The following is a 57,671-nucleotide window of genomic DNA, read 5'->3' on the forward strand; positions in this document are numbered from 1 at the left end:
TAAGTTCTGAATACTCTTCCAGTAAGACTTTAGCACTGCGGCCCTTCAACCGTTTCAACATGTCACTGATACTCAACTTGGGCGGATAACTTACGTGAAGGTGAATATGATCTTTACTCACAACACCCTTTAAAATCTGAACATCCAGTGTATCGCAAGTCTGACGAATTAATTCCCGGCAACGTACTTNAATATCGCCCCGCAACACTTCGTACCGATACTTGGTGCTCCACACGATATGAGCCTGTAGTTGGTGAACACTATGACTACCTTTTCGTAGAGTTTGCATCCCCAAATTTAGCCCACATTTGTAGAAGCTAAAGCCTTGCCCTAAAGGGCATAGCTTGCACTAGCGTCTGAGACCAGTCAATTGGGTAGTCAGCTACCAGATGACTTGTTCTGTCTTTTACTGATTACCTGACTAACCAACGCACCAATTCACAGACTAACCAACTGAAGCATGCCTACCATTACTGCCCGCATTGAACGAACACCTTACGAAACGCACCTGACAACGGGTACGCAGGTTATTGTTGCCGACGAACCAGCCGACGTGGGCGGTGGAGATAAAGGTATGAAGCCGGGTGAGTTACTGGCAGGTTCGCTGGCTGCCTGCACTGTTATGACCCTGCGGATGTATGCCGACCGAAAAAACTGGCCGCTCGATTCGGCCGTTGTCCATGTCGACTATACCAATGACCCGGTCACGAAGCGGTCTTTGTTCTCGATTCAACTCATTTTGAACGGCGACCTCGACCAGGAGCAACGCGCCCGTCTGCTCGAGATAGCCGACCGCTGCCCCATACATCGACTCTTGCAGAATCCCATTGATTTTGATACCATTCTGGTCGATGATGCCCGACTGGGAGCCACCAGTAGTATTGAACTTATCAGCTGATATAAACATCAAGACCACGATGAGCGAAACGCCCGACATAACGAAAACCTATACCAACGGTGAAATTACCGTAGTCTGGAAACCCAGCGTCTGCATTCATTCCAAAGTGTGCTGGACCCAGTTAAGCCAGGTATTCAACCCGAAAGAGCGGCCCTGGGTCAAAATGGACGGGGCCAGCACAGAACGCATTGCCGAACAGGTAGACCGCTGCCCATCAAAAGCACTGAGTTATTACCGGAATGAAGACGGCATCAACTCCGAAGACGTACAGGCCGAAAGCCTTGTGGAGCCGGTACCTAACGGCTCTTTGCTGGTGTACGGTAACCTGCGCATAAAAGATGCCAGTGGACATGAAACCCGGAAAAACAAAGTCACTGCTTTTTGCCGGTGCGGAGCCAGCAGCAACAAACCCTACTGCGACGGCTCACACCTCAGGATTGGGTTTGTGGGCTAACGGTTTGTTCGGGTCACTTTGGAAGCATCGAACTAATATCTGAGCCACGCGTGGGATAGGCAAACAGTGTTTCGCCTAATTCCGTTGCCGGTATGCCGTACTTTATTGCCAGTGTGAACAGGTTGATGAGTTCATCACTGCCCGCTCCCAGTAGATGTGCCCCTACCAGCTGCCCGCTTTTTTTGTCAACGAGCGTCTTAAACCCACTGAACGGTTCACCAATCCGTTGGCTGGTGTACCAGTCGGACGTCTCCTGAACCGTTACCGTCACTGAAAGTTTTTCTTCTTTGGCTTCCTTTTCCGTCAGGCCAACGGAAGCCAGCATTGGCACCGTAAACACAGCCGACGGAATGGGATTATCGGTGAAGGTTTGCTTGTTCCCATTTAGAATATTTTCGGCCACAATTCGTCCTTCGTACGAGGCCAGGGGCGTAAGAGGCAGCCCCTTATTAGAGACGTCCCCACAGGCATAAATGGCCGGGTTCGACTCACTCTGGAGGTATTTATTAACCACAATGCCTTTTTTATCGACGGTAACGCTGGCTTCCCCCAAATCCAGTTCCGCTACATCGGCCACGCGTCCGGCTCCGTGAACCGCCATCATTGCCGAAACCGTATGGGACTTACCTTTTTGCTCGTAATGAACTGTTAGTTCACCCTCCCGGCCTGCTACAGCCGTTACTTTGGCGTTGAAAATAAACTTGATGCCAACAGCCTTTAACGCTTTCACCAGCAGACCAACCAAATCAGCATCGAAGTTTTCGAGGGGTCGTTTCCCCTGATGAATGACAGTCACTTTGGCCCCCGCCCGGGCGGCAATGTGGGCAAATTCCATCGAAATATAGCCCCCGCCAATCAGCACAACTTTTTTGGGTAACTGGGGTATATCCAGGAAGCCGGTACTATCCGTCAGCAGTTCTTCGCCAGGAATAGCAAGCGGTTGTGGTCGCTGTCCGGTGGCAATAACGATGTGGCTGGCCTGCAACGTTTCACCCCCTACGCTGATGGTATTTTTGGTCAGGAACGTGGCCGTACCGTGAAACGTCGTGATGCCCTGTTTGGCAAATTGAGCTTCGGTGTCTTCCGGAATATCGTCCGTAAAGGTTTTCTTGAACTGCATCAGGTCTGGCCAGGTAATGACAGCTTTTGATTTGAGGCCATTTCCCAGCATCTGCTCCACCCGGTCTACCAGTTCCGCGGCTCCCACCAGAACCTTTTTGGGGTCGCAACCCCGCTGGGAGCAGGTGCCCCCAAACGGTTGCTTATCAATAATGGCTACGGTTTTACCCGCCTTCCGAACGGTTTGGGCCACTGTTTTCCCGGCCGAACCCGTCCCGATAACTATAAGATCGAATGATTGCATGTTCAGTAATACGTAATGAATGGTCAGCCTTATAACCAGCGACTGAACGGACAGGTTATAAAAACGACTGATTCTTTTCGTCGACGTATTTTATTGAACGCGTTGCGCAGCTAATCTATAAAAGGCCGACCGCGTGTTCGTTGTTGAACGAGTCAGCTTTTGCGGACAAGCTCAATCTTCTTCCGGGCGGACAGGTCGGCAAAAATCCAAGGAAACACGCACCGGACTACGCCAGTTTACTGGTCAATTCATTGATAATATGGCTGTACCGGGTTGGGAAAAACTGCGGCTTCAACGGAATGCTCTGGTCCTTAACGTGTAGCGTGTACTCGTCCGGGGCAACGTAAATTGTGGCAAACTCGCCGAACTCGGGGGAGCCGTGCGCTTTGAGTTCATCCAGCAAGGCAGCCAGGTCATCTTTGCTCAGGTCGGCCTCCGTTTCGGCCCGCAGGGTCCGGTCGCCTTCGCGTTTGGTAAGGGTGAACGTAGTTTGTGGCATCTGGGTTAGCTGGTTAAATAAGAGAACGATGCAGGGAGAACGGTAAAAAAGAGGTACACTACTGCTAATTAGCAGAGAAAATTTACTGATTGCGCCTGCTTCTTACACCGTTCCAACTGCGTCTTTCGTTCCCATTTTTCGTTTACAAATTCCAAACGCGCCGGTAGTAATTATCGTGCCCGGAGAGGTATTCGGCCAGCCAGGCAGCAACGGGCTGGCTGGTGTACGATTCGTAATAAGTATAGGCCGGGCAGGGGTTTACTTCAAAACAATATACCTCCCCCGTTGGGCTAATCCGCAGGTCGATGCCCGAAAAATTCAAGCTCAGTGCCTGTGACAAACTTACGCAGTTAGCCGCCACATCGGCCTCCAGTTCGTAGGGAGTCAACGTGGCCGATTCGCCGGTTTGCTGGAGGGCATAGCGGTAATCGGTAGCCTGCGCCGTAATGCGCGTGGCCAGGACCAGTTCGCCAATAACGTGTACCCGCACATCGAAGCCATCTACCTACTCCTGAAATTGCACTGGACAATGGCGGATGAGGACTAATTTTTCGGCATCCGTTCGGGGGTTCCAGGCTTGAACGATGGACCGCACCCCACTAATGGACTTATAAATAACCCGATTTTTATGGCGTTCACAGAAATCCGTCACCAGGTCTGGATTGTTCGTAATCAGCGTATCGGGCGTCAAAAAACCGTGTTGCTGGATGAACTGCGCCTGATACGGTTTTGAGTTATTGGAAGCCATCGCCGGCATACTATTGACCAACCGGCATCCCGACCATTCGGCCCACACACTCAGGTGCTGCATCAACCGCCGGGTGTGTATCCGCAGCGGGTCGTCGGCGGAAAGCTGCTGAAATTCAGGCAGCACCTCATCGTCCACCAAACGCAGGTAAACCCCGGTTATTTCAGTCAGCGGGTAGGCTTGCCCCTGGTAGGTGAGGGTGCCGCCCAGGTTACCAACAGTATCTATCGTCAGTTTTAAATCGGTTTCGGCAAAGTGACGCTGACTAACCGCCACATACGGCTGCCCAAGTACGTCGAGTTCATCAAGCAAACGCCGGATGGGCGATTCGCTCGGTATGCCCCAGGTCAGAACCATTGGTCGTTCGGTTTAGGAGGAGATGAATCAGTTCATCACCATAGTGGTGGAAAGTGGGAAACACCGTTGCCCCTACGAATACGCAGGTGGCATCCTGCCGCATAAAATGTAGTTCGAGCAGGTTAGCCCCGCTCTGCTGGGCCAGGGTAAGACAGGCTTCGGCCGTTATGCCCGGTGGCACACTTCCCAGCAGTTGACCATCCAGTACCAGCACACGCGCATCGGGTATAGCAGGCCCAACAGACTGAGGGCTTTCGGGCGGGGGCCATTCTGGCGGAATGGGCAAACCAGCCCGCGCGGCCAGCAGTTGGCACTCGGCGGGTGCCAGATGCCGCCCTCCCAGCGAGACGGGCGTGGGCGGATTGTATAACCGGTCGGCTCCCAGCGTATGCAACAGGCTCAGGTACAAGGCATTGATTTCCTGTGAAACATACTGGTATTGACGAGGGTCGGTTTGTTTCCAAACAACCGGATCGAGGTGATACAACCGATTGATAACGATTGACACATCGTCCTTTTCAATACGCCGGCCATTTTGCAGGGTAATCGAAAAATCATTGCCCTCCCGCCCAAGCGTATGCCTGACCTCACGGGCAAACAGCAATTCGTCCATACTAAGGATCAGTACGGGCCTGTCGGGGTCAGTCTGCCGCAGCCGCTGGCACAACCAAACCGCATCAACATCCTGCAAATGGCAGAGAATTAGAAGCATAAGCGTTTTCAGTTTACGGTTTATGGTTTTCAGTGAAGTTCAGCAAACGGGGGGGGCATTTCTCCTGACCGCTCTGCGCAGCTGAAAACCATAAACCGTCTGTTTATCGGGCTGCGTTGTCGTGATTCATTTTGTTCATCATGGCATCGTTGGCTTCTTTGGTGAGTTGGTCGGCTACGCTCTGCCCGGACTGTAAATCGTCTTCGTTAGACAGCGCTCCCTGGCTTAGATCAGGGCGCATGTCGGTGCTGATAAAGGTATCCAGCGTTTGTACGTACGCTTCGAGTTGAGCAACCCGGCTGGCCAGATCACCACTCTCTGCTCCGGATGATTCCATCGACTGACCCGGTATAACTGGGTTGCGAATGGGGTCACGAAACGGGTCTGGTAGAGGAATCGGACCTTCCGGAACGCGCTTTATTACGTCGCGCAGGTCTTTCAGTCGTTTGTTCTCGAACAATTCGAGTTTCTCGTTTTTTGTTTCTTTAATCTCGTTCTTTTCAAGTTTAATTTCTTTAATTTCCTTTTTTTCGATCTTCTCGATTTTAGCCTCTTTGATAAGCAATTTCGTGAGCCGGTCGTAAGCCCGTTTGGCCCCGATGATACCCGCTCCCGAATGCTGATCCCAGCCAGCCGGGCCAATGTCTTTGGCCGTAGCAATCAGGGCTGCTTTGATGCTGTTGTGTGTTGCCGACGGCTTAGCCTGCTTGAGCAGGGCGCACACACCAGCCGCAATTGGCGTGGCAGCCGATGTACCACTGTCGGACGTGAAGTAGCCCGTGAAGTGGGTAATACTGCAAAAATCGGGTTTGTGCGGGTCGAGGGAAGCGGGGCCCTGGCTACTGTACCCTACAAACTGCTCGTTTTTGTTGACAGCTCCTACCGTCATCACCCGCGGGTGGCCATTGGCACCCCAAATGCTATTACCAGGGCCACTGGTGGCGCAACGCCCGTCGGGGCAGGTATCCCCGCAGTTACCAGCCGCGAACAGTACGATAATACCCTCGTCGATTGCCTCGACCACTTTACGGGTGAATGGGTGGTTGGGATTGCTGGCGTAATCGGGTGCGGAAGCCGTGTTAAAAATGCCCCAGCTATTGGTCAGTATGTGCGGTGTGCCATTGAGCCGGTGCTGGTTGATGGCCCATTGAAACGCCTGAAGTGCGTTGGAAACAACGCCTACCGTAGAGGAGGCATCGGCAATGCGCAGGTCGTAAATGCGGCAGTTGGGCGCCATACCCAGCACATCGGTCGAACACATATTGCCATGATAACTCCACGATGCCCCCCGCGTGCCCCAGTTAGCCGTGGGCCAGCCCCCAATCACGTTATTGATGGTACGGGTTGGGGTTTCACCCGCTGCTAATGGTCGGCCGGTGGCGGTAATCCCCCCATCTACAACGCCTACTACAATCCCTTCCCCCCGCCTACCGGCACTCCATATCTGATTGACGCCTAAGTAATTGGCCACATCGGTAATGATGCCTTTTGGTGTGGTCGGCGAGCAATCGCAGGGGGGTATGGGGCAGGCAATGGGTTCAATGATCGGGTCTGACCAGATCTCAACCACATTCGGATTAGCCATTGCTTCCTTGCGCTGGGCATCCGTCAGGGATGATTTCACCACGATGTGTTCGTTATCTTCGCCGGCGGCCAGCATTTCCATCCGTTGCGTGTTTGACGGCCTTACGGGCACCGGACTAAAGTCGGAGTCGATAACGAAGCCCATCGTAGAGGCAAGTGTACCGGCCCGCACAGCGGCTCCCAGCATAGATTCGGCCTGAGGTACCCGCATCTCAATCAGAACACTCTGGCTCTGTGCGCTCGACGATTCATCCGTTGGCGCCGTAGTTTTGGTTTGCTTTTTCATTGGGCAATGATGTGTTAACGGGTTTATAGCCGTGAGCGGAATGCCCCGGCTAGTACGAAAATAAGGTGTGCCCAATGTCGATTATTCGTTAAACTGAGCGAACGGTCAACGCACATTATTTAATGGTAAATTCATATTAATTAATCAATTAGTACCTAAAAAGCACAGTTCCTGCCTGCATTATCAATAAGTGAAACAACGGCCTGTTACCGGCTAACCGGTTCATATATCGGTACATTCGGCCTGTTCGTTCCAATTCTGAATAGTATCTAATCAAAATTACCTGTTGTACCGCAATTTATGGGTATGAACAAATGGCTCGCCATCCTGGCTATTCATGGCCTGGGCTGTATCCTGTTCCTGCCCTGCCTTACCTCTCCGCCAACGATGGCCTGAGCAAACTGGCCGAGTTGCCGTGCAATCCGCACGAACAGCAGAATATGCTTTCCTACGCACTGGTAATCCTGTTTTTTTACCTTGACTATTTTGTCCTGATTCCCCGGTTTTATTTTCGTAAACAGTATGCTTCGCCGGAAACAGGCACACCAGAACTCGAGTGATCGCTAATCCAGAGCGGTTCCACCCTAAACCAAAAGCAAAAATGGATACATTAACGCAGGCCCAACTCTACCTTTCCGATCAACGCGGGTGTTCGCAAACTGACTTCTTTCGCAGTTACCATGTATTCAATTTTGGGCTGTACACCGCCGAAGCCCGCGAACCCTTCGGCACGTTGCGGGTGCTGAATGATAATTCCCTCACAGCCGGGCGTGGGGTAACAATGCGGGTGGAACAGCCTACGGATGTACTCATTCTACCGCTTTTGGGAGGACTGGAGTACAAAAGCACGATAGGCAATGGCTTCCTGGAAACCGGACAGGCGCAGCTTTTTTCGTTGAGCAGCGGCATGGACTACACCATCAACAATCCCTACGAAACAGAATCCATTAATTATCTGGAAATATGGCTCACGAATTCCTCACCCGCCTTTACGCCCACTATTACCCAGATGCCTGTTGACTTAACCGTTGACAACAAACTCCTGTCCCTCTTTCCACTCAACGATGCTGATTCCCAAGGCCAGGGGTTCATTGGTCGGTACGCTGGTCGGGCGGAGGATAATTACCATCTCCGACAGCTCGAAAACGGTGTATTCGTGTTTGTGCTGAGCGGTGCTTTTGAGGTGCAGAATCGGCTGCTGCACCAGTGGGATGGCCTAAGCCTGACGAACGTACATAATGGTGAAGTCGACTTCGAAGCGTTGTCAACTGATGCCGTGTTGCTATTACTAGGCGTTCCGCAGTGAGGCACTGGGAAATGGAACTGAGCTAGTTCCAACAAGATCCATCAGTCTTCGGGGATATTACCGGGTCGATTTCACCTGACTATCTCTCCGCTCATCCGTAAGCTCATATCTCGTTGTCAGGCCTATCCACGCCCGAACTTATCGCTGCGCATTATGTCCGGGAGAGGCAAGGTAAATACAAAAAAGCCGCGTCAGGAATTAACTGACGCGGCTTTTTTATTCCTTTTTCCATTGCTTACGCTACGGCTTCGTATAATTCCTCACGCTGTGCTTTTACGCGGTCGTCGGTGAGGTATTCGTCGTAGGTCATTAGCTTGTCCAGAATACCCGCCGGGGTAATTTCGATAATGCGGTTGGCCACTGTCTGCACAAACTGGTGGTCATGACTGGTGAACAGAATCGGACCTTTGAAATCGATCATACCGTTATTCAGCGACTCGATACTTTCCAGGTCGAGGTGGTTAGTCGGTTCATCGAGCATCAGGGTATTGGCCCCCGACAGCATCATTTTCGATAACATACACCGCACCTTTTCGCCACCGCTCAATACTGTTGCTTTCTTCAGTGATTCTTCGCCCGAGAAGAGCATCCGACCCAGGAAGCCCCGGATAAAGCTCTCGTCTTTCTCTACCGAATACTGCCGGAGCCAGTCCACCAGGTTCAGGTCCGTCTCAAAGTATTTCTCTTTCTCTGAATCCGTTGGAAAGTACGCCGCGGTGATGGTAATGCCCCATTTGAATGTACCGGAATCCGCTTTGCGTTCGCCCGCCAGAATATCCAGCAATGCCGAAACAGCCAGCCCATCTCGGCTAAAAAGGAAAATCTTATCGTGTTTATTGACCGTAAACGACAGGTTTTCAAACAGTTTTGTACCATCCTCCGCCGTGTAAGTCAGGTTTTCGACGGTTAGAATCTGGTCGCCGGGTTCCCGTTCGGGTTTGAAATTGACGTAAGGGTATTTCCGTGACGACGGCTGAATATCCTCCAGCGTCAGTTTTTCGAGTAGTTTACCCCGGCTTGTTGCCTGTTTCGACTTGGACGCGTTGGCCGAGAAACGACGAATGAATTCCTCCAGTTCTTTGCGTTTGTCTTCCGTTTTCTTGTTCTGATCCTGCCGTTGTTTCAGCGCCAGTTGGCTCGATTCATACCAGAACGAGTAATTACCGGCGAAGAGTTTGACTTTGCTGAAGTCAACGTCTACAATCTGCGTACAGACCTGGTCCAGGAAGTGGCGGTCGTGGGAGACCACGATAACGGTGTTGTTGAAGTTAGCCAGGAAGTTTTCGAGCCAGCCCACCGACTCCACATCGAGGTTGTTGGTCGGCTCGTCGAGCAGCAGCACGTCGGGGTTACCGAAAAGTGCCTGAGCTAGCAGTACCCGCACCTTCTCGGAGCCATTGAGGTCGCCCATCAGCGAGTAGTGCAGATCTTCTTTGATGCCTAGTCCGGATAGCAGACTGGCCGCGTCCGATTCGGCATCCCAGCCGTTCATCTCGGCAAATTCGGTTTCGAGTTCGGCGGCTTTCTCGCCATCGGCATCCATAAAATCTTCTTTGGCGTAGAGTATATCTTTCTCCTGCGAGATGTCGTACAGGCGTTTGTTGCCCATAATCACCGTTTGCAGCACCGGAAACTCATCGAAGGCCGACTGATTCTGGTTCAGGACCGACATCCGTTCGCCGGGAGTCATACTTACCGAACCGGTTTGGGCTTCAATTTCGCCCGATAATATTTTCAAAAAAGTTGATTTGCCCGCTCCATTAGCTCCAATAACACCGTAGCAGTTACCGGAGGTGAATTTTATGGTGACATCATCAAAAAGCACCCGCTTTCCATAGCGGAGGGAGACGTTTTGTACCGATACCATTGTGTGATTTGCTGTTCAGATTAAGCCGCAAAGGTACGAAATTTTAGTGAAAATTTGGGCCAACACCCCAGACAAACCCCGACCCCGCCCGTTCCCTACTTATCGCGCACGCAGCGAAAGCCCAGGTTATTGCTGCCACTGTTTATTTCTCCTTTGCCCCGGCTCCCGGCTTTGTAACGAATACAATAGTCGTCACTGCACAGAAACGAGCCGCCCCGCTGCACCCGTTTCACGGCACCCGGCTCATCCGGGTCGTAGCTGTCGGCAGGTCCTTGTGGGTCGTTTATAACCAGTTTTGTGTAGTAGTCCGGGCGGTAAAAATCCTGGCACCACTCCCACACATTCCCATCCATATCGTACAGGCCGTACGGATTTGGCGCGAATGACTGAACGGGAGCGACACCCGTAAACCCGTCTTCGGTAGTATTCTTATCCGGAAAGTGCCCCTGGTAGATGTTGGCAATCCATTTACCACCGGGCTTCAGCTCGTTACCCCAATAGTAGGTTTGATTTTCTTTACCGCCCCGGGCCGCAAACTCCCATTCCGCTTCGGTAGGCAGTCGTTTCCCCGCCCAGTTGGCGTAAGCCGCAGCATCGGTGAAACTAACGTGAACCACAGGTTCGTTTTCGTGCCCTTTCGTCGTACTCTCCGGGCCATTGGGATGCTGCCAGTCGGCCCCCTTCACGTAGGCCCACCATTGCAGCGGATTGTCGAGCGATACCTGCTGGGCTGTAGGCGCAAAAACCGCTGACCCCGGCACCAGTTGCTCCACCGGAACGCCCGGAAAATCAGCCGGATTCGGGGCTTGTTCCGCCACGGTTTTATAGCCGGTGGCAGCTACAAACCGGGCAAACTCCGCGTTGGTCACTTCATGTTCGTCCATCCAGAAACCTGTTACCGAAACCGAATGGACCGGTCTTGAGTCAGGAAACTCGTCGGCCCCCATCAAGAACGGACCACCCGGTATCCAGACCATGCCGGTGGTATCGGCCCCGGAGGCTGTGGTTTCCCGAACCGGGTCAGCGACGGCCATGGATGTTTGCGCGTCGGATGATTGACTGGTAGACTGGCAGCCAGACAAGAGTATGGCTAACAGGCCGGCTACCGCTACGGTGTTGGTATAGATAGCCATGCTGAATAATTTTTCAACCTTACATTTCATTGCTTGCGTCAACTGTCTGGTGGATGCATCCCAAACGAAATAATACACTGTCGATATTCAACCAACTTTTCCCGGTTAAGCCGGAGTTCCTTCACCGTACAACGCCCAATGGCAGTGAGACCAATAATCTGCGTAGCATCCTCACTCCATGCAAAATGCTCATTCCAGGTATCCTGACGGGGCGAGAATAACGGAAACCATTTTTCAGTGATTGGATCGAAAACGTTTGATTTATTTGATTTTAACCGGTTGCAGAGAAAGCAGGCATAGGCAAGATTATCGGCATCCGATGTTCCATTCAAACTCTGTGGCTGAACGTGGTCAATCGTGAAAGCCGTAGGAGAGTATTTATCCTGACTTTTGCAGTATTCACAGCATTTTGAAGCCCTCGACATAACTGCTTCCCGTACGGCAGGAGAAATAGTGAATCTAGGCATCGTCAAGATTGATGCCGAGCTGTTTCATTAGTTCATCCAACGGAACCTGACGGAGTACGGCCAGTTGCGACAAGGCTTTTATCCGTTCAACGCTGAATGACTCATAATCTTCCGCCAGCCGGAGCGCTTCTGTCTCTTCTTCCTCACTCAACGCGCTAAACTCTGTTTTCCAATCGAGGTATTGTAGTCGCTCCCATTTTTGAGCATCATATTCATGATTGATTCGCTCTAACAAAGCAGATTCCGCTGCATCGAGCACGGGAAGCCCATACCGCTGAACACGAAGGGCTGTCAGCGTCTGGTATAGTTTTTCAAAGCTCTTTGCTTCTAATTGCTTTGCCTTATGGATTATTTCAGCAACAGACATATCGGTGGTTCATTTCTAACCCGCTTTTAAACGAAAGTACCGAAATTGATTGGTCTAAACAAGGCTCACGGGTGTCAGATTACGTATCCGGCAACCGGTCCTTACGTAGTTAAGAAACGATAAATCAGGCAGTGACCATACCGATCAACTACATTAGTTGCTCTCCAGAATTTTTAGGGCTTCATCATCTTCGTATTTTTTGATCTGCTGTACCAGTTTCGTTTTCAGGTCGGCCGTGATTGTTTCGTAGCCTTTCTGACCGTACAGGTTATGCATGTTCTGCGGGTCTTTTTTGATGTCGTACAACTCCCAGAAGTTGTCGGGGCCGTAAAAACGGGCTATGGTGTACTGGTTGGTACGCAGGCCAAAATGGGGCGATACGTGGTGCGGCTGCGGGTATTCATAATAATGATAATACGCCTGATCGCGCCAGTTTTTCTTTTCGCCTTTCAACACCGGCAGGAATGATTCTCCCTGTATATAAGCGGGAATGGTGGTGCCAGTCAGGTTGAGCAGCGTGGGAGCCCAGTCGACATTGGATACCACCTGGTTCACCCGACTGCCGGGTTTGATTACGCCCGGATAGCGAATGACGAACGGCGTTTTCAATGACTCTTCGTAAATCCACCGCTTGTCGAACCAACCGTGTTCGCCAAGGTAAAAGCCCTGATCCGAGGTGTAGATGACAACGGTATTTTTTGACAACCCGCTTTTATCCAGGTAATCCAGCAACTTGCCGATGTTGCGGTCCAGGGAATTGGCCACCGACAGATAGTCTTTCATGTACCGCTGATACTTCCATTCAACTAACGCCTTGCCGCTGAGCTTCTTTTCATCAAATTCTTTACTGATCTTGGTTTCGTAGTAGTCGTAAAACGGCTTCTTCTGCTCGGGGGTGAATCGATTGTACGTACCATTTTTCTCGTAGTCTACGTGTACTTTCAGGTCCTCCGGCAGGCGCATGGTTTTGTCGATGCTCATATCCTGCTTCTGGGCGGCAAGGCGTCCTTTGTAGTTATCATAAAAGTTGGGGGGCAGCGGAAACGTCACATTATCGTAAGCCCCTAAATCTTCGGCGGCAGGGAGCCACTCGCGGTGCGTTGCCTTATGACCAACGACTAGAAAGAAGGGCTTTGCCGTGTCCCGGTGCGCCAGCCAGTCGGTCGATAGACTCGTGACAACATCGGTGACGTAGCCCATGTGGCGGGTCGTCTTGTTATTGGAGTCGACAAAATCGGAGTTGTAATAATGGCCGTGTCCCGGTAGTATATTCAGGTAATCGAAGCCGTGGGGTAGGCTACCCAGGTGCATTTTTCCAATCCAGGCCGTTTGATAGCCGTTCTTCTGCAACTCTTCGGTGAATACCGGCTGGTTGATGTCAAATACTTTCTCGTTTAATTTGTAGCCATTCCGGTGGGAGAACTGTCCCGTCAGCAGGGTGGCCCGGCTGGGGCCGCAGATGGAATTGGCGACTACGTTATTGTACAGGATAGCCCCTTCCTTCGCAATCCGGTCAATGTTGGGCGTTTTGGCTAGCTTGCTGCCATAGGAGCTGATGGCCTGGGAGGTGTGATCGTCCGAAATAATGAAGACAATATTGGGGCGGGATGGCGGAGGGGCTTCGGCTTTTTTGACCGTATAGCCCGGTACCACCAGCCAGCAGGCAATCAGGGCCGCCAGCCCCAGCAACGATATAGATAATGAATAAAGGCGTTTACGTTTCATGATTTCGGTTAAGAGTGCGCGACGATTTTACCCCTAAATAAGCAGTGTTGTAGCGGCCTATACTTCTTTATGCCCGGCTGTTCCGGTTGTCACCAACTAATTTTCGTTACCGACGTTACTCACTGAAGGTAACTTCTTCACTCGGCATATACCCAATGCGGTGGGCAACAACCCGCAGCGACTCGCCGGGCTGGAGCGTTAATTTTTCGCCACTGTACACTCGCCAGCCCTTCACCGGGCTGCCGCCATGCGTTAGCTGATAGCCGATGGATGCCCCCGGCGTGGCGCAACGTATGGCCACTATTTTACCGGAAACGAGCAATTCAGGCTTAGCCGTTTCGGGTGGCTCAATGCCGCCGTTCCACATCTGTTTCACCATCTCGGCTTCGGGTATAGCAGCCCTGTCCCCCACGCGTTTCAGCCAGGCGTCCATCTGGCTTCGTAGCTCCTGTAGTTTGGTCTTGTAGCCGGGCGTATTCACCAGGTTCATGAACTCGTTGGGGTCGATCCGGGTATCGCAAAGCTCTTCGGCGGGTTTGGTTTGCCGGAACCACCGCATCTGCGTAGCGTTCAGCTTACCAGCATCCCGAAGTTGCAGCAGTTCGGTCATCATGGGAATGCTGAGCCGGTAGCCAATATTCTGGTAATACGGTTTTTCGGGCATGAAATTCCGGTAGTATTTGTAGCGGCCATCGCCCACGGTACGCACCCGGTCCAGCTCGGTATCCATCCGGTCGCGACCTGCAAAGATATACTTCCGGGCCGATGGCGCTTCCTGCTCACCCAGAAATGCCTGACCCTGTATGTAGGCCGGTACCGGCACGCCAGCCAGCGAGAGCACCGTTGGGGCCAGGTCCACAAAGCTAACGAGCCGATCTTCCACATTTCCGGCGAGTCGACTACCCTTAACCCTGAATTGCTCCGGAATCCGCACAATCATCGGCACCCGCAGGCCCCGGTCATATACTTCCCGCTTCACAAATGGTAGTCCGTCGCCATGGTCGGAGTAGAAAAAAATGATGGTATTGTCGTACAGGTCATCGTCTTTCAACTGCCTGATAATCGTACCCACGATGGAGTCCATCCGCATTACGTTGGACAGGTTACGGGCAATATCGTGCCGGACGGTTTTGGTATCCGGATAGTAAACGGGAACGGTTACATCCTCCGGTTTCACCAGCAGCGGCTCTTTTTCCCGCATCCACACCTGCGACTCATGCGTGATCATCAGGTTAAAAATGGAGAAGAAAGGACTATTGGCCTGGGGCCTTTGCCGCCAGTGTGCCTCCGGGTTGCTCTCGTCCCATACCGTTACGGGCGGCACAAACTGGTAGTCTTCCTTGCTGTTGTTGGTACAATAGTACCCCGCCTTCCGCAAAAACTCCGGGAAACAGCGCACCAGCTCCGGCAGCACAGCGGAGTACGACTTTGTGGGCGACGACTTATGCGGATACGGGTCGCCCTGGAGGGTACGCATGTGCATCGTACCGATGGAATTCTGGTACATACCCGTAATGATGGACGACCGGCTGGGTGCGCATACCCCCGCCGTGGAGTACACGTGCGAATACCGAACACCCTCAGCGGCCAGCTGGTCGAGGTTGGGTGTTTTTACTTGTTTATCACCAAAGCAGCTCAGGTGATAGGACATATCCTCGCAGGTAATCCAGAGAATATTAGGCTGAGCCGCCGGTGGCCGTACGGGTTGACGCTGATGGAATGACAGCGTTAGTCCACTCAACAGCAACATAACGATGACTACTAATTGCATGGAAAAGGAGTTCTGGAGAATGTAAGGATACCGCCAAAAGGAGGCCGATACGGTTGTTTACTGAATCAGCTTCGCCAGCTCCTGCCACGAAATCAGGCCAATGGCCACAACGGCCAGGGCCAGCCCAATTTTATTGGCACTGGAGAGGTGCTCCCGAAAAAACAAAGCGGCCAGCAGGGCCGCCAGCAGAATAACACCAATGTTGTAAAGGGGATACACGAAGGCCCCGTTCCCGGCAAAGGCTGTCAACGCCAGCAGCAGGGTATAAAAGCTCAGGAAGTTAGGCACCCCCAGCGTAACGGCCCCTGCCAAACTCTTCCTGTCAAACTGTTCCTTCCCCTGCATCATTCGGATTCCCAGCATTAGTATCCCGGCTATAACAGCTCCCAACACCATCGTCAGCGTGACCTGAATCGTTTTATCGGCAGGAATATAGTGCAGATTCATGTAGTTGATCATGGTGTTGGTGGCCCCATACAACAGGAACACGCCAACGGGTAACAGCACAGCCAGCCCCAGTCGGCGAGTGGGGGTCTGGACTGTATCTCTTGTAGTCGGCTCCGTTTTGTAGGTACTCAGGACCACGGCGACGATAGCCAGCCCCAGCCCCAGGTAGTTCAGCGCATCAAAGCCGGCAGCGGCACTGCCCGCCTGAAAAACGAACAGACTGAAGCAGACCGGAATCACCAGCGAGAGGTTATTGGCCAGTGACGTAACCGTGATGCCCATGCGCTGTGTAGACGCCCCCGACAGCATGAACGTCAGGATAAAACCTACCCCAAGTCCAAGGGCCAGCCAGGTCCAGGTTTGAGAGAGATCAATACTAAATGACTGACCAGCGGGTAACAACAGCAAACCCGTTAGAAAACAAACCGGGTAGTTGAACACAATGGCCTGAAACGTATTGACTTCGTAGCGGGGAAATAAGCGAAAATTCAACAGTAACAGCACCGACAGCACGATGCTAAGACCAAGAAAGAGCATAAGACAGACAAGTATAACCGGTAATTTGGGTCGAAGTTAACCGTCGGATTTGGTTGAACGCGTATCTTGCCGTCCCGAACGACTCATTTCGTTATGATCAGGAAGCTGGCTTTTCTCGTTACGCTCGTTTTGTTTACCAGTACCTTTTCATGGGCGCAACCGACTCTATCCGTATCGGCAACCGGTTCACCAACGTTCGCCCGCACCGTTTACCGATACCGCTTTTTTTATCCCGAAAGCGATGGACAAGTCGTAGAACCGGTGTACGTAAATGGACCCCGCTGGGCAACGGGCTATTCGGCGGGTTTATCCGTCCGGTACGAATACACGCCCGGATGGTCCGTTTCGTCGGGTATCTGGTATCAGTCGATAGCCTCTCAGCAGGCTCGGCAGCCCTCGGCAGGTGAGGGCACCGTAACGCTCCGCAACCGGGTTATTCGCTTTCCGATTCTGTTGAACTATGCCTTATCCAGCAAACGCCTGTCCCCTTATTTTTCGCTGGGTTTCATGGTCGATTTACCGTTAACAGGACGGGTGGTAGTGACGCGGGGAGCGGAGCCAACGCAGAACCTGCGGTTAAAAACAGCACCGCGCCCCGTTTTCCTGGGGATGCTGGGGGCAGGCATACAGTACAAACTGATGAATCGGTACACACTGCTGGCTCAACCGGTCTGGACCTACACTTTTGGGCAGTTGGGCGGAGCCAGTATAGACGATCCAACCGTTGAACTGAGTTTGCTTACGCAGGTAGCGTATTCATTCTAGCATACCCCAGCAAGCCCAACTGCCCCGCATCGGCTCTTTACCCCACCAAAACCTTACCCCTTCTTTTATGCACACGCACCCTACCTGCCTTATCACCCCCAATCAACTACTGGCCCTGCTGATTGGCCTGCTACCGGTGTATGGTATGGCGCAGCCCATTCAGCCGGAACGCCAGCCTGCTCAGTTTGACCGGTTCATGACCCAACTCATGGATAGTGCCCAGGTGCCGGGGCTGTCCATCGTCCTTTTGCGCAACAATACGGTTGTGTACAGCCGGGGCTATGGCCTGACCAACGCGGACTCAACCCAGCGCGTAATGCCCACTACTGTTTTTGAAGCGGCCTCGCTCAGCAAACCCGTATTTGCGTATGCGGTGCTGCAACTGGTGGAACAGGGTTTGCTGGACCTGGACAAACCCCTGTATGCATACCTGCCCTATCCGGATGCGGCCGCCGACGCACGATACCAGAAAATTACGGCCCGGATGGTGCTGAGTCACCAGTCCGGTTTTCCCAACTGGCGCAAAGACCGGAAACTACCCCAGCTTGCCATGGCTTTTACGCCCGGCGAACGCTTCGGCTACTCGGGCGAAGGCTATGTGTATCTGCAAAAGGTGGTTGAGAAAATTACCGGCCAACCGATCAACGCGGTTATGGAATCGCGCGTGCTGAAGCCGCTGGGCATGATGAATAGCAGCTTCGTCTGGAAACCCGATTTCAACACCCACGTAGCCATGCCGCACAACGAAGCCGGAGAGCCGGAGCAGAAATACCAGCCGGGGCAGGCAAACATGGCCTACTCCCTGCATACTACCGCTGAGGATTACGCCCGCTTTATTCGAGCCATCTTTACGCCTACCGGCCTCAAGCCTGCCACTATCAATCAGCTACTGACGCCAACCAGCAAACTCCCAACCCGCTTTTCGGGCGATACGTTATCCACGAATCTGTACTGGGGACTGGGCATCGGACTGGAGCGGATGCCGGACGCTACCTGGTTCTGGCATTGGGGCGATAACGGTTCCTTTAAGTGCTTCGTACTGGCGAATCAAGCCCGACAGGATGCGGTAATCTACTTTACTAATTCCACCAACGGGCTGGACATTGCCGACCGGATAGTAGCGCAAACCCTGGGCGGACAGCACCCCTCGCTACCCTTCCTGGGCATCAGCGCTGACGAGTTCTTCCGCAAGCATCCCTACAAGGGTAAGTGACGCAGTACCAATATCACTTTATCTTCATTCCCGGCACCAGCGGATCGGTCTCTACCAGTTCCAGCGACTTGACCATGTCCTTCGTGCCATTCTTGTATTTCAGGAAATGAGGGGTTTGCAGGTGCGCCCGGTACGCAGCCGAATCGGCGTAGATTTCCAGGATGGTGAAGTGGGTAGGGTTATTTTTCTCAGATACGGCATACAGGGTCAGTACGCCCGGCTCCACGCGCACCGCCGTTTCGGCACCTTCTTTCAGTGCGGCTTTGTAGGGCTCCAGTTGGGCCGGGTCAATAACGAGTTTAGCCAGCCGGACTATCTGTTTTTTCTCCTGGGCTGATGCGTTACCGACAGCACACATGGTCAGCATTCCTATGGCAAGCAGAACACACAGACCGTGCCTGAACTTGGACAGATTCCTGAATTTCTCAGTCGGAAAGACTTTTGTCAGACTCATACCTTTCTCCTGTTTAAGTGAGCAGTCGATGGGCGTAAAGTTACGCAACTCATCCTTTTCTGAATTTCAGCGGACTGAGATGTATATGCTTTTTGAAGAAGTTATTAAAATGGGGGCCCTCGTTGAAGCCAGGGGTACAGGTAATTTCCGATATTCCCCAGGCGCTGTGCTTCAGCAAGGTTTTGCTTCCGGCAACATCCGACCGATAATCAGTTGCGTGGTTGTTTTCTGCGTCGTTTCCTTCACCGCCCGGTTAAAAGGGTTGACATGGTCATTCAACTGAGTGGCAAAGTCCAGAGTCTGGTGGTTCGAGATTCATAAATGAACGCATTTTTTTGTCGTTTCAGCGTAACAGGGGTGGTTCAACTGAAATCAAAAACGTTTTCATGTTATTTTCTATGAATTTATTGCCATAGTTAGTCTAAATTCTGAACTTACTGACTCCATCCAGCCTATGTAATTTACTCCTGTATGAAAACCTGGTTATTTCTGATTGTAGGAATTGCGTGTATCACTAAACTACAGGGGCAGTGCATCATTTTTCAGGAGAAAAATGGACAGGTGTATACCACCTGCGATGTGTATTCTTCAGCCGTACGGCCGCAGTCCTCTTTGGCAGCCACGTATAATCAGGTAACTTACCAGGGCACTCAGTTTTCTACCTTTCCCATTTGGCAGGCCGGTAGTTTTCGTCTGGACACTAAAGGGGAAGAAATTAATTGTCAGCTGGCCTACAACCTGTTTGCCAATGAAGTACTCTGCAAACTCGCGGGCGACTCGGTAACGCGAACAATAACACCTGCGCAATTCACAATCAATGGTATTGACTATACCCGGCAGGCAGCAAACTTGCCAGGTATCGCCAACTTCATCTACTTCAGTAAACTTTACAGCGGACCTACTGCGTTGTTAGTAAGCTCAGGCAAGAAACTGGTACCCGTTCAGTCGGGCGGGAATGGCTACGAGAAGCGGGAAACGGTTAGTGGAGCGTATCAGATTTACCGGAATTACTTCATTCAGAAAGGAAACGCCAGGCCCGAGTTTATTACCCTGACAAAAAAGTCGCTGTTGGCTGCGTTCTACGACCAGGCAGACGAAATGGCCCGGCAAATTCCCGATAAAGACCTTACGCTGAATGATGTGATACAGGTTCTCACCTATTACGACAGCGTATCCATTGGCAGTCAGGCCAACAGACATCCGTTGCGCAACGATGGGGTGTTCAATCAGGAGCTTCATAACAAAATCATCTATCCCAGTGCTGCCTGGAGCCAGGCCGTTTACAGCCGGGTGTACGCCGGTTTTGAGGTAACTGAACTGGGCGATGTAAAAAACATTACTATCCTCAGCCCCGAAAATGCCGGATTCGGCTTTGCCGGGGAGGTCAGACAGGCCCTGGAAAAAATCCCCCGTTTGGGTCCGGGTCTGGCCGGCACCTATGCGCTACCCGTTGCGTTCACCTACAAAAATTCCGAAGAGAGATCAGAGACGCACTGGCCCATCAATCAGTTGGCAGACAGTTACCTGAATGGCCGTACGCTTCTGGAGGAGTTTGTTGTTCCTATTGTTGTCGCTAAACCCGTAATCGGCAGTCGGGAGGTTTGGGGCTATTATAAGTAACATCGGCTTTACTGCGCCACTTACTTTACCGAAGCGGTTGTAGCCCTGTCAGCTGCCGCAATCCTGATTTTCAGACCGTAATCCTTGCCTTTCGATACATCGCTCAGGGTAACAGTTTCCCCTTTCCTACTGGTCCAGATGGTGCCGCCACCGCCGGACTTCGGTGGGCCGTATCGGGCGGTGAAGTAGGGATTCAGGTCTTTTTGATAATCACTGACAGACTGACGGCTGTTAAGAAACAGGTCAATGTCGATAGCCGACACTTTTTTAGCGGTCTGGTAATAGAGTACATCGGCTGTTTCGAGCTTTTCCAACTCAATGGTGTAGCCACTGTGTTCAGTATCGCGCTCAAACGGTTCGCCCTTTTCAACGGCCCCCACCTGTGCGAAGGCATCCCCAATGTTAACACCCCGCCAGTCGCTGGTAGCCGTCAGGCCCAGCTTAGCCAGGCGTTCCGTAATGACAATATCATCCGGCGATACCGGTTCGGCTTCGGTAGCAACAGCCGTTGAGTCAGCCCCCTGCCCCGTCGTCTGTTGACGGTTTTTACAGTTAGTCAGAAAAAGCAGCAGGAACAAAGCCGCTGTAGCCGGGAAATTTCGGGTCATATCTATCCAGATTAGTTGGTCAAAAGTAATGCTTCGCCCTGATTTCCCAACTGGCTTTACCTACAGGCCACGTACGCGGTCAAAAAATAATAACTAACCCTGATAGTAACTTTTTCACGCTAGAATAGTACTATTTCAATAAAAAGACGGCACAAATGAACTGAAATTTGTTAATAGAGTTGGTAGGGTATAACCTGTTACCAATAACTAACTACCCGTATGCCTTTTTCCTTATTCGGTGCCGACAAGATTTCAATGGCAGACATTGACTCTATCGGGCACAGCATACCTAACATCATTTTGTGGGCCGTACCTTTTATGCTCTTCTTCACCGTGCTGGAGATGGCGGTTACATACTACCAGGATCATGAGTTCTATGAGAAGAAAGAAACGATTGGCTCTATTCTGGTAGGTGTGGGAAACCTGGCCGTTACGGCGGTAATCAAAATCGGGCTGCTTTATTTTTTCATCTGGCTCTACAACCTGCTTCCGTGGCGCATGGAATTGAACTGGTGGACGCTCCTTCCGTGCTACGTCATTCTTGATTTCTTCAGTTACCTGGCACACCGCGTATCGCACAGTCAGCGGTTCTGGTGGGCTACCCACGTTGTGCATCATACCGGCGAGCGTTACAACCTGACGGTTTCGTACCGGCTGAGCTGGATTCAGCACATAAAAATCATCTTCTTTATCCCGGTAGCGCTAATCGGTTTCCACCCAATCGTTTTCTTCGTTACCAATCAATTAGCGGTGTTGTTCCAGTTTTGGGTACATACCGAATACATCCGCCGAATGCCCGCCTGGGTTGAGTATATTTTTGCAACGCCCTCCAACCACCGGGTACACCACGGGTCGCAGGAGAAATACATCGATAAAAACTTCGGTGCTACCTTCATTTTCTGGGACCGGATTTTCGGCACTTATCAACCCGAAGAAGAGCAGGTTATTTACGGCGTGACGACCAATTTGACTGGCAATAAAGCCGACCCGTTCTTCATCAACTTTCATGAAGTAAAGGAAATGATTGCCGATGTGAGGCAGGCGAAAGGATTCCGCAAAAAATTCTTCTATGCATTTGGCAGCCCGGTAGCTATTGCGCTGGAAAAGAAAGCGATGGAGGCTCGGGCTTCTGAGCGTGTCGAAGTAGCCGCCTGATGGAATGGCCCGTCTATAGTAGTCGGTAAGGCCACTGACTTTATTCCTTGTTTGCTCACCCCACCGCAATCCCTGATTAGAAAGGATTGCGGTGGGGTGAAATTTTGTACTATAACCTAGCTACTTCGCTTGTTGTGTAGCAGCCTGTCTACTGCGTCACTGAGTGAACCGGCGCGGGTAACTTCACCGGCGTTGATAAAAAATATCTCGTCGGCTGTTTCGATGGTGTTCAGCCGGTGGGCAATGATGATTCGCGTAGTAGTTTCGGGCAGGTTTTGCAGGATTTCGTCCAGCAGCTGCTCCGTTACGGTGTCTATATTGGCAGTGGCTTCGTCCAGAATGAGCAGTTCAGGATTGCGGAGTACAGCCCGCATAAAAGCAATGAGCTGTTTCTGCCCCAGGCTAATCGCATCCCCGCTGGCCTGTACTTTCGTATCCAGACCATCATCAAACCTTTCCAGTAGTCCGTCCAGATTAGCCCGCCGGATGGCTTCGGCCAGTTGTTCCTTTGACTGATTCTGGTAGGCCTCATTCCCATACAGGATGTTTTCCCGAACGGTGCCGGTAAACAAAAAAGGCTCCTGCAAAATAAACCCTATTTTACGGGTGCGCTCCTCAGCACTGTACGTACGAATATCTTTTCCGGCGAGTATAACGGTTCCGGCGGTGGGGTCGTACAAGCGGGCCATCAGCGAAGCCGTTGTCGTTTTTCCGCCCCCGTCGGGCCAACAAGCGCGTAGGTTTTACCCCGTTCCAGGGCAAAGCTAATGTTGTGCAGCACCTCCTGCCCATTGGGGTAACTGAACGATACGTGTTGAAAAGACAGCAGTGAATCGGTTGGAAGCGTTGGCGGATTGCCGATAGTTTTTAGGTTTGTCTGCATGGCCAGCAGGTGCGAAATCCGGTCCCAGCCCGCCAAGGCAACCTGGAAATTGGCCCATAAGGCAGCCAGTTGCCGGAGCGGGTTATACACGTTCGTTACGTAGGAGAAAAAACTGATTAACAGCCCCACCGTAAAATTCCCGGTCGAAATAAGGTAAATGCCAAAGGTCAGCACAATCAGCTGACCCATATTGGCGGCCATGCCGTACACGGGCATAAAAACGTTATTGGCCAGTCCGGCGCCAATGGCTGTCTGGTAATTTTGCTGGTTGGCTTCGTCGAAGCGTTGGCGAAAGTAATCGCGCCGGTTGAAGGCCACCACGACCTTGAAGTTATCGAGGCTTTCCTGAATTTCGGCACTCAGGTTACCTACGCTTTTTAGGTTCACCGCATTTTTCCGCTTCACCCAGGCAGCTGTTACGTTGGTGAACAGCAACAACAGCAACGTTGGCGAGAGGGCCGCTGCACCGAGGGGTAAATCAATGAACAGCAGAAACAAACCCGCCCCGGTCATGATGAAAATACTCCCTACGAACTGCATCAGCGACTGCGAGAAAAACTGGTTTAGCTTGTCGGTGTCGTTATTGATGCGGGAAATAAGATCACCTGCTTTGTTCTGGTTGAAGAAAGCAACGGGCAGTTCCTGTAGTTTATTGAAGACCGCGTTCCGGAGTTTGAACAGGGTGCGCTGCCCTACCCCACCCATCAGGCGGGTCTGGAGGTAGTTGGTACCGAAAGCAATGACGTAGATAACCAGCAGAAAACCAGCGTTCCGCACCACCCCGTCGAACTGCTTCGTCTGAATATAGGTATCGATAGTCCGGCCAATGACCACCGGCCCAACCAGGGTTAGCCCCGAGTTGACGACAATGGCGACAAAGGCCAGCAGGAGCGTTCGGCGTTCATCGTCAATCAGTGCCAGCAGCTTTCGGAGCGCCTTATACGTCGCATTCTTTTCGGCTTTCGAACTGGTAGCGTGGTTTAAATCGTAGTTCATCGTGGTAAACCGGGTTAGTTTACGTATTGGTTGGTACTGCGCTGCGACTGGTAAATCTGAACGTATTCGGGGGTATTTGCCATCAGTTCCGTGTGGGTACCTTTGGCAATAAGCTGACCTTCCATCAGCAGGATAATCTGTTCGTATTCCTCAACGGGCGCAATTTTCTGGGTGACAGAAATGAGCGTCAGGCCGGGGTAATTCTGCTGCACATTCGCCAGGATTTTCTGCTCGGTCTGCGTATCGACCCGCGCCGTAAAATCATCCAGCAACAGTACGGTAGGATTGAGGGCCAGGGCGCGGGCCAGCATAATCCGTTGCTTCTGCCCACCCGACAAACTCGCGCCCCGCTCAGAAACCACGGTTTGCAGTTTGTCCGGCAGCGCGTCGATGAAGTCGCGTAGTTCGGATGTGTCGATGGCCTTTTCCAGGGCTGCGTCCGTTACGGTTTCGCTAAAGGCAATGTTCTCCCGAATGCTTAAATTGAATGTAATACTGTCCTGAAACACGAAACCCACCTGCTGGTGAAAGGCTTCCTCCTCATAGTCGCCGATGGATCGGTTATCGTACAGGACCGTTCCCGACGTGGGGGTTATCAGGCCGGTCAGCAAAAAAAGGAGCTGGCTTTTTCCAGCCGCCGTTGGCCCTACGATGGCCGTTCGGGTGCCTGCTTCCACCGAGAAGGAAACGTGCTGAAGGGCCGGTTTATCGCCGTAATAAACCGACACATCCCGCAGTTCGATATCGCCGTTCAGGCGGACGTTTACCGTGCCGGTCTGGACGGTTTCGGGTGCCATCAACACGGCGTTGACCCGCTCGTAGGAAGCCGATGCCTGGGCAATCACGTTGCTCATAAAGCCGATAACGATGATCGGAAAAACCAGTAGCGCCAGGTAACTGCTGAACGCGGCATAATCGCCCAGCGTCATGCTGCCGATGATAACAAAGTGCCCGCCCAGCACCAGAATAATCAAGCCCGCCAAATTGGCCGTAAAACTGATAACCGGAATCAGACCCGCAAACAGCCGCAGTATTGACATGCCTATGTCTTTGGCATCGGTATTGGCAGCCAGAAACTTTTCGTATTCAAGCTGTTGCGAGTTAATAATCCGAATGAGGGCCGAGCCGAGTATGCTTTCGTTGATTACCTTGTTGAGCCAGTCGATCACCTCCCGCCCCCGCATAAACAGCACCCGCACTTTTTTCATCAGGGTATAAAACGTAATCCCGATAATGGGTACAATGGTCAGCACGGCCAGCGCCAGTTTCCAGTTGATGCTGATGAGCAGGATGGCGGCCCCAATGATGATGCAAAGCGACGACACGATGGAGACGATAGCCTGCGAAACAAACAGCTTGACGGAGTCAATGTCCGAGGTCAGGTTGGTTAGCAGTTTGGCCGGGTTGGTTTGCTGGATATACGCAAAACTCTGCCGCGATATTTTGGCGGCCAACTGCGTCCGTAAATCCCGCGCCACCCGCTCCGACGCGTAGGTCTGAACAACGCTTTGCCAGTAGGAGAAAACGAAGATAAGCCCGGTTGCCGCCAGGAATTCAATGAGAACGGTACGCAGCACAAATGTCCCCGCCGAATAGTTGTCGATGCCCCGCGAGATAAGCATGGGCAGCACCAGGTTTATTCCGTTGCTCAGCAAGGCCAGGAGAACCAGCCCCAGAATCATGCGAGTGTAAGGCTTCAGCAAGACCAGCAGGGGCATAGATGGTTTTTTAGTGGCTTCTTTCGGAGGGATTGTTTTGGCCATACAGGAACCAGGAAGGCGATGCGTGAAGGGAAGTCAAAGGTAGGAAAAATGAAGAAGATAGCGCGAATGAGCAGTCCGCGCTAAGCCAGCACACCAGACGATGAATCAATCGGATACCCGTCGTTCCACAACCGTATGGTAAACTCGGCGTCAACCAAGGTAACTTTTCCAGCCACTATCTTGTATATACCGGTCCTGTATCCTATTCTTACAATTGAATCAGGGTTGAACAAATGTTTGCCTAAAAATAAGAACAGTTCATTAAGCGCTTAATATAAACTATCTGACTTTCATTGACTTGATAGTAAGCGACTTTACGTACATATAATTGTTGGGTGGTGTGCTTCACTCTGCTACGCGCTGCACTCGTTTGCCGGTTAAATCCGGCAGCCTACTTGGGGAGTGTGCGGAGTTGTTAGCTTTTGTCTATACGCGGGGTAAATCCGGCAGGGGAGTTGGTGAGTATACAATTAAATTATGGACTAATAAAAAAAATAACGCTTTTAACTTATTGAGAAAATAATTGTTCTACCTTTGAAATTAACTTATAAGTGAAATTTGAAATAAAATTTTATGAGGCATTTCCTAAATTGTGCTTGTATGCTGTACATATAAAGGGTAAAGAAGATTGTGAGGTAGATATTTTTTTAAAGAAATTTATTGATAATCAGGCGTTTAGGCAAGATGTGCAAGAAATAAAGGCAATTTTAGTAAAAATGGGCAAGTTTGGTGCCCACGAGCAGCGTTTCCGACCAGAGGATAACATACATGCACTTCCAAAGACTCATAACAATTTGAGGCTTTATTGCATCAGATGTACCTCAAATACGGTTATTCTATGCGGAGGGGGCCATAAAACGAGCCAAAGAGTTCAGGATAGCCCGGATTGTTATCCCCATTTTAAGTTTGGCAAGATAGTTGAGAAATTTTTTCGAGACCGGGTTAGCACTGAAGATATTAGGTATAATGGATGCTTTTTAGATGGAGATTTAGCTTTTGACACCGAACTGATTTAAAACTATGAGTTTTCTATTGAATAACATTCCTGTTGACCCGATTATTGAACGCTTTATAGAGCTGTCTTATGGAGTTAGTGAGCGCATAATTCGCTTGCTTGACGAAAAGGGTTTACTGCAACGTGACTTAGCGTTGAAGTTAGGAAAAAAAGATTCAGAGGTTAGCAAGTGGCTTCAAGGGAACCATAACCTTACCTTGAAAACAATAGCGACTATTGAAATAGCCTTGAATGAGAAACTAATCAAAGTGCAAGGACTGGATTCAACAAATATTTTCACTGACAGAATGAGCAAGCCAGCGAATTTACTTGTATCAAAATCGTCAGGCGAAGAGAGTTTGCCACAATCCCTTAAATCAAACAGTGCCGAAGATTTCAGGGGAGAAAAGGTATATTCAATTCATTTTACTCAATCTTAAATAGGTGGAAGGCCAAGCGAAAAATCAACCCGTAGAGGCTCAGGTACGCTTTATGAGCATTCAAGATCGGGAGCTAATTTTAGCTGATATCAGCGAATTGGTAGCTAAAAAGTTTGATTTTAAAAGCTTTACTCAAATACAGATGAAGGGCCAACATCGCGTAATTCCAAAGGCTAAGCAGTTTGAGATGATATTTTCAATTGCCTTCTATAAAGAAGCAACAGAAGATGATCCGGCAAAAACCTTATTATCATTCACAACTTTGACAACATTTGATGTTGTTAACTTCTCGGAAGTCTTTCTGACGGAAGACGATATACATTTTGATATACCTAATGAATTTCTAATAAGGATCGTTGATATTGTTGTTTCTACGATGAGAGGAATGATAGTAGAAAAGACAGCAAACTCGGACTTTAGAAAGTTATACGTACCTCTTATTGACCCAAAAGTGGTATCAGAATTTATATTTGGCGAGAGAGAATCGTAATGTGAATAGGATTTACCAGGCCCCTAACCTACCCAACCCCCACACTCTCAAGCACCTTATCAACAATCGCCCTAGCTTCCTGCTCACTCATTCGCGGCATAGCCTGAATCTGTTTCATCATTGCCCGTTCGCTCACAGTAGTGCGTTTATAGAGTCGTTTGGGGTTGGTTGCGTATGCCATTGTTTGGTTAGTTATTGTGCTGTTAGCGGGCGGTAGCCAGTAGCCAGCACGGCAGTTGGTAAGCCGTACCGTCCTGTATACGCCGGTTTTTGGTCAGCAGGGCACTGGGAGAGATTGCGACGTTCGCACCCAACAAAGCGGGGTCGAAAAGGGCGAAAGCCACAAATGTTCAGGCAGCTTGTTTACGGCCCATCAACACACGGGTTCGTCGAGTGAACCAGATAAATCGTTCCGGTGGTGCAGCGTTGCAGCAAGCAGTTGACACGAGGGAATAAATGGGCCGTACAAGCAAGGCCGACCTTGATTCCCGCCAGCTAGGTCCCCTCATAATGACGCAACAGGAAGCCTGATTAAAACTCCTGCGCCAGATTGAAGAAGAAGCCGGTATTCCCCTGCACGTTTACAGTACCACTAAACCGCATCACCAGGTTATAGAACGAAACCACATCGACGCTCAACCCCGTGCCAGCCAGCAGTTGGTTAGCCAGTCTGCTTTGGTACTGTTCGGCAACCGTACTGCTCACGTAGCCCGCATCGCCAAAAGCCGTCAGGTAAACCGCTATCGGCACGGTATTAAACTGCCGGACGTGCAGCCAGTTCAACTGTTTCCGAATGTTGAGCAGCTGGTACCGGAAGCTGTTTCGCCAGATAGCCGTCCGCTGTCCATCAATGACGTAGAGTTCATAGCCCCGCACCATATCGATGGAACTGCCCAGGCCACGCAGGTTGAAGTAGGGTTGCCGGGTAGGCCAGGTAGCACGGACGCGCAGGCTCCCCGCCCCGTAGAATCGCCCCCCCATCGACCAGTAGCGGGTCATTGACGCCGATAGATCCAGAAAGTGAAAATTATCGGATGGCAGGATGCCCGATACGCCTACGGCTGCCGTAAATAACTTGCCTATCAGCGGGAAAACCACATTATCCCGCCGGTCGTACCGGTAGCTATAACTCATGGCCAGAAACTGCTGCCGGGTACGCCCATCCAGAAAATAATCCGGGTTGAGCCGGGCAATGGTATCGGCAATGGTGTTTCTCGTATAGCGCGTATCGACGGTGTGGTAATGATATAATCCGCGCCGGTTGGTCAGGGTTAGGCTGGCGTAAGCCCGCTCCCGGAGCACATCCTCCGATTTGGTGTACACCCACTTATCGAACTGGGTCCGGTACGGTATTTCCTTGTTGGTGGCGTAGCCAACATCAACCCGTAAACCGATTTTCTGGGCCTTATCGATATAGGGTTTGGAATACGACAGGATGGTGCGCTGGAGAAACCCCCGTTCAATAACCACCTGGAGCCGGTCGTTGGTACCCGTTACGTTCCGGTAACTGAGTCGCCCCCCGTAGATAACCCGTCGAAAATCGCGCCCCCGGTCGTACCACCATTCGTTGAAATTACGGTCGGCCAGGTCAAAAACGGGGTAGGCAATGATGTACCAGCGTTCTTTCATCACCACGGTCAAATCGAGCCGGGCCAGTTGAGTCGAATCGGTAGCCGGGGTAATCCGGGTAGCGATATCGACCGTTACGAAAAGGGTTGTGTTGTTGATGTTGCGCTGGTCCCATTGAACCCGGCCGGGCAAATCGGCCAGCCGCACGGAGTCCCCGATGTGAAGTGTCATTTCGCGAAGAATGATCCGATCCTTCGTTTTAACGTTTCCCTCCAGCGTAACAGAATGCACGATTACCAACTGCGATGAGTCAGTCTGGGCATAGGCAGATATGACCTGAGAAGATACCAAAAATACCGTCAGCACCAGACTAGCTATTGGCCATTTTTGGGGAATCATGCTCGAACGTATGTCTATACAAAAAAATAAGCCAACAATATCTCTGTATCCTTCAAATAGCACCGTATTATTGTTAGCCCTTCAGGGACACCTGTGATAACAGTTTAAAGATACGATAATCTATGCAAACGGGAAGCACTCAAAACGCATCCGCGAAGGTCAGACCTACCCTGAGTTTCTGGCAGATATGGAACATGAGTTTTGGTTTTTTCGGGATTCAGTACGGGTTCGGCCTGCAGCAGGCCAACATGAGTCCTATCTTCCGATACCTCAACGCCGACGAAGCGAACATCCCGATTTTATGGCTGGCGGGTCCGGTTACGGGTCTGATTGTGCAGCCCATCATTGGCTCCCTGAGTGACCGGACCTGGTCGCCACGTTGGGGTCGGCGGAAGCCGTTTTTCCTGATTGGTGCGCTGGTTACCAGTTTAGCGTTGTTTTTGATGCCCAACTCGTCGGCGCTGTGGATGGCAGCCAGCCTGATGTGGATACTGGATACCGGCCTGAACATCACGCAGGAACCCTTCCGGGCGTTTATAGGCGACAAACTCACCGAAAAGCAGCGGGGACTTGGCTTCGCCATGCAGAGTTTCTTTGTGGGTTTTGGGCAGACACTGGCCAACCTGATGCCGTATATTCTGCCCATTTTTGGGGTTACCCTGCTCCAGACCAGCAACGGCGGTACCATTCCCGACTTTGTCAAGTATTCGTTTTACATCGGTGGGGTAGCCGTTGTTCTAGCCGTACTCTGGACGATATACACCACCGACGAATACCCCCCCGACGATATGGAAGCGTTTGAGGAGCAAAAAAAGGAGGGTGCGGGTATTGGGGGGATGTTGATGGAACTGGGTATGGCGCTGAAAGAAATGCCGACTACCATGAAGCAGCTCTGGTGGGTAAAGTTTTTCACCTGGTATGGTTTACCGCTGATGTGGCAGTTTCTGTCGCTGGCCGTGGCCCGGCACGCGTTCAATGCACCCAATGCCACCAGCAACCCACTTGGCTTTGCCGAGGGAACCCAATGGGGTAGTTTGTGTCTGGCTATCTTTAACGTTGGCTGTTTTACCATCTCCTTTTTTTTACCCGGCATTGCCGACCGCATCAGTCGTCGGGGTACCCATGCGTTATTCCTGACCATCGGGGGAATCGGTTTCCTGTCGATGCTGCTGTCGAACGACAAATACATCTTCCTGTTTGGCATGGGTCTGGCCGGGCTGGCCTGGGGGTCTATCCTGTCCATGCCCTATGTGTTACTGGCTAATTCGGTCCCAAAACAGCGGATGGGCGTATACATGGGCATTTTTAACGGCTTCATTGTGGTGCCTCAAATTATCAATAACACCACGGTCAAGTACATTTATGGGCCGCTGCTGAACAACGACCCGCGTAATGCACTAGCCCTGTGCGGCATCTGTATGCTGCTGGCTGCCGGGTCCTGCTTCCTGGTAAAAGAGACAAGGCGCAGCGAAGAAGCGGCCTTCCCCATCGAACCTGGTGGAAACTAATACGCAATCAATTTTCTCTTTCCTGTTCTTCTGAGTAGCTTTCCAGCCGTAAACCCATACGCTGGAAAGCTACTCAACGAATACTTTTTGTCGATGACAGATTCAACCCGCCCTTTCGCTGTTCTTTCAGTTGGTGAATTACTGGCCGATTTAATTGGGCACCATGTGTCAGCCAGTTTGCTCGATGCCCAGGATTTTCGACGTTATCAGGGCGGCAGCCCGGCCAACATGGCGGCCAACATGGCCCGCCTGGGTGGCAAAGTTGCCCTGGTTGCCTGCGTTGGCAACGACAATATCGGCAAATACCTGACCCGGCAGGTAGAAGAAACCGGCGTCAACGTTGACTATGTTACGGCCGATCTGCAGGAGCCTTCTACCATTGTTGTGGTGTCGCGTACGGCAGGTACGCCCGATTTTGTGGCCTATCGCCATGCCGACTGCCACATAAAGCCCGAACAATTACCCGATTCCCTGTTGGCCCAGGCGCAGCTATTTCACACCACCTGCTTCGCCCTGAGTCGACAGCCCGCCCAGGATACAATTATTGATGCGTCCCGGCGTGCCCGTGCGGCTGGTTGCCAGGTTAGTATTGATGCCAATTATGCCCCGACGATATGGCCCGACCGGGATCAGGCCTGGCGTGTTCTGGCGGACTATTTTGCCTCCGGCGCCCTGGTAAAAGTAAGTGAGGATGATGCCGAGCGGTTATACGGAGAACCGCAGGAACCGGAAAAGATCCTGAGCGACTTTCATCAGATGGGTGCCTCCGTAATCTGCCTGACACTCGGTCCCGATGGCAGTATGGTATCCTACGATGGCGGGGCTAAACAAGCCCGGATACCCGGCAAAAAACTAGATATCGTCGATGTTACGGGGGCTGGGGATGCGTATTGGGCCGGATTCCTGACGGCCTATCTGGATGGGTACGCGCCCGGAAACTGCGCCCATGCCGGAGCCACTTTGGCCAAAATGAAACTAACCCGCCAGGGTCCTTTACCGGATAAAGTCGACCGAAAAGTAATTTACCAGGATTTTGAATAAATAAAATGATATTGACATAAATAGAATGATTACATTAACCTTAGTGAATACGACTTAAGTTAACCGTTTCCATTTTTCAACATTTTATCAATCTTTCAACCGATTCTCAATGAAAAACAACGTAACGTTTCGGATTGCTCAGGTCGCGGCACTAGCCCTCACGGCAACAGTACTCCTGGTAGGTTGTCAACCCGTAGACACGGACACCTCCCTTTCACCCGTCACACATTCAGCTGCTAATGCCCGGTTAAAGGCAGATGTGGACTATGTAGATGGTGAGCTTTTGGTACAGTTTGATGAAAATGCTACTGACGATGTCAAAAACAAGGCCCTCGACAAAGTGAAAGGTATCCCTGCCGAAAAAATTCTGACGAAGGCCATGGAAAAGGCGGGCAAAAAAGAGGGACTCATGGTCGTGAAAGTAAACAAGAATGTACTGGAAGCCATTGCCGACCTTAACAGTACAGCCGGGGTAGCCTTTGCCGAGCCTAACTTTATTTACACGCACAGTGCCGTACCAACTGATCCTTTTTTCACGAATGGCTCGCTGTGGGGAATGTACGGCCCGGCCACATCGCCCGCTAATCAGTATGGCAGTAATGCGGCCGCAGCCTGGGCAGCTGATAAAACGGGTTCTGCTTCGGTATACGTTGGTATCATCGATGAGGGTATTCAACTAACGCATCCCGACCTGAGCGGGCAGGTTTGGGTGAACCCGAACGATCCGGTGGATGGGGTAGATAACGATAAGGACGGCTACGTGGATGATACGAACGGCTGGGACTTTGATGGTAATGACCGGACTATATACGATGGAGGAACGCGGGGTAGTTCTGATGACCACGGTACCCACGTATCCGGTACGATTGGTGCCAAAGCCGATGGTAAAGGGGTTGTGGGGGTTAACTGGAAAATTACCCTGATTTCGGCCAAATTTCTGGGAAAGCGGGGTGGTACTACGGCCAATGCAATCAAAGCTGTTGACTATCTGACTACCCTCAAAAACAAGGGCATCAATATTGTAGCTTCTAACAATTCGTGGGGCGGTGGCGGCTATTCACAGGCGCTGTACGATGCCATTAGCCGGGCCAATACGGCCGGTATTATGTTTATTGCGGCTGCGGGCAACAGCGGCACCAACAATGATGCTACTGCCAGTTATCCATCTAATTATGACTTACCCAACGTTATTGCCGTAGCGGCTATCGATAACACCGGAGCATTAGCCAGTTTCTCGCAATATGGCGCCACCACGGTTGATTTGGGCGCACCCGGTGTAGCCATCAACTCGACAACAGCTTTTAATACCTACTCGTCCTACAATGGTACGTCTATGGCAACGCCCCATGTAACGGGAGCCGTTGCGCTGTATGCCTCGACTCACCCCGGTGCTACGGTTGCCCAGATTAGAAACGCGATCCTGTCCAGTGCGGCACCAACTCCATCCCTAAGTGGCAAGACGGTGACCGGTGGGCGGTTGGATGCCAATGCGGCTTTAGCTAGATAAAATTACCTAAGCCCTAAACAAAGAAAGCCGAAGCACATGCTTCGGCTTTCTTTGTTTAGGGAAGTGATTACTTCATGTCTTCCAGTTTATCCAGGTCAATGTCTTCCAGGGCCGCTTTGATTTTGTCCATGCTCACCCCTCGCCCTTTGGCAGTGATAACAAACCGTTTGTTGACCAGCACGTTCAATTCGCCATCTTTATCGGCACTGTCGTATTTTTCATAGGCCTTGTTATCCCCTAGTGTGGTGGTCTTTTCGTATCCATGTTCGGTTTCCTTATCCACCTCTATCATGGACCAGGCGGCCAATCCCATCATCATGGGTGAGCCGCCCCCATCCACAATCGATAACTCGATACGTTCAGTGCCGTCTCCGTTTTCGTACTTGCCCGTTGCGGTAGAAATCGTGAATCCCATGGCTCCGTTCTTTTCGCCGGTAGCCTCCTTACGTGCCAACCCATCGGCATCGGCTGGAAGCAGTTCTTTCAGCTTGCGGAAGTCAACTGTTGCTACGGAGCCATTTTTCTGCATGTCCTCCATCTGCGATGCCATCTCTTTCATGGCACTGGCGGCCCCCATCACCGATACCGATTCGTCGTCTTTTTTCTCCTCTTCTTTTTCTTTGTTGCTCCCGCAACCAATGAGCAATAGCACCGGGAGTAGTCCGGCCCAAAGTACATTTCGATTTGTACGCATAGTTTTTTGGCGATAAGAATGGAACATGAACCAACCTACAGGTAAGGTACACTTTCCTCCTATACAGCCGCCAAAGTTTTGAGTAAACGTACCACGTACTGTTCGTTTACTCAGCTACCTGCTTGCTCAACACGTAGTAATTCGCGTCAATCGTAAGCGTCTTCACGCCCCTGGCCGACAGTTTTTTCCACTGTGCCGTGGGTTGAATAGCCTGATACGGCCCCGACTCGCCCAAACACACCCGCACCGGCATGGCAAAGCCGGGCACCGTATTGGCCCAGCGATACTGAAAGTCATCGGCTACCGGACGATACTCGAGCACAGGTATTCGGGTATCGCGCAGGTACTGGTCAAACACGGGTTTTAAATTCAGACCCGATTGTTGACTCATGTAGTGCTCAATCTGGTTCGTGGTTACGGTTTGGTGGTAGAATGTTTTGTTCAGCCCCCGCAGCATTTGTCGCCATGTGGTGTCGTTGCCAACCAATTGCCGAATCGTATGAAGCATATTCCCCCCTTTGTAGTACATATCGCCCGACCCTTCATTATTCACATTATAGGTACCAATGATGGGTTTGTCGTTACGGATATTGGCCCGGCAACCAATCACATATTGCGCCCCGGCGGCTTTACCCCAGTAGTACTCCGTAAAAAGACACTCCGAATAGTTGGTAAAACTCTCATGAATCCACATATCGGCCACATCCCGGTAGGTGATGTTATTGGCAAACCACTCGTGCCCCGATTCATGAACGATGATAAAATCCCACAGCAATCCCCAGCCCGTTCGGGAAAGGTCGCGGCCTAGGTAGCCGTTCCGGAAGTGATTCCCATAGGTTACCGAACTCTGATGCTCCATACCCAGGTAGGGCGTTTCGACCAGTTTGTAGCCGTCTTCGTAAAAAGGATACGGCCCAAACCAGTGCTCGAATGCCTTCAGCATTCTGGGTACCTCGTTGAACTGGGCTTTAGCCGAATCGAGGTGCTCAGGGAGTACGTAATAATTGAGCGGAAGTTTCCCCTTTTCGCCGGTGTACTCCTCCGACCAGTGCTCGTATCGGGCAATGTTCAGGTTTACACCATAGTTGTTGATGGGGTTCTGCACGTACCAGTCGAAGGTGCGGGTATGGTCGGCATTGGTAGTTACCTGGCGGAGCTGTCCGTTCGACACATCCATCAGGTCTTCAGGAACGGTTACCGAAATAGCCATCGAATCCGGCTCGTCGTACATGTGGTCTTTGCAGGGCCACCACGCGCTGGCACCCAAGCCCTGGCAGGCAGTGGCAATGAACCAGTTACCGGCCTTGTCATGCGACCAGACCAGGCCTCCATCCCAGGGGGGGCGTTTGGCTACGCGGGGCTTGCCCCCATAAAACACCGTTATTGCTTCGGTCTGCCCGACTTTCTGGGCTTTGGCCAGGGTAACGAAGTAGGCGTTACCATCCTGCCGAACGGCTAGTTGTTTTCCATCCTGCTCAACCCGTAGCACCCGCAGCGGCTTTTGTAAATCCACCTGCATCACCTGCTCCGGTTTCAGCACCCGATACCGGATGAGCGTTGAGCCAGTCAGGGTACTATCGGTGGGTTGCACCCGAACCCGCAGGTGATAAAACGCCAGATCCCACCAGGCCCGTTCGGGCGTGATAGACCCGCGCAGGGTATCGGCGTGCGTAAAGCGGGTACGCTGCTGCGCAAAAGCGGGGATTACCAGAAGCAGCGTTAGTAGCTGAAGGAGTGCTAGTCTGTTTTTAGATCGCATTTTATTTGTAGCCTAAACTTTAGTCCGGGTAGCCGTCAGGCTATTTTTCTACGTACTGGCCATTGCAACGTAGCCTACAGATACCCGGACAAAAGTCCAGGCTACCCTGCTATCGCGCCCCCGGCGGGCAGTTTTTCAGTAGGTAGTTAGTGTATAGAGTTCGCAGGTGCAACGTGGTTCCCTCGCCCTCATAAATACCGTGCGAGCGGTTGGGATACGGCATCATTTGAAACTGTTTATTATACTTAACCAACTCATTAATAAGCACCTCGGCATTATCATACTGCACATTATCGTCGCCGGTACCGTGAATATAAAGCAGGTTACCCTTCAGGTTTTTAGCGTAGGTTATGGGTGAACCCGCCACAAAATCTTCCCGGTTTTCCTGCGGTAGTCCCATATACCGTTCCTGATAAATATTGTCGTAAAACAACTGGTTGCCCACGGCAGCAATGGAAATGCCGGTTTTGTAGATGTCAGGGTGCTGGAACAGCAGGTGCAGGGTGGTAGACCCTCCCCCACTCCAGCCCCAAACGGCCACGCGGCTGGTGTCGATGTAGTCATGTTGGGAAAATAATTTCCTGGCCCCCATGGCCTGATCGCGGATGTTAAGCCGGCCAATTTTACGGTAGATGGATTTCCGCCATTCGGCTCCTTTCAGGTTGGGCGTCCCCCGATTATCGAGGGCCACGTATAGGTAACCCGCTTTGGCCATATCACCCTGAAACAGGCGGTTTTGCCCGGTCCCGAATACATCGTTGACCGTAGTTGCCGCTGGTTCGCCATATACGTAAAACACAATTGGATACTTCTTGGTACTGTCAAAATCAACTGGTTTAGCCATCCAGCCATCCAGACTCACGCCATCATCGGTAGTTAATTTGAAAAAGCTGACATTCGATTTATCGACAGGTTTCATCCGTTCGGCAATGCTTTCGTCTTTGTTAACGGGGGTATGGTCGGGCAGGCTTACCCACTCCCGCACGTTGGGGGTGTAGTAATTGGTGAACGAATGCCGGGCCAGCTTACCCGTAGGCGAAATCGCGTAATCGTGCGTCCCGACGAGGTCGCCGGGGGTTACCCGTTCGGCCTTCCCCTTCCCATCCAGGCTGGTGCGAAACAGGTACCGCTGATTGGTATTTTTGGGGGAGGCAATGAAATATACCTGATTACCCGGTTCATCAATCAGGCTGATAGTTTCAATATCGTAGTCGCCGGGGGTAAGCAGGGTTTCTTTTTTTCCGTCGGTAGTCACCTTGTAAATATGCCGCCAGCCATCCTTTTCAGATACCCACACGAAGGATTTGCCGTCATCGAGCCACTCCCACCCGCTGGGGTCATCGTCGTTCCAGCGACTTTTCACATCAATCCAGGTATTGTTGGATTCGGTATGGATGGGGGTAACGGCCTGCGTAGCCGGATTGCAGACGAACACGATGCTCTCATTCTGCTTACGGTTCAGCTGCTGAACAATCAGCGTATTCGCTTTGGGTAACCACGCCATTCGGGTCAGGTAGTGCTGCTGCGCATCGCCGGGGATGGGTAACCAGTTGGTTTTACCCCCCGTGGCAGCTACCACACCGATGCGGGCGGGCGACGGACTCACGCCTACCTTCGGGTATTCGACTGGCACCGTATAGGAGTAGTTGGAATCCGTAGTGTTCAGCATCAGGTAGTCCGGAATTTTGGTCGCGTCGATTTGCCAGTAGGCGATCTGTTTGCTATCGGGACTCCACCGGAAGCCATCCCGGCAACCGAACTCCTCTTCGTAAGCCCAGTCAAAGGTACCGTTGATGCGTTTGCGGGTGCCATCGGTGGTGAGTTGAACGGCTTTCCCGGTCGCTACGTCTTCTACAAACAAGTTGTGCTCACTCACATAAGCAACACTGCGGCCATTGGGCGACAGTGTTGCGTACAGCAGCGACTGCGCCGGACGGCTTTTGCCCACGGGCCGGGCCACGCCCGATTTGCGGTCGACGAGGTAATAATCGCCCCGCGTATTGTACCGCCACACGCGGGCAGTGTTGGTAAAAATCAGCACCTGTGCACTATCGGGCGTGAAGGCAAAATCCGTTACGGGCATGGACTGCTGCGTGCCGGGCTTGTTGAGTTTTTCTTTCGGCAGAATGACACTTTTGCGGCCGGAACGAATGTCGATACTTGTCAGGCCGTTCGGTTCTGGCACCGTATAGGCATTACCATCGGCTGACCAGTGCATTTGCCGACCGGGAACCTGCGCTACTGCGGTGTGGAGGCTGCCAACTACTAAAGCGGGGAGAATGAACCGGGAAAATGAAGAAAATGAGGACACGGAAAATGCGCTATGATTGATGAATGATAAACGTCAAAAATACAGCATTTTATGCATTCTGGTGTTTCCAAAAAAAAGCCCCGGCATTCAGGCCGGGGCAGGTGATACAGGGTATGCGTCGTAATAGGCATGTGTGTCGTTACGATTCAATCGCTCTCGACTTCTCCTCAGCGGGCACCACCACCGGATTCCGGTAGCTGCGAACAACGAAATAGATACCCAGCAACACGATAGGAATGCTCAGAATCTGCCCCATGTTCAGGGCCAGATTATCTTCAAACGCCACCTGATTTTCTTTCAGGTATTCGTAGAAAAAGCGCAGGGTAAAAATCCAGACGAGAAAAATACCGAGCATACTACCCGCTGGTGTCCTCTCTTTGTTCCGGTTCCAGAACCACAGCAGGATAAAGAAAAGAATCAGGCACGAAATGGATTCGTACAACTGGGCGGGGTGGCGCGGTATTTTGGCGTATTCGTTGTTATTCATGAACACAAACGCCCAGGGCACATCCGTGGGGCGACCCACAATTTCGGAGTTCATCAGGTTGCCAAATCGGATGCAGGCTCCCGCCAGCGCTACCACAATGGCAATGCGGTCGGTCACCCAAAAGAACGTCTGGTTGGTCAGTTTGCTCTCTTTCCGGCGCGAGTAAAGCCACAAACCCAGCAAAATACCAATAACAGCCCCGTGACTGGCCAGACCCGCAAAGGGTGGCGTAATGACCGTGAGCGGGTGGTGCAGCAAAACGTCCGGCTCATAGAACAGAAAATGACCAAACCGCGCACCCAGAATGGTGGATACTACCATGTAAATCAGCAGGGAATCGGTATCGGCAACGGGTTTATTTTCTTTTTTGAAGATGTAGCCCATAATCTGCATACCAATCAGGAAACCCAGCGCGAACAGGAGTCCGTACCACCGCACCGAGAAAGAGCCAATGTGGAAAATTTCGGGATCAACCTCCCAGATAATGAATTGCAGCATAGAAAAGCGATATATCGGCAAAGATACGGATTGCGGGAAAGATTTTGGGCGTTTTGCTGTTTATGCGTGTATGATGCGAACAATTCTGGTCGGATTTGTAAAAGTATATCAGGCCGTTGTATCCCCTTATTTTCCGAATGCCTGTCGGTATACCCCTACCTGTTCGCAGTACGCCATTGAGGCAATCCATAAACACGGGGCCTGGCGGGGCGGGTGGCTGGGGCTGAAACGCATAGCCCGCTGCCACCCCTGGGGCGGACATGGCTACGATCCGGTGCCATAAGCAGTTCATGAGTCAATTTATTGGTGCGTTATCGTTACTGACAAGTTGACCTGTATACTAATCCCGCCCGATTTTTGCTACCATGTTGCCAGGCGACCACTAAAAAGACGCCGGGTATTACCGGGACCGCCCGTTCGGTCTCTACAAAATGTATGATAGAAATTACTGCTGATAACAAACTAAAACGCCTGATTGTAGTGGGCGACCGGGTACTCATCAAACCCAAAGACCCCTCCGACCGGACATCCAGCGGGTTGTATTTACCGCCAACGGTGCAGGAAAAAGAAGAAATCCGGACGGGTTACGTCATAAAAGTAGGGCCGGGTTACCCCATTCCCAACCCTACCGAAGACGAACCCTGGAAGGAAACCGAAGAGAAAGTAAAGTACATGCCCCTCCAGGCCCAGGAAGGAGATGTAGCCCTGTACCTCCAGCGAAACGCCATCGACGTGCAGTATGAAGGGGAACAGTACGTGATTGTGCCCCAGGGGTCCATCCTGATGCTGGAACGGCTGGAAGAGTTATAGAAGCGTACCTTCCTATTAAATTTTGAGCCGCAGCCCTGGAATCAGTGTTGCCAGGCCTTGCTTCATGAGCCTGCAAACGAAGGCTGGTTTCTGCCTGCGTACTACCATACCCCTTTCGGGGTATTTTTAAACCGGCAGTCATTCTCGTTCTTTGTATCCATCCACACCCTGTCGCACCACACAACGGTATTTCTGCGATGAAAACACGTTGGCCATTAGCCTGTTTTTTACTACTCGCTGCCAACGGCATGGGGCAGACTGCGTATAAAATTCAGACTGATTTCAGAACTGTTACACTCAGGAATCCATTTTTACTTCAGCTTCGCCAGCCGGTTCAGGCTATACAGTCTCCCAGTGCGTTACCCGCTGAATTGGCGCAGTGGGAACCGGTCGAGAGTATCAATTACGGGCGTCTTCACTACGTTGGCTGGGCGCGGTTTACGGTCCGCAGCGAATCGGCCCGAACGGTCTGGCTCGAACTGACAACGCATTTTCTGGACTCGTTATCGGTATGGACGGCGCAGGGCACTACCCCACCCGTTCCCGTCCGGGGACCGGCTACTTACCGCCAACAGGCTACCCATCTGGCCCCCGTCAATCATCATTACTTCCTGCACGCGCTGAACCTCCCCGCCCACCAAACCACCACCGTCTGGGTAAGAGGTCAGGTTATACCGGGCGACGCCATGAAATTCGACGTCCGGCTGTGGGCACCCCGGTACTTCCTGACGGCTCAGCAGCGCGACATCTGGGGGTGGGCGATATTCGCGGGGATTGTCCTTTCCATTTTGGGCGGGGTGCTAATCGCGTTCTTTTTTTACCAGCGAACAGTGTATCTGCTCTACGCCTGTTACGTCATTTGCCTGTCGGCTTACGCCCTGCTCAATGATGGCTGGGGTGCCTTTTTACCCGATTCATTGGCGGGATTTGACAGTATCACCAGCATCGTACACTGGCTTAACATCGGTTTTGGGGCCTTCTGCCTGTTTAGCAGACGGTTTCTACGGGTTTCCGGGCAACAGAATCGTTCGGTATACCGATGGCCGGAACTGCTCCCGATGCTAATTATTGCCGGGGCTACATTCCTGGCGCAGTGGGCGCAGCGCCAGGAGCAGGAATACATCGTAAAAACGGCTTACGTAATTGGGTATGCTGGTTTTGCCGGATACGGACTTATCTGGTTACGCTACGTAGTGGAAGCCGTTAAGCGCCAGAACCATTTGGTATGGCTACTGATTGGGGCCGTATCCACGCTGCTGATTTTTTTCGCGGTTAACTCATTTCTCATCAACCTGGGCGTAATGCGAAACCCCCTACCCGATATGGTAGCCCTGCGTATCGCGCTACTGGCCGAGTTGACGATACTATCAGCCGGTTGGCTCTACCGCCGGAAACTGGTACAACTGGCCCGTCAGCAACTCGAAATTCAGAACCGTACCTTACAGGCGGCTTTGATTCAAACCCAGGAGTCGGAACGGCAACGCATTGCCGCCGACCTGCACGACGACCTCGGTGGTACGCTGGCTACCCTGCGTCGGCGCATATCCGACCTGTACCAGTATTTGCCCAACGCGCTGATGACCGAACAGATCGATCTGTTGGTTCCCCTCACGCAAAAAAGTAGTGACGACCTCCGGCGCATTGCCCATAACCTAATGCCGCCCGAGTTTTCCCGGATTGGCCTTCGTCACGCGCTCGAACAACTCGTTGGCAGCCAACCGGCTCACCCTATTCAGTTCTCTTTTGTGGTGTCAGGAACGGAGCAAAAACTACCCCTGGACACTGAACTGAATGCCTACCGGATTGTATCGGAACTGATCCATAACATCCATAAACACGCACGGGCTAACCGGGCAGCGATCCAGTTGCTGTACCTGGATAACCGGCTTTCTATAACGGTCGATGACGACGGGGTGGGTAATCAGGCTGATTCATTACCCCACCAACCGGCGGGCATAGGCCTGAAAAACAACCACTTGCGGGCCGAATACATTGGCGCTACGTTATGGCACCATGTAAGCGAAGCGGGCACGTTAGTCATTCTGGAGATTCCCTATCCGTCAACAACGGAATAGATTATGGCTTACATAAACCGTTTGGCTAAACTGCGGGTTGTCTACACATAACGGTAAACACTATGCAAAATCACTGGTTCATTAATCTGATAGTCCTGCTAATGGGGCTTACCCTTACTATGGAAAGTATAGCAAATCAACAGAAATCGCTCAAAGCGATGCTGCACGAGAAAAAAGACAAACGGCGTGTACTACTCGTTTACGGGCGTGACGATGCCCAGCATTATACCATTGAGCAACAGGAGAGCCTGAACGAAGACAAAACTGGATTGGCCGATCGTGACCTGGATGTGATTGTCCTGATCGCTTCCCAGGTGCCGGAACCTGACCGGCAGTTTCTTATGCACGACTACAAACTGAACCCCTCCACTGAGTTTGTGGCCTGGCTAATTGGCAAAGATGGCGGGGTAAAAGAAACCTACGAAAAGCCGGTTTCCACTAAAGACCTCTTCGGACTGATTGACAAAATGCCCATGCGCAGGCAGGAAATGAAAAACTAGTATATGATATGGTTTAGGTGTTTGTGGTCAGGGCAACATCGGCACCGTAAACTATAAATACTCAAACCACGAGCGAAAGCCCATATACTACCAACGAAAAACACCGCCTTCTCAACAATTGAGCAAAGGCGGTGTTTTTCGTTGTATCTGCTATAATCGGGTAAAGAGTTTTCTCGTCTTTATTGCGTAAGCTATCAGCGCCCTAAACGGCTTTTTCCCTGTATGTTCAAAACCTTGGCCTGATTGCGCTGGGTAGAAAAGGAGTAGCGGAGTGTAACACCATAGCTCATGCCCGAACCCGTTCCCTGTAGGGTAGCCATTTGTGGTGCTTCACGGAGCGCCGTATACGTCACGTTAGTCGTTACTACATCGGTAAGGCCCCAGAGTTTACGAGCCGACAAGCCCAAATCGAAGGAATTACTAAGCCGTACGTTGTATTCAACGCCCAACTCAGCTAAAGCAGCTGTTTGCGACTGAACGGTTGTCTGGCTGGTTAAACGGAACGGTTCGTGCGTTTCCCACTGGGAATGATACCGGTAACCGCTGGCGGAGAAATTAGTTGTTGGCTGGTTATTACCGGGCAGCATCCACATACCGCCACTAACCCAGAAACCCGACCGAAGCCAGGGCTTACTGGTCGACAGGACAAGACGCTTCGCGCGCAGGGTAAAGGCGTTACGCACGTCGATAGACCGGATCGAAACCGATGGATTGGTTTGGGAAATAGCCAGTTGCGTATGTATAGGAATCCGGGAATAGCTTCCTTCAACAGCCCACGTTTCGCGGTGAGACCAGCCGAGCGTAACGCCCCCACTTGCCTTACCCACGGCATTGGTTTCAATCAGGCCATCATAGGCGTTATCAAGCTGGGCGCGGTCGGTCTTGATAAAGCCATCAAGGGCAACATACCAGCGGTCACGAATCTGCGGACCACCATACCGACTCAGTAACCGCTGATACTGCTGGTGGATCTGAGTAACCCGGTAATAGTCCGTAATACCCTGCCCACTGGCGGGTAGTACAGCCAAACCGATTAGTATATACAGTAAGTAGTGTTTCATCATGCAGCATCCAAAAAGTCCTATTGCAAATAACGATATAATCATTTGTTTGTTAACCACTTACGGTATTTATTTTCACCAGTGGTCAATATTACCCTTATTTTCATCGTTTGTGGCCTTTTCCAACCAATTTCCAGTCAAAAAACGCCTGATTTCATCCCATTTAGCCGGGGCATAAAAAAGCGAAACCCGGTCTGACTGACCGGGTTTCGCTTAACCTATTTCCGTTACGCTGGTTCGTCTTACGAACCGTGCTTCATGACCGGAACCGAAACGGTCATGTTGTCCCAGGCAATAGCGATGCTGTTGTTGGCCGGGGTAATGGTCATTTTCTCGATGGGTGTCTTATTCATGGACACCGGCACTTTTACCATGGCCACATCGGTACCCTTGATTTTGTCGTAATCGAAAGCACCCCACTGGCCCAGTGTGCTGTTCAGAATAACACTCCACTCTTTTTCGCCGGGGATGGTGTACAGCGTGTAGGTACCCGCTTTCACCATTTTTCCACCGAACATAACGTCACTTTTGAAGGTCACTTCGGTGGCGTTGTTGGCACCGGTACGCCACACTTTTCCGTACTTCTCCAGACTGGCCGACCCTTCGGGACCAAAAATAACCCGTCCTTTTTTGGAGGGCTGGCTGTAAACCACCTGAATGTTTTTGTCAGGACTTTCAACGGTTAATTTCGGACTGGCGGGTGCTTTTTTATCCTGTGCCTGTACCAGTGAAACCATCGTCAGAAATAAAGTGAATGCTGCAATTAAATTTTTCATGATTGCAAAGTTGGTTGGTTTGATAATCAGTTAATAAACGTTATAAATCCCGGTATAGTTTTTTCGGGTATATTAACGTTGGTTTAAAAACGATAAATTAGCTTTTCGTATCCGTTCAGCCGTCAACTGGTTTTATCCCATAAACAACGCCCACTATGGCAACCACTTATTTCAGCAAACGTAATCTACACTTCCTGCTCCACGAAGTATTCAAAGCCGAAGAACTTACCAAATACGCCTATTTCAGTGCCCACGACCGCGAAACATTCAACCTCGTGCTGGACTCGGCTACCTACATTGCCGATACGCTCATGCATCCGTACCTGAAAGAGGTAGATAGAAATCAGCCCGAACTGAAAAATGGGCAGGTGACGGTGCATCCCAAAGTGAAAGAATACATAAAAGCGGTGGGCGAAGCCGGGATTATCGGGGCAGGATTTCCGTTTGAACAGGGCGGCCAGCAACTTCCCGAAATGATCAGTTCCTGCATCGGATTTATCCTGATGGCAGCCAACAACGGGATGATGTACATCGGTCTTACCTCGGGGGCGGCTCACCTGGTCACGTCCTTCGGCACCCCCGAACTCATCGAAACATACGTGCCTAATATGCTGAATGGCAAATGGCAGGGTACTATGGCCCTTACGGAACCACAGGCCGGCTCGTCGCTGTCGGACGTAACCACGTCAGCCACGCCCCAGCCCGATGGATCGTACAAAATCAGGGGGCAGAAAGTGTTTATCTCGGCGGGCGACCATGATGCTACCGACAATATCATTCACCTCATGCTGGCCCGCATCGACGGGGCACCGAAGGGTACGAAAGGTATCTCGCTGTTCGTGGTGCCCAAATACCGCCTTGATGGACAGCCCAACGATGTGACGTCCACGGGGGTGTACCACAAGATGGGCCAGAAAGGCGTGCCCGCCATGCACCTCACGATGGGTTCCAATGACGATACCATTGGGTACATCGTCGGTGAGCCGCATCAGGGATTGCCTTATATGTTCCAAATGATGAACGAAGCCCGAATTGGGGTGGGCATGACGGCAGCCGCCATCGCTACGGCGGCTTATCACGCAGCTCTGGAGTACGCAAAAGAACGCCCGCAGAGTCGGCGATTGAACCAGAAAGGGCAACTGGATGCGCCCCAGACGGCTATCATCAACCACCCCGACGTGCGCCGGATGCTTCTGTTCCAGAAAGCGGTAACGGAAGGTTCGTTATCCCTGCTGATTGAAGCGGCCCGGCTGTACGACATCAGTCAGGTGGCCGAGGGCGAGGAGAAAGAGAACGCGTTTCTGCTGCTCGATTTGCTGATGCCGGTGGCCAAATCGTACCCCTCCGAAATGGGTGTTCAGTCGGTCAGTCAGAGTTTGCAGACGTTCGGCGGGTACGGCTTCACGGAAGATTTCCCGGTGGAACAACTCTACCGCGACATTCGCATTACGCCCATTTACGAAGGCACTACCGGTATTCAGGCGCAGGATTTACTCGGTCGCAAAATGACGATGAAGGGCGGAAAGGCCCCGCAATTGCTGTTTGCCGAAATGCAGCGAACTATTGCCGAAGCCAGCACCCACAACGACCTGAAACGCTACGCTGACCAACTCTCGGACGAACTAAGCCGGGTGCAGGACGTGATGAAAAGCCTGATGCCCCACGTGATGCAGGGCGACATGGAACGGTACCTCTCCGATGCGACCTTATTCCTGGAGTTTTTCGGGATTGTGGTGGTGGCGTGGCAGTGGCTAAAGCAAGCCGTAGTGGCGCAGGAAACTCTACTCACCCAAAACCCGCAGGGCGATGAACTGGCCTTTTACGAAGGCAAGCTGCACACCATGAAGTTCTATTTCCACTACGAAGTCCCTAAAACGCTGGGCCTCGCCGTGCGGTTGAAAGACCCGGAAGTGCTGACCATCGTAACAGAGAAAGAGCTGGCCTTGTAAGGATTAGTCAGGCCATTTCCAGCAGTATATCAGCCGGTATATCCAGTCGGATAGATAGTACTTTACCCGCCGACTAAAAGCCATAGCGAGGCAATTCAATTCCATTTAGCTGATTTTCGTCCTGGACGGTAGACGGTCTGAAACGATTCATGACCTTCTTGACGGCCTTGCTGGATATCAGGCCCGCCAGTTTATTTATGATGGCCACTCCGGTGGCGGTGGTTGGGTAGAGTAAATGGGGAACACCGGGTGGTAGCCGTTGCACCGATTCAACATAAGGGCGCATGAGTTTTTCGTAACTGGCAAACGCATCCTGATACCGCTCATGGCGCGATAATTCACCAGCGAGTAGATAAGCTCCTACCATCGCCAGGGTAACTCCTTTGCCCGTAAGGGGTGAGGGGCAATAGGCCGCATCGCCAATCATGCCCAGACGGCCCCTGAACCAATGAGGAGCTTTAATCTGACCGATACCATCGAAATAATATTCCTCCCCTTTTTCGAGGGCCTCCGTCAGTCGGGACGCTTCCCAACCGGCATCGGATAGCTTTTGTACCAGCAATTGTTTCTGATCATGCGGGTCCAGCTTCTCAAAGGCTGCTGGCGGATAAAGAAAGAAAAAGGACGCCCTGGTCGTTCCCTTGCTATCCGGCCGAAGCAGTAGTATCCGCGACTTATTAGCCGTATACCAGCGGGCCCAGCTGGTATCGGTCTCCGTTCTGGGAATGGTCAGGTAAGCGACACACAGACCCAGGTACTTGAAAACCGATTCGTCGTTGAACATCAGTTTTCTGGTTTTAGACCGAATGCCATCGGCGGCAATGACTAACTCGTAGGTTTCCTGTTGTCCATCCGAAAAGGTGACCCTTACCTGCTCGTCGTTCTGTTCCAGCTGGCTAATCTGGGTGTTGAACCGGTACGTTACGTTTTGCCTGGTGTGTTCATAGAGTATATTGACCAGATCTCCTCTCAAAATCTCCATCTCATCGGTTATACTGAGCGGGTGGTCTCCGGCGAAAGCAGCCGCGACCCGGTTATGCCTGTCAACCCATTGAATACCAACTTCGTTTGAGCCGACCGCTCGGATTTCATCCTCAATTCCCATCCAGCGGGCAATCGGCCTGGCAGGTCCGCTGGCATCAATACTTTGTCCGCCCAATCGGAGCGAAGGTGCCTTTTCAACGATGGTAACCTTAAATCCGTGTTTGTGTAGCCAATACGCTAACGTTGGTCCCGCAATACTGGCCCCCGAAATAAGAATTCTAGTCTTTTCCTGTGTCATAATCGCCTGACAAATTATCGATTGTTTTTTGAGGCTTAATTCCTGTGTGACAAAAAGGACACCTATCAGGTGCCCCTATAATCGTCAAATCTCCTGTTGAATGCCGGACTGTATAGTCCATTTCGCATTTTTTAATACTCACCAACGCCAATATCGCCCGCAAGCTACCCTCTGTTTCACCGTTTTACCCGCCCTTCTGATAGAGCGTCGTTCTACAGGCATGGGATCTAAAGAGCGGACACCCCGCATATTCTCCCTGCCGGATTTGGCTCAATCAGGCGGGTATAGCGCAGCAGAGTATAGCCGGAAACCGCACTACATATTATTGTGCGCGATTTTGTGAAATCATGCACGAATAATTCACTGGTTACTACCACCTTTCAGCTTGTTGAACTCTCAAAAATGCTGTCTTATATTCGTATCAAAATTAAAGAAATGACTCCATTTTCACACATCCAAACCCGTTTCATCCTGTTTACCTAACGGTAGTAAAAGCTCGGAATTCTGCTTGCTCCCCTACCGCCCGCAGATGCCTTTGAAATCGCAGTATTGGCAGGTATCCAGTTTATCGGTTTTGCGAAAAGGTTCGTTCACGTCGAGGAGCCGGTGGATTAATTGTTGCAGCAGGGCTTCCGAATCCCGGATGTACTGGTCGGGGTCGTCGTTGCTGTCGAAGCGAACGGGGTTAGTCTTGAAGCCCCCCTGTACATCCCGGAAGGAGTAAAAACCGGCTTCTACCGGCATGCCTTGTGCGGGGAAAATATCTAGTTTGGCCCGGTCGCGGGGCAGGCCGCCGTGTTCCTGAATGTTTTTCAGGGCCAGGTAGCGGTAAAGCCATACCTGCCGCATCTTCTCCTGCGCCCCGTCGCCCAGCAGTTTTTCCAGCAGGTCTTCTTTCTTCACGTCCGGCAATTTGACGCTACCGGTCTTATAGTCGACAATACGAATGATATCGCCGTACTGCTCAATGCGGTCTACCTTGCCCGCTATCCGAACCCGGATGGTGTCGCCCCCGTCCATTGGCACGGTCAGGTAGGTTTCCAGCGTTTGTTCCGTACCAATTACCGTCAACCCAGTCAGTTTGCCCTGCTCCTGCTGAAAATCGAGCATCAGCTTCTGGGCCAGTTCATAGAGCAGCAGGTTCATGCCCGACTCGATTACCCGCCCTTTCATGGACTTGTTGAACTCTTCGGCCAGCAGGTTCCGGATAATCGTCTCGTCAACAGGCTTGTTCAGCAATTTATAGTCCTGGTCCAGCCGTTCCAGCACCTTGTGGACCCAATCGCCAAACTGGGCCACACCCATTTTTTCCTCGATGTCTTCCTCCTCGCTGATCTTCACAATCCGGCTGAAGTAAAACCGCATGGAGCAGGAAATAAACTGGTTCAGGTAGGACGGATATAGCCCTTTTCCGGTTAGGGTCTTGATGAGTTCGGCGCGAATGGTTTCGGTTTTGGGCACGCTCAGCGTCGATAAATCAGCGACTTTACTATCGCCCTTCCGGCCAAAGCGTACCGTTGGTTTGATCAGCTGAATGCGCGGATGCCGGAGTCGGGTGGCCTCTTCCAATCGTCCTTCGCTAAACAGCGTTTCCCGTTCCGTTTCCGACAGCCGGTTCGCTTTCTCAACCAGTTCATGTTCCAGTTGCCGGATATAGCGGCTTGGCTCCCCTTTACTGTTGCCGTACGCATCGGTCGAGGTGGTGTGTAGTAGCACAATATCGGTAGCCCGTTGCAGCAGCCGGTAGAAGTGATAGGCCATCACGGCTTCCTGCTCGCGGTAGGTGGGCATCTTCAGTTCGGCGGCAATATCGAACGGAATCAGGGAGTTGAGTTTCCGCGACTGGGGCAATATACCTTCGTTGACCGACAGGATAATGACCCGCTCAAAATCCAGCGCCCGGGTTTCCAGCATCCCCATAATCTGCAACCGGCTTTTGCCTTCACTCGTAAACGGAATGCTCGTTTGCCGGATGAGTTCGTACAGAAACTGCCGGAAACTCTTCACCGTCACGGGCGTACCGTCTTCCAATTCGGCCTGCCGGTCCAGCGTGGCTTCCAGCTGCTTGAGCAGGGTAAAAAACAGGTACAGGTACTCGATTTCGATGGCATCCTGGCTCACCCGATACACATCCCGCAGTTGTTCAATGAGGTCGTAGAACAGTCGGATAGCCCGCATGGGGTCTTCGTTCGGCCAGCGCGCAAACAGAATCTGCACTAGCGGATCGTCCTGCCCTAACTCCCTTATTTCCTGTTCGGTCAGGTACACGCGCTGCTCCTTCACGATTTCTTTGGCAATCCACTGGAACAGCGGCTCCGGTGGCAGCACCTCTCCCGTTTCCGCAAAGCCACCCGGCCATGTCAGGTTCCTGATACGTTCGTACTGCTTCACAAACGGGTGATTCAGCACTTTTACGACGTGGCGGTGGTGGTATTTGGGAATGCGCAGGTCGCGCCCGTCTTTCGTTCGGAACTCGTGTACCGTCCGCTGCATCTCGAACAGCGTGTCCACCAGCGTGAACAGTAGCGACGATTTGAGCGACAGGCCCATCGTAACGTTCAGGTCAACTACGCTTTCGTCCAGGGCGTAGAGCACCGGAATCAGCAGGGTTTCGTCGGCGAGAACGATGGCGGTTTTGGGTGAGCGACGGGCTGTTGCCGATGCCGGATCGAATCCGTTCGTGTCGTATTGCTCCTCGGCTTTCCACTCGCTTAAGATCTTCCCGGCCACCTTCGCCTGCATACTGGCGTTGGGCACCCCGACGATACGGATGTTTTTTTCGGTCCCCAGCAAATCGTTAGACAGATCGTTATTATTCTGAGCGGAGAACAGCCAGCCCTCCTTCCGGTACCGGCGCAGGAATTCGCCGGACTCCTGCCGCCAGTCGTTGATATAATACTGGTCGGCATCCCAGAAAATTTCCGCCTTCTGCGCATTCAGCAGTATCTGAATGATGTGCTCTTCGGCACGACTCAGGGCGTTGAAACCCACGAAATACACCCGTTCGTAGGCCAGGTTATCCCGAATCTGCGCTTCCACATTTTGGGCCAGTCGCCGGTAGGCCATGCCCCGGTAGGCCAGCCCCTGCCGGTCAAGCCGCTCTTGTAAGGCCTTGTAGGCAGTGTGCAGGTTCTCGAAGAGTTTGAAATAGCGCGCCGTACCCGCCGTTTCCAGGATGGGAGCCGCCTGGGGAGGGGCGTTCACCTGCCAGCGTTTCAGGGCCTCGGCCGCCGTCAGGTAACTGAATAGTTCGGATGGGCTGACGAGGTACTGGTCAATGCGGTCAAAATCGGCGAGCAGTACGGTGGCCCAGCCAATAAACTGCTCAAACTCGACCAATGGGTCAATCGCCCGGAAAACCTCGTAGAGTTCAAACAACAGGCTGACCGAGTCTATTAACTGCACTCCGGCAGCCTGGGTAATAAAATCATCGACGGCTAGAGCGTGGGGAGCCAGAAAAGGCCGGTCAGACAACGCCGACAGTTCGTCCAGAAAGACCGAAACGGCCCGGCGTGTGGGGAGTATCACCCAAATCTCGCTCATGCTTTCGCCGTGAGCATCAAAAATTCGTTGAGCAGTTTGCTGTAAAAACGTCATTAACTAAGTACTGTGGAAAGCATCGTACAGTAAAGTTAACCCATTACCCGGCGACTACGGCCGACCCGGCAAACTATTCTTAATGCATCCGGTCGCTCCGCAAGCCCAGTGACTGCATAATGCCGGCTTCTTCGACCAGGAATTCTTTCCACCGCTCCCGAACGCGCTGGGCGGGTACGTACGTTTCGGCTAGTTCGATAAAACTACGGTAATGCCCCGCTTCCGAAATCATCAGTTCGTGGTAGAACTTCCGAAGTCCGTCATCAGCAATGTGTTCCGAAAGCAGTTTGAACCGTTCGCAGCTTCGGGCTTCAATCAGCGCGTTCATCAGCAGGTTGTCCATCATCTGTTCCAGGTAGTCGTTGATAGACCGGCGCAGGCGGCTTCGCAACTGATTGACGTATTCGTCCTTCCGCGGCCGTCCGAGCGGGATGTCGCGTTTGTGAAGTTCTTTCAATACCCGCTGAAAATGTCCCCACTCCTCGGCTACAATGGGGGTGAGTACGGCAATCAACTGCGGCTTATCGAAATACTGGACAATGAGCGAGATGCAGGACGAAGCCGCTTTCTGTTCGCAGTAGGCATGGTCGATCAGGATTTCGCCGATATTCATTTCGGCAATGTTGACCCAGCGCGGGTCCGTGGGCAGTTCAAGCCCCAGCGTAGTCAGTGACATATGGCAGCGAATCAAATCCAAAGATAAAGCTTTGCCAGCAAACGGGCGATTTCGCAACCTCCGGCCCTGGTTTTGTGTTCATTCGATATGAAATCAACGTATCGCTATTTTCTTGTTCCCCTATTCCTTTTCGGCCTGTTTGGACTGGTCGGTTGTCAGCAACAGTCATCCAGCGCCACAGTAGCCAGTACGGACACCAGTCCGGCTACCCTGCCCACGCTGCAACCCGGCGAAGCAGTGGCTACCTTTGCCGCTGGCTGTTTCTGGTGTACCGAAGCCCAGTTCGAATCCCTGCGGGGTGTGCGTGAAGTAGTGTCGGGCTACGCCGGTGGTGAGCTGGACAAGCCAACGTATGAGCAGGTCGGCAGCGGGCAAACGGGTCACGCCGAATCCTTCCAGGTGTATTATGACCCAAAGGTTATTCCGTTCGACACCCTCGTCAAAGCGTTTTTCATTGGGCACGATGCCAGTTCGCTGAATCGGCAGGGGCCGGACGTGGGTACGCAATACCGCTCCATTGCCTTCTACCGGACACCCGCCGAAAAAGCCGTTATCGAAGCCGCCATTCAGCGCGAAAACGCATCCGGGCACTACAGTCGCCCCGTTGTAACCCAGGTTTTACCGTTCAAGGAGTTCTTTCCGGCAGAGGTCTACCACCAGGGTTACTACTACAGTCACCCCAGTGAGCTATATGTCAGCAGCGTTTCGAGGCCCAAAGTCGAGAAGTTCCGGGACCGGATGGCGAGCTGGCTGAAACCGGATGTAAAAAACTAATTGTTTCAGACATTCGGCCCGCCCTGGGGCATTTTGTCAGGTCCCGCAACCGTTCGGCCAAATCTGATATTGCGGGAATGAACCGAACCTCGTAACATTGTTCAGTAATTCAACGAACGGATTGCCCCGCATGGAGTGCCCAGCATGGAGTGCCCAGCGGGATTTCCGGTAACTGACTGAATACAATGCCTGAACCAGACAAATCCATTGGCCAGAAAATCCTGAGCTTCTTTGTGAAGGAGGATGAACCGGGCGTTGCCACGGGTACGCCCCCGGCTCCTGCTGCAGCCGCAACACCCCGCCCCGCCCCGGTGCCCGACCAGATCCAGCCCGGCTCCACATCTTCTACCGCCCCCCCTTCGGAAGCAGTCGACGCAAAGTTTGCCGAACACCTCGCCAACGTACTCGCGCAGAGTAATCCGCCGGGACCCGATTATTTCGAGTTTCGCGAAACACTCCGCAGCCTGAATAACCTCGGCCTGTCCGAAGAAAAGCAGTTTCAGGCGGCCTGGGCAAGTTTCAAAGCGCTCGCCGGGCCAAATGGCCCGGCTGACGTAAATACGTTGACGAGCACGGCAAATGGGTATATTGCGGCCCTGAACAAGGACCGGGATGGGTTCGGCAAGAGCGTGGAGGCAGCGCTGGCGGATCGGGTTGGTGGCTTGCAGAACGAACAGAAACGCCTGCAATCGGAAAACGAAGCCCTGGCGAAGCAACTGGTTGAGATTCAGAAACAAATCGATACCAACAAAAACCGGCTCACAGCCATTGAAGGCGATATTAGCGAACAAAGCGCGAAGATTACACAGAACCAACAGCGGTACGAGTCGACCTTTGCCCACTTCCAGAACCAGATTAAAGGCGATATTAACAAAATGACACAGTATCTAAAATAAGGTATGAGGTATTCAGTTTACGGTTTATCGTTTTTGGTTGGCTGGCTCCAGCCTAAGCGATCCAATACAAACCGTAAACTATAAATCGTAAACCACAAACCATAAACCTAATTCCAATCAATGGCAACTCCCGATTTTTCTCAACTTGGCGGTAGAACGGACACCGAAAAACGGTCGTTCTGGAGCCGTCCCGAAGGTATTCTGGGCATGATTGTGCTGGCCGGTGTGGCTGGCTTCGGCCTGGTCTACTTCAACCGGATCATTGAATTTCTGATTCGGGCAACGTCCAATATTCTCGAACTTGGCCTGTTGCTGGGTGCGCTGGGCGTATTGATTTTTCTGTTCACCAGCAAAGACGTTCGCACCGCTGTTTTCTTCCTGTTCAAGTCGATGATGCGGAGCATTACGGGCACGGTTATCCAACTGAATCCCATTGCGATCATGAAAATTTACGTGCAGGATTTGCGTGAAAAGCGTGAAAAAATGCAGGGACAGATTAACACGCTGGCGGGTCAACTGGTGAAACTGAACAAGAAAATCAACGAGAACAACGAAACCATCAAGCAGAAGTTTGCCGAAGCCAACAAAGCAAATTCCCTGAGCGACAGGCCCGGTATGCGGGAGTCGGCCCAGCTGGCCACCATTGAGGGAGCAGGCTTGCAGGAGATGAACGAAAAGCTGTTTCCGCTGCAACGCAACATGAAGCAGGTGCTGGCCTTTATGGAAAAAGTGAACCAGAGCGCCGACTACATCATCAAGGAAACCGAGATAAAAGTCCGCCTGAAAGAAACCGAATACCAGATTGTAAAGGAGAGCTCAAACGCCCTGAAAACGGCGGTCAGCATCTTCAAGGGCGACCCCGACAAGAAGTTTTACTTCGACCAGTCGATGGAATACATTCAGGACGACATGAGCCAGAAACTCGGCGAAATGAAGCGGGCCATGGACCTGTCGATGGATTTTATCAACGGCGTCGATATTCAGAACGGCATCCTGTCTGACAAAGGCGTAGCCCTGTTGGAAGCTTACAACAAAGGTGAATTCAAAATGGTCCAGTTGGATGCACCAGCTCAACCCGTCATCCTCGGCCCCACCCCGGCGAAAGACGCCGGGTACAAAAATTTGTTAGACTAAATTCAATATTGAATGAGTGAATTTTGACTGATTGAATAGAAACGAATAGCTATTCTTTCATTCGACCTTTCACCGCACGAGCGGCCGGCACTTATTCACTTATTCGCAATTGACTCATTCAAAACTAATATTCCTATGCAACGTTTAACCGTGGCCGGTCGGCTGCTCATCACGGCCCTCGTTCTGGCCGGTATCTTCTTCGCGTTCCGCTACTTCGGTGGTAATGAAGCCCTGCGCAAACTGTCGCCCAAAGAACAGGAAACCGCCGAGTCCCAAACACTACCCAGCCCGGACAACCAGACAACGGATGGCTCATCCGACGAAGCAACGTCTACCGCATCGTCCTCCGACAAGTCGGGTTCATCGGACAATACAGCCACCGATCAGCCAAAGCAGGCGTTCAGCTACACTGCCCCCGAACCCCAAAACGGGCAACTGAAGGGAGTGGTTGAACTGGGAGCCAGCGGCTTCAATTCGTTCATTATCCGGGTAGATGGCCAGAAACGCTGGAAACTGGAAAAAGCGGAGTTCAACAACAGCCTTGTGCTGGAAAACATGGCGACGGACAATGACATTCGGATGGGTTTGAAAAGCTACATCGGCAAGATGCTCGACTTTGGTGTGGGTGGGCGCAACATCCACTTTGTGGTCAGTTCAGGGGCGCAGAAAGCCGAGGGGACGCAGAAAATCACCCGCGTACTGAAATCCCTGAACTACGTTGTCAATACCGTTACGGCGGAGCAGGAAGGTTCCCTGGCGTTACGGGCGGTGTTGCCATCTGAGTTTTACAGCAACTCCTTCGTAACGGATATTGGTTCGGGCAACACCAAAATTTCCTGGAAAGAAGGCAGCTCGACCAAAGCACTGGAAACGTATGGGGCCAAGTACTTCCAGAACGGCACCTCTGCCGAAACCGTAGCGACCGAAGTACAGGCGAAAGCCAAACAGGTGCCTGCCGACCATCGCAAAACCTGTTTTATCATCGGGGGCGTACCGTTCGAACTAGCCAAAGCCGTTCGGAACGGGAAAGAGCGTTATACCATACTCGATGCCCCATCGGATTACACCAAAATGGAAGACGCTAAATCGAAGGCAGGTCTGACCATTTACAAAGCCATTGCCGACGCTACGGGCTGCAACCAGTTCGTGTTCGACTGGGATGCCAACTTCACCATCGGCTACCTGCTGACGCTGAATTAACTTACGAACGTACCGCAAACGAAACCGGGGTAGCACGCTGTGCTACCCCGGTTTCGTTTGTATGAATTGTATCTGCACTATCTATTCTTACGAAATCACTTTGAGTCCGTCGGCAAAGGCCTGCATCTGGGGCATGGTGCCCAGACTCACGCGGCACCAGTACTGCCCGTCGAATTTCCACTGACGGATGCTCACCCCCTGATCCATCATGCGGGTTACGAAATCCTCCCCCTTCATCCGAATCGGGAACATCACGAAGTTGGCCCCCGACGGCAGCGGCTCATAGGTATGCTCCTTCAATACGCCGTACAGATACTCCTTCGACTCTTTGGTTTTACCGAGCGAATAATTCACAAAATCCGTATCCTGCATACTAACCATAGCGGCCCGCAGCGTGGTCATACTCAGACCACTCCCACCGGTGGAGAACTTAGCGATCTCCTCCAGAATTTCGGGTTTGGCAATCATATACCCCATCCGCAAGCCAGCAAAACCGTGTACTTTCGAGAAGGTCTTGGTCACGATTACGTTGCTCCCTTTCATCACCATATCCACCATCGAATAGGCTTTTGGGTCGGGCGTGTAATGAATGTAGGCTTCGTCTACCAGGATGGGTGTTTTGGCACCAACGGCAGCGCAGAAAGCGCGCAGCTTAGCCGGGTCTACCGTTATGGCGGTTGGGTTGTTGGGGTTACAGAGGTACACCATACCCGTCTGACTGCCTACCCGCTCATTCAGTTTGTTCAGATTGATGTCGTACCCATCGGCCGCAACCAGTGGAACCTTGTCCATGCTGATACCATGCTTAAGCGACGTGCGGGGCAGGGCATCAAACGTAGGGTCGGGGGCAACGATGGTACGGCCCGCGTTGGGCCGGTAAGCCGCCCAGAGAGAAGCCGCTGTCAGCAGCTCACCCGAACCGGCACCCAGCAGTACGTACTCTTCCGGAACACCCTCCGTTTCGGCTACTTGCTTGCGGAATTTCCGGGCGTATTCCATGGCGTACAGATAGCCATCGGGCGCGGCCTCCGTAATGGTTTTCAGTGCTTTGGGCGAAGGACCGTAAGGGTTTTCATTTGCCGATAGCCGGGCCTTTAAAACACCTCCTTTCGGGGGTAGATAGCCTGCGGGAAGTTCGGGTTCCGGCTCACAAAAAGCAGCCGGAGCAGCCGCTAAACTCAAGCCTGATAACAGACTGGTCCGAAGCCAGTCACGACGATTGATTGCCATAGATGAACGTGTATTTATGCCGTTATACGTAAACTG

Annotated in this window: 55 protein-coding genes; 23 read left to right on the top strand and 32 right to left on the bottom strand. The window is 51.9% G+C overall.

Going from position 1 to position 57,671, the window contains the following annotated elements; genetic code table 11:
• Nucleotides 1-289, bottom strand: a 289-nt coding sequence (gene tnpA, locus B156_RS0117750; protein ID WP_026260889.1) for an IS200/IS605 family transposase, incomplete at its 3' end; no start/stop codon positions are given.
• A gap of 171 nt (nt 290-460) precedes the next feature.
• Between tnpA and B156_RS0117755 the strand changes: the two genes are divergently transcribed.
• Both B156_RS0117755 and B156_RS0117760 read left to right on the top strand, forming a co-directional pair.
• Entirely contained in the window at nt 461-898 is a 438-nt protein-coding gene (locus B156_RS0117755) for an OsmC family protein (RefSeq protein ID WP_018621121.1), read from the top strand.
• A gap of 19 nt (nt 899-917) precedes the next feature.
• Nucleotides 918-1,352, top strand: a complete 435-nt coding sequence (locus B156_RS0117760; protein WP_018621122.1) for a (4Fe-4S)-binding protein — start codon at nt 918-920, stop codon at nt 1,350-1,352.
• Between the two features lie 13 nt (nt 1,353-1,365).
• On the opposite strand, the gene B156_RS0117765 is transcribed toward B156_RS0117760, so the two are convergent.
• The 6 genes from B156_RS0117765 to B156_RS0117785 all read right to left on the bottom strand — a co-directional run bounded on the left by B156_RS0117765 (nt 1,366) and on the right by B156_RS0117785 (nt 6,901).
• Nucleotides 1,366-2,715, bottom strand: coding sequence for a dihydrolipoyl dehydrogenase family protein (locus B156_RS0117765; protein WP_018621123.1), 1,350 nt, complete (start codon nt 2,713-2,715; stop codon nt 1,366-1,368).
• Nucleotides 2,716-2,941: 226 nt separating this feature from the next.
• Nucleotides 2,942-3,214 (bottom strand): hypothetical protein, encoded by a 273-nt coding sequence (locus tag B156_RS0117770; RefSeq protein WP_018621124.1) that lies wholly within the window; start codon nt 3,212-3,214, stop codon nt 2,942-2,944.
• A 142-nt stretch (nt 3,215-3,356) separates the two neighbouring features.
• Nucleotides 3,357-3,704: an ATP-grasp domain-containing protein gene (locus B156_RS32225; RefSeq protein ID WP_018621125.1), complete on the bottom strand. Its 348-nt coding sequence runs from the start codon at nt 3,702-3,704 to the stop codon at nt 3,357-3,359.
• A 15-nt stretch (nt 3,705-3,719) separates the two neighbouring features.
• On the bottom strand, nt 3,720-4,319 hold the full coding sequence (locus B156_RS32230) for an ATP-grasp domain-containing protein (RefSeq protein WP_018621126.1): 600 nt from the start codon (nt 4,317-4,319) through the stop codon (nt 3,720-3,722).
• Nucleotides 4,267-5,031, bottom strand: a complete 765-nt coding sequence (locus tag B156_RS0117780; RefSeq protein ID WP_018621127.1) for a hypothetical protein — start codon at nt 5,029-5,031, stop codon at nt 4,267-4,269. Before B156_RS0117780 ends, B156_RS32230 begins: the two co-directional genes overlap by 53 nt.
• A 103-nt stretch (nt 5,032-5,134) precedes the next feature.
• Nucleotides 5,135-6,901 (bottom strand): S8 family peptidase, encoded by a 1,767-nt coding sequence (locus tag B156_RS0117785; RefSeq protein WP_018621128.1) that lies wholly within the window; start codon nt 6,899-6,901, stop codon nt 5,135-5,137.
• A gap of 314 nt (nt 6,902-7,215) precedes the next feature.
• Here B156_RS0117785 and B156_RS0117790 point away from each other — a divergent pair, with 314 nt between their 5' ends.
• Together B156_RS0117790 and B156_RS0117795 are read left to right on the top strand one after the other, a co-directional pair.
• Nucleotides 7,216-7,461 carry a hypothetical protein gene (locus B156_RS0117790; RefSeq protein ID WP_018621129.1) on the top strand — a complete coding sequence of 82 codons (246 nt, stop codon included), beginning with the start codon at nt 7,216-7,218 and terminating at the stop codon, nt 7,459-7,461.
• 41 nt (nt 7,462-7,502) lie between these two features.
• A complete protein-coding gene (locus tag B156_RS0117795; protein WP_018621130.1) occupies nt 7,503-8,207 on the top strand; it encodes a pirin family protein in 705 nt (234 codons plus the stop codon).
• Nucleotides 8,208-8,442: 235 nt separating this feature from the next.
• Here B156_RS0117795 and B156_RS0117800 read toward each other — a convergent pair whose 3' ends face one another.
• The 7 genes from B156_RS0117800 to B156_RS0117830 all read right to left on the bottom strand — a co-directional run bounded on the left by B156_RS0117800 (nt 8,443) and on the right by B156_RS0117830 (nt 16,521).
• Nucleotides 8,443-10,074: an ABC-F family ATP-binding cassette domain-containing protein gene (locus B156_RS0117800; RefSeq protein ID WP_018621131.1), complete on the bottom strand. Its 1,632-nt coding sequence runs from the start codon at nt 10,072-10,074 to the stop codon at nt 8,443-8,445.
• A 95-nt stretch (nt 10,075-10,169) separates the two neighbouring features.
• The gene (locus B156_RS0117805; protein ID WP_040585920.1) at nt 10,170-11,207 is read right to left on the bottom strand and encodes a formylglycine-generating enzyme family protein; all 1,038 of its coding nucleotides are present in this window, start codon (nt 11,205-11,207) and stop codon (nt 10,170-10,172) included.
• A 38-nt stretch (nt 11,208-11,245) separates the two neighbouring features.
• Nucleotides 11,246-11,674: an HNH endonuclease gene (locus B156_RS0117810; protein ID WP_018621133.1), complete on the bottom strand. Its 429-nt coding sequence runs from the start codon at nt 11,672-11,674 to the stop codon at nt 11,246-11,248.
• On the bottom strand, nt 11,667-12,041 hold the full coding sequence (locus B156_RS0117815; protein WP_018621134.1) for a hypothetical protein: 375 nt from the start codon (nt 12,039-12,041) through the stop codon (nt 11,667-11,669). Before B156_RS0117815 ends, B156_RS0117810 begins: the two co-directional genes overlap by 8 nt.
• Before the next feature lie 153 nt (nt 12,042-12,194).
• Complete coding sequence (locus B156_RS0117820) at nt 12,195-13,766, bottom strand: sulfatase family protein (RefSeq protein WP_018621135.1); 1,572 nt, start codon at nt 13,764-13,766, stop codon at nt 12,195-12,197.
• 115 nt (nt 13,767-13,881) lie between these two features.
• Nucleotides 13,882-15,537, bottom strand: coding sequence for a sulfatase family protein (locus tag B156_RS0117825; RefSeq protein WP_026260890.1), 1,656 nt, complete (start codon nt 15,535-15,537; stop codon nt 13,882-13,884).
• A gap of 57 nt (nt 15,538-15,594) precedes the next feature.
• On the bottom strand, nt 15,595-16,521 hold the full coding sequence (locus tag B156_RS0117830; RefSeq protein WP_018621137.1) for a hypothetical protein: 927 nt from the start codon (nt 16,519-16,521) through the stop codon (nt 15,595-15,597).
• Nucleotides 16,522-16,614: 93 nt separating this feature from the next.
• Between B156_RS0117830 and B156_RS0117835 the strand changes: the two genes are divergently transcribed.
• Both B156_RS0117835 and B156_RS0117840 read left to right on the top strand, forming a co-directional pair.
• Nucleotides 16,615-17,286 (top strand): outer membrane beta-barrel protein, encoded by a 672-nt coding sequence (locus B156_RS0117835; protein WP_018621138.1) that lies wholly within the window; start codon nt 16,615-16,617, stop codon nt 17,284-17,286.
• Nucleotides 17,287-17,353: 67 nt separating this feature from the next.
• On the top strand, nt 17,354-18,499 hold the full coding sequence (locus B156_RS0117840) for a serine hydrolase domain-containing protein (RefSeq protein ID WP_018621139.1): 1,146 nt from the start codon (nt 17,354-17,356) through the stop codon (nt 18,497-18,499).
• A 13-nt stretch (nt 18,500-18,512) separates the two neighbouring features.
• Here B156_RS0117840 and B156_RS0117845 read toward each other — a convergent pair whose 3' ends face one another.
• Nucleotides 18,513-18,953 carry a putative quinol monooxygenase gene (locus tag B156_RS0117845; protein ID WP_018621140.1) on the bottom strand — a complete coding sequence of 147 codons (441 nt, stop codon included), beginning with the start codon at nt 18,951-18,953 and terminating at the stop codon, nt 18,513-18,515.
• Nucleotides 18,954-19,424: 471 nt separating this feature from the next.
• Between B156_RS0117845 and B156_RS0117850 the strand changes: the two genes are divergently transcribed.
• Nucleotides 19,425-20,573 carry a hypothetical protein gene (locus B156_RS0117850; protein WP_018621141.1) on the top strand — a complete coding sequence of 383 codons (1,149 nt, stop codon included), beginning with the start codon at nt 19,425-19,427 and terminating at the stop codon, nt 20,571-20,573.
• Nucleotides 20,574-20,593: 20 nt separating this feature from the next.
• On the opposite strand, the gene B156_RS0117855 is transcribed toward B156_RS0117850, so the two are convergent.
• Nucleotides 20,594-21,181 carry a hypothetical protein gene (locus B156_RS0117855; protein ID WP_018621142.1) on the bottom strand — a complete coding sequence of 196 codons (588 nt, stop codon included), beginning with the start codon at nt 21,179-21,181 and terminating at the stop codon, nt 20,594-20,596.
• 219 nt (nt 21,182-21,400) lie between these two features.
• Between B156_RS0117855 and B156_RS0117860 the strand changes: the two genes are divergently transcribed.
• Nucleotides 21,401-22,336: a sterol desaturase family protein gene (locus tag B156_RS0117860; RefSeq protein WP_018621143.1), complete on the top strand. Its 936-nt coding sequence runs from the start codon at nt 21,401-21,403 to the stop codon at nt 22,334-22,336.
• A 116-nt stretch (nt 22,337-22,452) separates the two neighbouring features.
• Here the strand turns inward: B156_RS0117860 and B156_RS32240 are convergent, their stop codons facing one another.
• From B156_RS32240 to B156_RS0117870, 3 genes are read right to left on the bottom strand one after another with little or no spacing between them, the layout of a single operon-like run.
• Entirely contained in the window at nt 22,453-23,025 is a 573-nt protein-coding gene (locus B156_RS32240; RefSeq protein WP_245563773.1) for an ATP-binding cassette domain-containing protein, read from the bottom strand.
• Complete coding sequence (locus B156_RS29380) at nt 23,025-24,215, bottom strand: ABC transporter ATP-binding protein (protein WP_245563774.1); 1,191 nt, start codon at nt 24,213-24,215, stop codon at nt 23,025-23,027. The genes B156_RS32240 and B156_RS29380 overlap by 1 nt, the downstream gene beginning before the upstream one ends.
• A gap of 14 nt (nt 24,216-24,229) precedes the next feature.
• Complete coding sequence (locus B156_RS0117870) at nt 24,230-25,978, bottom strand: ABC transporter ATP-binding protein (protein WP_026260891.1); 1,749 nt, start codon at nt 25,976-25,978, stop codon at nt 24,230-24,232.
• A gap of 551 nt (nt 25,979-26,529) precedes the next feature.
• On the opposite strand from B156_RS0117870, the gene B156_RS0117875 reads away from it, so the two are divergent.
• From B156_RS0117875 to B156_RS0117885, 3 genes are read left to right on the top strand one after another with little or no spacing between them, the layout of a single operon-like run.
• Entirely contained in the window at nt 26,530-26,994 is a 465-nt protein-coding gene (locus B156_RS0117875) for a hypothetical protein (protein ID WP_018621145.1), read from the top strand.
• 4 nt (nt 26,995-26,998) lie between these two features.
• Nucleotides 26,999-27,412 (top strand): helix-turn-helix domain-containing protein, encoded by a 414-nt coding sequence (locus B156_RS30380; protein ID WP_018621146.1) that lies wholly within the window; start codon nt 26,999-27,001, stop codon nt 27,410-27,412.
• Nucleotides 27,413-27,416: 4 nt separating this feature from the next.
• A complete protein-coding gene (locus B156_RS0117885) occupies nt 27,417-27,902 on the top strand; it encodes a hypothetical protein (protein WP_157627089.1) in 486 nt (161 codons plus the stop codon).
• Nucleotides 27,903-27,930: 28 nt separating this feature from the next.
• Here the strand turns inward: B156_RS0117885 and B156_RS31440 are convergent, their stop codons facing one another.
• The 3 genes from B156_RS31440 to B156_RS0117900 form a co-directional block, all read right to left on the bottom strand.
• On the bottom strand, nt 27,931-28,083 hold the full coding sequence (locus B156_RS31440; RefSeq protein WP_018621148.1) for a hypothetical protein: 153 nt from the start codon (nt 28,081-28,083) through the stop codon (nt 27,931-27,933).
• 22 nt (nt 28,084-28,105) lie between these two features.
• A complete protein-coding gene (locus B156_RS31445) occupies nt 28,106-28,246 on the bottom strand; it encodes a hypothetical protein (RefSeq protein ID WP_018621149.1) in 141 nt (46 codons plus the stop codon).
• 187 nt (nt 28,247-28,433) lie between these two features.
• Nucleotides 28,434-29,870: a BamA/TamA family outer membrane protein gene (locus tag B156_RS0117900; RefSeq protein WP_018621150.1), complete on the bottom strand. Its 1,437-nt coding sequence runs from the start codon at nt 29,868-29,870 to the stop codon at nt 28,434-28,436.
• A gap of 122 nt (nt 29,871-29,992) precedes the next feature.
• Between B156_RS0117900 and B156_RS0117905 the strand changes: the two genes are divergently transcribed.
• The 3 genes from B156_RS0117905 (at nt 29,993) to B156_RS0117915 (ending at nt 33,926) form a co-directional block, all read left to right on the top strand.
• Nucleotides 29,993-31,378, top strand: coding sequence for an MFS transporter (locus B156_RS0117905; protein WP_018621151.1), 1,386 nt, complete (start codon nt 29,993-29,995; stop codon nt 31,376-31,378).
• Nucleotides 31,379-31,471: 93 nt separating this feature from the next.
• On the top strand, nt 31,472-32,419 hold the full coding sequence (locus B156_RS0117910; RefSeq protein ID WP_018621152.1) for a carbohydrate kinase family protein: 948 nt from the start codon (nt 31,472-31,474) through the stop codon (nt 32,417-32,419).
• 109 nt (nt 32,420-32,528) lie between these two features.
• A complete protein-coding gene (locus B156_RS0117915; protein WP_018621153.1) occupies nt 32,529-33,926 on the top strand; it encodes a S8 family peptidase in 1,398 nt (465 codons plus the stop codon).
• Between the two features lie 67 nt (nt 33,927-33,993).
• On the opposite strand, the gene B156_RS0117920 is transcribed toward B156_RS0117915, so the two are convergent.
• From B156_RS0117920 to lgt, 4 genes are all read right to left on the bottom strand, one after another.
• Nucleotides 33,994-34,620, bottom strand: a complete 627-nt coding sequence (locus B156_RS0117920) for a hypothetical protein (RefSeq protein ID WP_018621154.1) — start codon at nt 34,618-34,620, stop codon at nt 33,994-33,996.
• 106 nt (nt 34,621-34,726) lie between these two features.
• Complete coding sequence (locus tag B156_RS0117925; protein ID WP_018621155.1) at nt 34,727-36,379, bottom strand: M1 family metallopeptidase; 1,653 nt, start codon at nt 36,377-36,379, stop codon at nt 34,727-34,729.
• Nucleotides 36,380-36,488: 109 nt separating this feature from the next.
• Complete coding sequence (locus tag B156_RS0117930; RefSeq protein ID WP_018621156.1) at nt 36,489-38,597, bottom strand: S9 family peptidase; 2,109 nt, start codon at nt 38,595-38,597, stop codon at nt 36,489-36,491.
• A 232-nt stretch (nt 38,598-38,829) separates the two neighbouring features.
• Nucleotides 38,830-39,675: a prolipoprotein diacylglyceryl transferase gene (lgt, locus tag B156_RS0117940; protein WP_018621158.1), complete on the bottom strand. Its 846-nt coding sequence runs from the start codon at nt 39,673-39,675 to the stop codon at nt 38,830-38,832.
• Nucleotides 39,676-39,748: 73 nt separating this feature from the next.
• On the opposite strand from lgt, the gene yidD reads away from it, so the two are divergent.
• The 4 genes from yidD to B156_RS0117960 all read left to right on the top strand — a co-directional run bounded on the left by yidD (nt 39,749) and on the right by B156_RS0117960 (nt 43,060).
• Entirely contained in the window at nt 39,749-39,958 is a 210-nt protein-coding gene (gene yidD, locus B156_RS0117945; protein WP_026260892.1) for a membrane protein insertion efficiency factor YidD, read from the top strand.
• 152 nt (nt 39,959-40,110) lie between these two features.
• A complete protein-coding gene (locus B156_RS0117950; protein WP_018621160.1) occupies nt 40,111-40,485 on the top strand; it encodes a co-chaperone GroES in 375 nt (124 codons plus the stop codon).
• Nucleotides 40,486-40,682: 197 nt separating this feature from the next.
• Nucleotides 40,683-42,560, top strand: coding sequence for a sensor histidine kinase (locus tag B156_RS0117955; protein WP_018621161.1), 1,878 nt, complete (start codon nt 40,683-40,685; stop codon nt 42,558-42,560).
• A gap of 62 nt (nt 42,561-42,622) precedes the next feature.
• Entirely contained in the window at nt 42,623-43,060 is a 438-nt protein-coding gene (locus B156_RS0117960; RefSeq protein ID WP_018621162.1) for a DUF4174 domain-containing protein, read from the top strand.
• Nucleotides 43,061-43,254: 194 nt separating this feature from the next.
• Here the strand turns inward: B156_RS0117960 and B156_RS0117965 are convergent, their stop codons facing one another.
• Both B156_RS0117965 and B156_RS0117975 read right to left on the bottom strand, forming a co-directional pair.
• On the bottom strand, nt 43,255-44,121 hold the full coding sequence (locus B156_RS0117965; RefSeq protein WP_245563775.1) for a hypothetical protein: 867 nt from the start codon (nt 44,119-44,121) through the stop codon (nt 43,255-43,257).
• 242 nt (nt 44,122-44,363) lie between these two features.
• The gene (locus tag B156_RS0117975; RefSeq protein ID WP_018621165.1) at nt 44,364-44,897 is read right to left on the bottom strand and encodes a DUF2911 domain-containing protein; all 534 of its coding nucleotides are present in this window, start codon (nt 44,895-44,897) and stop codon (nt 44,364-44,366) included.
• A gap of 155 nt (nt 44,898-45,052) precedes the next feature.
• Between B156_RS0117975 and B156_RS0117980 the strand changes: the two genes are divergently transcribed.
• A complete protein-coding gene (locus B156_RS0117980; protein ID WP_018621166.1) occupies nt 45,053-46,846 on the top strand; it encodes an acyl-CoA dehydrogenase in 1,794 nt (597 codons plus the stop codon).
• A gap of 73 nt (nt 46,847-46,919) precedes the next feature.
• Here B156_RS0117980 and B156_RS0117985 read toward each other — a convergent pair whose 3' ends face one another.
• The 3 genes from B156_RS0117985 to B156_RS0118000 form a co-directional block, all read right to left on the bottom strand.
• Entirely contained in the window at nt 46,920-48,128 is a 1,209-nt protein-coding gene (locus B156_RS0117985; RefSeq protein WP_018621167.1) for an FAD-dependent monooxygenase, read from the bottom strand.
• Nucleotides 48,129-48,644: 516 nt separating this feature from the next.
• Nucleotides 48,645-51,725: a PD-(D/E)XK nuclease family protein gene (locus B156_RS0117995; protein WP_018621169.1), complete on the bottom strand. Its 3,081-nt coding sequence runs from the start codon at nt 51,723-51,725 to the stop codon at nt 48,645-48,647.
• 79 nt (nt 51,726-51,804) lie between these two features.
• The gene (locus B156_RS0118000; protein ID WP_026260893.1) at nt 51,805-52,401 is read right to left on the bottom strand and encodes a MiaE family protein; all 597 of its coding nucleotides are present in this window, start codon (nt 52,399-52,401) and stop codon (nt 51,805-51,807) included.
• 87 nt (nt 52,402-52,488) lie between these two features.
• On the opposite strand from B156_RS0118000, the gene msrA reads away from it, so the two are divergent.
• The 4 genes from msrA (at nt 52,489) to B156_RS0118020 (ending at nt 56,405) form a co-directional block, all read left to right on the top strand.
• Nucleotides 52,489-53,175, top strand: coding sequence for a peptide-methionine (S)-S-oxide reductase MsrA (msrA, locus tag B156_RS0118005; protein ID WP_018621171.1), 687 nt, complete (start codon nt 52,489-52,491; stop codon nt 53,173-53,175).
• Between the two features lie 185 nt (nt 53,176-53,360).
• On the top strand, nt 53,361-54,071 hold the full coding sequence (locus B156_RS0118010) for a hypothetical protein (protein ID WP_018621172.1): 711 nt from the start codon (nt 53,361-53,363) through the stop codon (nt 54,069-54,071).
• A gap of 120 nt (nt 54,072-54,191) precedes the next feature.
• The gene (locus tag B156_RS0118015) at nt 54,192-55,205 is read left to right on the top strand and encodes a hypothetical protein (RefSeq protein ID WP_018621173.1); all 1,014 of its coding nucleotides are present in this window, start codon (nt 54,192-54,194) and stop codon (nt 55,203-55,205) included.
• A 135-nt stretch (nt 55,206-55,340) separates the two neighbouring features.
• On the top strand, nt 55,341-56,405 hold the full coding sequence (locus B156_RS0118020; RefSeq protein ID WP_018621174.1) for an acetate and sugar kinases/Hsc70/actin family protein: 1,065 nt from the start codon (nt 55,341-55,343) through the stop codon (nt 56,403-56,405).
• 87 nt (nt 56,406-56,492) lie between these two features.
• Here the strand turns inward: B156_RS0118020 and B156_RS0118025 are convergent, their stop codons facing one another.
• Nucleotides 56,493-57,635 carry a pyridoxal phosphate-dependent aminotransferase gene (locus B156_RS0118025; protein WP_018621175.1) on the bottom strand — a complete coding sequence of 381 codons (1,143 nt, stop codon included), beginning with the start codon at nt 57,633-57,635 and terminating at the stop codon, nt 56,493-56,495.
• Between the last annotated feature and the right edge of the window lie 36 nt (nt 57,636-57,671).

Origin of the sequence: Spirosoma luteum DSM 19990 (assembly GCF_000374065.1) — a bacterium.
Classification (GTDB): domain Bacteria; phylum Bacteroidota; class Bacteroidia; order Cytophagales; family Spirosomataceae; genus Spirosoma; species Spirosoma luteum.

Coding starts and splice junctions, on each gene's coding strand:
- B156_RS0117780 (WP_018621127.1), bottom strand. CDS start 5,031: ATGCTTCTAATTCTCTGCCATTTGCAGGATGTTGATGCGGTTTGGTTG.
- B156_RS0117950 (WP_018621160.1), top strand. CDS start 40,111: ATGATAGAAATTACTGCTGATAACAAACTAAAACGCCTGATTGTAGTG.
- B156_RS0117925 (WP_018621155.1), bottom strand. CDS start 36,379: ATGCGATCTAAAAACAGACTAGCACTCCTTCAGCTACTAACGCTGCTT.
- B156_RS0117920 (WP_018621154.1), bottom strand. CDS start 34,620: ATGCGTACAAATCGAAATGTACTTTGGGCCGGACTACTCCCGGTGCTA.
- B156_RS0118000 (WP_026260893.1), bottom strand. CDS start 52,401: ATGTCACTGACTACGCTGGGGCTTGAACTGCCCACGGACCCGCGCTGG.
- B156_RS0117915 (WP_018621153.1), top strand. CDS start 32,529: ATGAAAAACAACGTAACGTTTCGGATTGCTCAGGTCGCGGCACTAGCC.
- B156_RS0118015 (WP_018621173.1), top strand. CDS start 54,192: ATGGCAACTCCCGATTTTTCTCAACTTGGCGGTAGAACGGACACCGAA.
- B156_RS0117835 (WP_018621138.1), top strand. CDS start 16,615: ATGATCAGGAAGCTGGCTTTTCTCGTTACGCTCGTTTTGTTTACCAGT.
- B156_RS31440 (WP_018621148.1), bottom strand. CDS start 28,083: ATGGCATACGCAACCAACCCCAAACGACTCTATAAACGCACTACTGTG.
- B156_RS0117905 (WP_018621151.1), top strand. CDS start 29,993: ATGCAAACGGGAAGCACTCAAAACGCATCCGCGAAGGTCAGACCTACC.
- B156_RS30380 (WP_018621146.1), top strand. CDS start 26,999: ATGAGTTTTCTATTGAATAACATTCCTGTTGACCCGATTATTGAACGC.
- B156_RS0117765 (WP_018621123.1), bottom strand. CDS start 2,715: ATGCAATCATTCGATCTTATAGTTATCGGGACGGGTTCGGCCGGGAAA.
- B156_RS0117760 (WP_018621122.1), top strand. CDS start 918: ATGAGCGAAACGCCCGACATAACGAAAACCTATACCAACGGTGAAATT.
- B156_RS0117800 (WP_018621131.1), bottom strand. CDS start 10,074: ATGGTATCGGTACAAAACGTCTCCCTCCGCTATGGAAAGCGGGTGCTT.
- B156_RS0117810 (WP_018621133.1), bottom strand. CDS start 11,674: ATGCCTAGATTCACTATTTCTCCTGCCGTACGGGAAGCAGTTATGTCG.
- B156_RS0117830 (WP_018621137.1), bottom strand. CDS start 16,521: ATGCTCTTTCTTGGTCTTAGCATCGTGCTGTCGGTGCTGTTACTGTTG.
- B156_RS0117815 (WP_018621134.1), bottom strand. CDS start 12,041: ATGTCTGTTGCTGAAATAATCCATAAGGCAAAGCAATTAGAAGCAAAG.
- B156_RS0117790 (WP_018621129.1), top strand. CDS start 7,216: ATGGCTCGCCATCCTGGCTATTCATGGCCTGGGCTGTATCCTGTTCCT.
- B156_RS0117965 (WP_245563775.1), bottom strand. CDS start 44,121: ATGAAACACTACTTACTGTATATACTAATCGGTTTGGCTGTACTACCC.
- B156_RS0117795 (WP_018621130.1), top strand. CDS start 7,503: ATGGATACATTAACGCAGGCCCAACTCTACCTTTCCGATCAACGCGGG.
- B156_RS0117980 (WP_018621166.1), top strand. CDS start 45,053: ATGGCAACCACTTATTTCAGCAAACGTAATCTACACTTCCTGCTCCAC.
- B156_RS0117985 (WP_018621167.1), bottom strand. CDS start 48,128: ATGACACAGGAAAAGACTAGAATTCTTATTTCGGGGGCCAGTATTGCG.
- B156_RS0117845 (WP_018621140.1), bottom strand. CDS start 18,953: ATGAGTCTGACAAAAGTCTTTCCGACTGAGAAATTCAGGAATCTGTCC.
- B156_RS0117910 (WP_018621152.1), top strand. CDS start 31,472: ATGACAGATTCAACCCGCCCTTTCGCTGTTCTTTCAGTTGGTGAATTA.
- B156_RS0117820 (WP_018621135.1), bottom strand. CDS start 13,766: ATGAAACGTAAACGCCTTTATTCATTATCTATATCGTTGCTGGGGCTG.
- B156_RS0117955 (WP_018621161.1), top strand. CDS start 40,683: ATGAAAACACGTTGGCCATTAGCCTGTTTTTTACTACTCGCTGCCAAC.
- lgt (WP_018621158.1), bottom strand. CDS start 39,675: ATGCTGCAATTCATTATCTGGGAGGTTGATCCCGAAATTTTCCACATT.
- B156_RS0117755 (WP_018621121.1), top strand. CDS start 461: ATGCCTACCATTACTGCCCGCATTGAACGAACACCTTACGAAACGCAC.
- B156_RS0118025 (WP_018621175.1), bottom strand. CDS start 57,635: ATGGCAATCAATCGTCGTGACTGGCTTCGGACCAGTCTGTTATCAGGC.
- B156_RS0118010 (WP_018621172.1), top strand. CDS start 53,361: ATGCCTGAACCAGACAAATCCATTGGCCAGAAAATCCTGAGCTTCTTT.
- B156_RS0117805 (WP_040585920.1), bottom strand. CDS start 11,207: ATGGCTATCTATACCAACACCGTAGCGGTAGCCGGCCTGTTAGCCATA.
- B156_RS0117870 (WP_026260891.1), bottom strand. CDS start 25,978: ATGGCCAAAACAATCCCTCCGAAAGAAGCCACTAAAAAACCATCTATG.
- B156_RS0117850 (WP_018621141.1), top strand. CDS start 19,425: ATGAAAACCTGGTTATTTCTGATTGTAGGAATTGCGTGTATCACTAAA.
- B156_RS0117860 (WP_018621143.1), top strand. CDS start 21,401: ATGCCTTTTTCCTTATTCGGTGCCGACAAGATTTCAATGGCAGACATT.
- B156_RS0117995 (WP_018621169.1), bottom strand. CDS start 51,725: ATGACGTTTTTACAGCAAACTGCTCAACGAATTTTTGATGCTCACGGC.
- B156_RS0117785 (WP_018621128.1), bottom strand. CDS start 6,901: ATGAAAAAGCAAACCAAAACTACGGCGCCAACGGATGAATCGTCGAGC.
- B156_RS0117900 (WP_018621150.1), bottom strand. CDS start 29,870: ATGATTCCCCAAAAATGGCCAATAGCTAGTCTGGTGCTGACGGTATTT.
- B156_RS0117960 (WP_018621162.1), top strand. CDS start 42,623: ATGCAAAATCACTGGTTCATTAATCTGATAGTCCTGCTAATGGGGCTT.
- B156_RS0118020 (WP_018621174.1), top strand. CDS start 55,341: ATGCAACGTTTAACCGTGGCCGGTCGGCTGCTCATCACGGCCCTCGTT.
- B156_RS32240 (WP_245563773.1), bottom strand. CDS start 23,025: ATGGCCCGCTTGTACGACCCCACCGCCGGAACCGTTATACTCGCCGGA.
- B156_RS0117840 (WP_018621139.1), top strand. CDS start 17,354: ATGCACACGCACCCTACCTGCCTTATCACCCCCAATCAACTACTGGCC.
- B156_RS32230 (WP_018621126.1), bottom strand. CDS start 4,319: ATGGTTCTGACCTGGGGCATACCGAGCGAATCGCCCATCCGGCGTTTG.
- B156_RS29380 (WP_245563774.1), bottom strand. CDS start 24,215: ATGAACTACGATTTAAACCACGCTACCAGTTCGAAAGCCGAAAAGAAT.
- B156_RS0117770 (WP_018621124.1), bottom strand. CDS start 3,214: ATGCCACAAACTACGTTCACCCTTACCAAACGCGAAGGCGACCGGACC.
- B156_RS0117855 (WP_018621142.1), bottom strand. CDS start 21,181: ATGACCCGAAATTTCCCGGCTACAGCGGCTTTGTTCCTGCTGCTTTTT.
- B156_RS0117930 (WP_018621156.1), bottom strand. CDS start 38,597: ATGCACTGGTCAGCCGATGGTAATGCCTATACGGTGCCAGAACCGAAC.
- yidD (WP_026260892.1), top strand. CDS start 39,749: ATGCGAACAATTCTGGTCGGATTTGTAAAAGTATATCAGGCCGTTGTA.
- B156_RS0117825 (WP_026260890.1), bottom strand. CDS start 15,537: ATGCAATTAGTAGTCATCGTTATGTTGCTGTTGAGTGGACTAACGCTG.
- msrA (WP_018621171.1), top strand. CDS start 52,489: ATGAAATCAACGTATCGCTATTTTCTTGTTCCCCTATTCCTTTTCGGC.
- B156_RS0117975 (WP_018621165.1), bottom strand. CDS start 44,897: ATGAAAAATTTAATTGCAGCATTCACTTTATTTCTGACGATGGTTTCA.